Annotated in this window: 56 protein-coding genes and 2 pseudogenes (2 of these 58 running past the window's edge); 36 read left to right on the top strand and 22 right to left on the bottom strand. The window is 55.8% G+C overall.

Annotation, left to right across the window (positions count from 1 at the left end; all coding sequences use genetic code 11):
• The 4 genes in view from ACA058_RS23515 to ACA058_RS23500 are tightly spaced (each overlapping or abutting the next) and all read right to left on the bottom strand, a layout consistent with a single transcriptional unit that may run on beyond the window.
• Positions 1-1210, bottom strand: the 5' portion of a protein-coding gene (locus ACA058_RS23515) for a DUF262 domain-containing protein (protein WP_497636126.1). It extends 383 nt beyond the left edge of the window; the window shows 1210 of its 1593 coding nt (coding positions 1-1210); the start codon lies at positions 1208-1210; its stop codon lies off the left edge, out of view.
• Positions 1207-1545 (bottom strand): hypothetical protein, encoded by a 339-nt coding sequence (locus ACA058_RS23510; protein ID WP_497636125.1) that lies wholly within the window; start codon positions 1543-1545, stop codon positions 1207-1209. The genes ACA058_RS23515 and ACA058_RS23510 overlap by 4 nt, the downstream gene beginning before the upstream one ends.
• Entirely contained in the window at positions 1542-2918 is a 1377-nt protein-coding gene (locus ACA058_RS23505) for a restriction endonuclease subunit S (protein ID WP_497636124.1), read from the bottom strand. The genes ACA058_RS23510 and ACA058_RS23505 overlap by 4 nt, the downstream gene beginning before the upstream one ends.
• Positions 2918-5251 carry a type I restriction-modification system subunit M gene (locus ACA058_RS23500; RefSeq protein ID WP_497636123.1) on the bottom strand — a complete coding sequence of 778 codons (2334 nt, stop codon included), beginning with the start codon at positions 5249-5251 and terminating at the stop codon, positions 2918-2920. The genes ACA058_RS23505 and ACA058_RS23500 overlap by 1 nt, the downstream gene beginning before the upstream one ends.
• 1410 nt (positions 5252-6661) lie before the next feature.
• Between ACA058_RS23500 and tnpA the strand changes: the two genes are divergently transcribed.
• The 4 genes from tnpA to ACA058_RS23480 all read left to right on the top strand — a co-directional run bounded on the left by tnpA (position 6662) and on the right by ACA058_RS23480 (position 11383).
• Complete coding sequence (gene tnpA / locus ACA058_RS23495) at positions 6662-6985, top strand: IS66-like element accessory protein TnpA (protein WP_497635018.1); 324 nt, start codon at positions 6662-6664, stop codon at positions 6983-6985.
• Positions 6982-7317: an IS66 family insertion sequence element accessory protein TnpB gene (gene tnpB / locus ACA058_RS23490; protein ID WP_461978842.1), complete on the top strand. Its 336-nt coding sequence runs from the start codon at positions 6982-6984 to the stop codon at positions 7315-7317. Before tnpA ends, tnpB begins: the two co-directional genes overlap by 4 nt.
• A 61-nt stretch (positions 7318-7378) precedes the next feature.
• Complete coding sequence (gene tnpC / locus ACA058_RS23485) at positions 7379-8905, top strand: IS66 family transposase (protein WP_497635017.1); 1527 nt, start codon at positions 7379-7381, stop codon at positions 8903-8905.
• 3 nt (positions 8906-8908) lie between these two features.
• On the top strand, positions 8909-11383 hold the full coding sequence (locus tag ACA058_RS23480) for an ADP-ribosylglycohydrolase family protein (protein ID WP_497636122.1): 2475 nt from the start codon (positions 8909-8911) through the stop codon (positions 11381-11383).
• Positions 11384-11864: 481 nt separating this feature from the next.
• Here ACA058_RS23480 and ACA058_RS23475 read toward each other — a convergent pair whose 3' ends face one another.
• The 4 genes from ACA058_RS23475 to ACA058_RS23460 form a co-directional block, all read right to left on the bottom strand.
• Positions 11865-12581 carry a hypothetical protein gene (locus tag ACA058_RS23475; RefSeq protein WP_497636121.1) on the bottom strand — a complete coding sequence of 239 codons (717 nt, stop codon included), beginning with the start codon at positions 12579-12581 and terminating at the stop codon, positions 11865-11867.
• 136 nt (positions 12582-12717) lie between these two features.
• On the bottom strand, positions 12718-13911 hold the full coding sequence (locus ACA058_RS23470) for a hypothetical protein (RefSeq protein WP_497636120.1): 1194 nt from the start codon (positions 13909-13911) through the stop codon (positions 12718-12720).
• 82 nt (positions 13912-13993) lie between these two features.
• Positions 13994-15025 (bottom strand): helix-turn-helix transcriptional regulator, encoded by a 1032-nt coding sequence (locus ACA058_RS23465; protein ID WP_497636119.1) that lies wholly within the window; start codon positions 15023-15025, stop codon positions 13994-13996.
• A 148-nt stretch (positions 15026-15173) separates the two neighbouring features.
• Positions 15174-17186 carry an AAA family ATPase gene (locus ACA058_RS23460; RefSeq protein WP_497636118.1) on the bottom strand — a complete coding sequence of 671 codons (2013 nt, stop codon included), beginning with the start codon at positions 17184-17186 and terminating at the stop codon, positions 15174-15176.
• 287 nt (positions 17187-17473) lie between these two features.
• On the opposite strand from ACA058_RS23460, the gene ACA058_RS23455 reads away from it, so the two are divergent.
• Entirely contained in the window at positions 17474-17656 is a 183-nt protein-coding gene (locus ACA058_RS23455; RefSeq protein WP_497636117.1) for a hypothetical protein, read from the top strand.
• Positions 17657-17762: 106 nt separating this feature from the next.
• Complete coding sequence (locus ACA058_RS23450; RefSeq protein ID WP_497636116.1) at positions 17763-18341, top strand: hypothetical protein; 579 nt, start codon at positions 17763-17765, stop codon at positions 18339-18341.
• Positions 18342-18453: 112 nt separating this feature from the next.
• Here ACA058_RS23450 and ACA058_RS23445 read toward each other — a convergent pair.
• Positions 18454-18618, bottom strand: a pseudogene (locus ACA058_RS23445) (transposase); the annotation flags it as partial.
• Positions 18619-18840: 222 nt separating this feature from the next.
• On the opposite strand from ACA058_RS23445, the gene ACA058_RS23440 reads away from it, so the two are divergent.
• Both ACA058_RS23440 and ACA058_RS23435 read left to right on the top strand, forming a co-directional pair.
• Positions 18841-19677, top strand: coding sequence for an HNH endonuclease (locus ACA058_RS23440; RefSeq protein ID WP_497636115.1), 837 nt, complete (start codon positions 18841-18843; stop codon positions 19675-19677).
• A 223-nt stretch (positions 19678-19900) separates the two neighbouring features.
• Positions 19901-20116, top strand: coding sequence for a hypothetical protein (locus ACA058_RS23435; RefSeq protein WP_497636114.1), 216 nt, complete (start codon positions 19901-19903; stop codon positions 20114-20116).
• Between the two features lie 242 nt (positions 20117-20358).
• On the opposite strand, the gene ACA058_RS23430 is transcribed toward ACA058_RS23435, so the two are convergent.
• The 3 genes from ACA058_RS23430 to ACA058_RS23420 form a co-directional block, all read right to left on the bottom strand.
• The gene (locus ACA058_RS23430) at positions 20359-20640 is read right to left on the bottom strand and encodes a hypothetical protein (protein ID WP_497636113.1); all 282 of its coding nucleotides are present in this window, start codon (positions 20638-20640) and stop codon (positions 20359-20361) included.
• A 191-nt stretch (positions 20641-20831) separates the two neighbouring features.
• Entirely contained in the window at positions 20832-21800 is a 969-nt protein-coding gene (locus ACA058_RS23425) for an endonuclease (RefSeq protein ID WP_497636112.1), read from the bottom strand.
• Between the two features lie 66 nt (positions 21801-21866).
• A complete protein-coding gene (locus tag ACA058_RS23420; protein WP_497636111.1) occupies positions 21867-22322 on the bottom strand; it encodes a VOC family protein in 456 nt (151 codons plus the stop codon).
• Positions 22323-22987: 665 nt separating this feature from the next.
• Between ACA058_RS23420 and ACA058_RS23415 the strand changes: the two genes are divergently transcribed.
• Positions 22988-23788: a Hachiman antiphage defense system protein HamA gene (locus ACA058_RS23415; RefSeq protein WP_497636110.1), complete on the top strand. Its 801-nt coding sequence runs from the start codon at positions 22988-22990 to the stop codon at positions 23786-23788.
• 1 nt (position 23789) lies between these two features.
• On the top strand, positions 23790-26255 hold the full coding sequence (locus ACA058_RS23410; RefSeq protein ID WP_497636109.1) for a DEAD/DEAH box helicase: 2466 nt from the start codon (positions 23790-23792) through the stop codon (positions 26253-26255).
• Positions 26256-26462: 207 nt separating this feature from the next.
• On the opposite strand, the gene ACA058_RS23405 is transcribed toward ACA058_RS23410, so the two are convergent.
• Positions 26463-27347 (bottom strand): Fic family protein, encoded by an 885-nt coding sequence (locus ACA058_RS23405; protein ID WP_497636108.1) that lies wholly within the window; start codon positions 27345-27347, stop codon positions 26463-26465.
• A 29-nt stretch (positions 27348-27376) separates the two neighbouring features.
• On the bottom strand, positions 27377-27619 hold the full coding sequence (locus ACA058_RS23400) for a type II toxin-antitoxin system PrlF family antitoxin (protein WP_497636107.1): 243 nt from the start codon (positions 27617-27619) through the stop codon (positions 27377-27379).
• Positions 27620-27753: 134 nt separating this feature from the next.
• Between ACA058_RS23400 and ACA058_RS23395 the strand changes: the two genes are divergently transcribed.
• The gene (locus tag ACA058_RS23395; RefSeq protein ID WP_497636106.1) at positions 27754-28209 is read left to right on the top strand and encodes an antitoxin Xre-like helix-turn-helix domain-containing protein; all 456 of its coding nucleotides are present in this window, start codon (positions 27754-27756) and stop codon (positions 28207-28209) included.
• Positions 28210-28723: 514 nt separating this feature from the next.
• On the opposite strand, the gene ACA058_RS23390 is transcribed toward ACA058_RS23395, so the two are convergent.
• Positions 28724-29176: a hypothetical protein gene (locus ACA058_RS23390; RefSeq protein WP_497636105.1), complete on the bottom strand. Its 453-nt coding sequence runs from the start codon at positions 29174-29176 to the stop codon at positions 28724-28726.
• Between the two features lie 278 nt (positions 29177-29454).
• Positions 29455-29613 (bottom strand): hypothetical protein, encoded by a 159-nt coding sequence (locus ACA058_RS23385; protein ID WP_497636104.1) that lies wholly within the window; start codon positions 29611-29613, stop codon positions 29455-29457.
• Positions 29614-29651: 38 nt separating this feature from the next.
• On the opposite strand from ACA058_RS23385, the pseudogene istB reads away from it, so the two are divergent.
• Both istB and ACA058_RS23375 read left to right on the top strand, forming a co-directional pair.
• Positions 29652-29900: pseudogene (gene istB, locus ACA058_RS23380) on the top strand (IS21-like element ISPre4 family helper ATPase IstB); the annotation flags it as partial.
• Between the two features lie 87 nt (positions 29901-29987).
• Positions 29988-30362: an Xre family toxin-antitoxin system antitoxin gene (locus ACA058_RS23375; RefSeq protein ID WP_497636103.1), complete on the top strand. Its 375-nt coding sequence runs from the start codon at positions 29988-29990 to the stop codon at positions 30360-30362.
• 74 nt (positions 30363-30436) lie between these two features.
• Here ACA058_RS23375 and ACA058_RS23370 read toward each other — a convergent pair whose 3' ends face one another.
• The 4 genes from ACA058_RS23370 to ACA058_RS23355 form a co-directional block, all read right to left on the bottom strand.
• Positions 30437-30847, bottom strand: coding sequence for a hypothetical protein (locus tag ACA058_RS23370; RefSeq protein WP_497636102.1), 411 nt, complete (start codon positions 30845-30847; stop codon positions 30437-30439).
• Positions 30848-31144: 297 nt separating this feature from the next.
• Positions 31145-31831: a hypothetical protein gene (locus ACA058_RS23365; protein WP_497636101.1), complete on the bottom strand. Its 687-nt coding sequence runs from the start codon at positions 31829-31831 to the stop codon at positions 31145-31147.
• 244 nt (positions 31832-32075) lie between these two features.
• Positions 32076-32666: a hypothetical protein gene (locus ACA058_RS23360; RefSeq protein WP_497636100.1), complete on the bottom strand. Its 591-nt coding sequence runs from the start codon at positions 32664-32666 to the stop codon at positions 32076-32078.
• A 91-nt stretch (positions 32667-32757) separates the two neighbouring features.
• Positions 32758-33417 carry a hypothetical protein gene (locus ACA058_RS23355; protein WP_497636099.1) on the bottom strand — a complete coding sequence of 220 codons (660 nt, stop codon included), beginning with the start codon at positions 33415-33417 and terminating at the stop codon, positions 32758-32760.
• Positions 33418-34585: 1168 nt separating this feature from the next.
• Between ACA058_RS23355 and ACA058_RS23350 the strand changes: the two genes are divergently transcribed.
• From ACA058_RS23350 to ACA058_RS23260, 19 genes are all read left to right on the top strand, one after another.
• Positions 34586-35026: an antitoxin Xre/MbcA/ParS toxin-binding domain-containing protein gene (locus ACA058_RS23350; protein WP_497636098.1), complete on the top strand. Its 441-nt coding sequence runs from the start codon at positions 34586-34588 to the stop codon at positions 35024-35026.
• A gap of 652 nt (positions 35027-35678) precedes the next feature.
• A complete protein-coding gene (locus tag ACA058_RS23345) occupies positions 35679-35984 on the top strand; it encodes a hypothetical protein (protein ID WP_497636097.1) in 306 nt (101 codons plus the stop codon).
• A 420-nt stretch (positions 35985-36404) separates the two neighbouring features.
• Positions 36405-37004 (top strand): dTMP kinase, encoded by a 600-nt coding sequence (gene tmk, locus ACA058_RS23340; RefSeq protein WP_497636096.1) that lies wholly within the window; start codon positions 36405-36407, stop codon positions 37002-37004.
• Positions 36997-37983, top strand: a complete 987-nt coding sequence (locus ACA058_RS23335) for a DNA polymerase III subunit delta' (protein WP_497636095.1) — start codon at positions 36997-36999, stop codon at positions 37981-37983. The genes tmk and ACA058_RS23335 overlap by 8 nt, the downstream gene beginning before the upstream one ends.
• 71 nt (positions 37984-38054) lie before the next feature.
• Positions 38055-38840 (top strand): TatD family hydrolase, encoded by a 786-nt coding sequence (locus ACA058_RS23330; RefSeq protein ID WP_497636094.1) that lies wholly within the window; start codon positions 38055-38057, stop codon positions 38838-38840.
• A 342-nt stretch (positions 38841-39182) separates the two neighbouring features.
• Positions 39183-39821: a TetR/AcrR family transcriptional regulator gene (locus tag ACA058_RS23325; RefSeq protein ID WP_274072967.1), complete on the top strand. Its 639-nt coding sequence runs from the start codon at positions 39183-39185 to the stop codon at positions 39819-39821.
• Between the two features lie 137 nt (positions 39822-39958).
• Entirely contained in the window at positions 39959-40927 is a 969-nt protein-coding gene (locus ACA058_RS23320; protein WP_497636093.1) for a GTP 3',8-cyclase MoaA, read from the top strand.
• 168 nt (positions 40928-41095) lie between these two features.
• The gene (locus tag ACA058_RS23315) at positions 41096-41704 is read left to right on the top strand and encodes a DUF4823 domain-containing protein (protein ID WP_497636092.1); all 609 of its coding nucleotides are present in this window, start codon (positions 41096-41098) and stop codon (positions 41702-41704) included.
• Between the two features lie 16 nt (positions 41705-41720).
• A complete protein-coding gene (locus tag ACA058_RS23310) occupies positions 41721-42281 on the top strand; it encodes a DUF1285 domain-containing protein (RefSeq protein ID WP_497636091.1) in 561 nt (186 codons plus the stop codon).
• A 96-nt stretch (positions 42282-42377) separates the two neighbouring features.
• Complete coding sequence (locus ACA058_RS23305; protein WP_497636090.1) at positions 42378-43130, top strand: FadR/GntR family transcriptional regulator; 753 nt, start codon at positions 42378-42380, stop codon at positions 43128-43130.
• Positions 43131-43209: 79 nt separating this feature from the next.
• Positions 43210-44085 carry an SMP-30/gluconolactonase/LRE family protein gene (locus ACA058_RS23300; RefSeq protein WP_497636089.1) on the top strand — a complete coding sequence of 292 codons (876 nt, stop codon included), beginning with the start codon at positions 43210-43212 and terminating at the stop codon, positions 44083-44085.
• Between the two features lie 273 nt (positions 44086-44358).
• On the top strand, positions 44359-45177 hold the full coding sequence (locus ACA058_RS23295) for an SDR family oxidoreductase (protein ID WP_497636088.1): 819 nt from the start codon (positions 44359-44361) through the stop codon (positions 45175-45177).
• Positions 45178-45276: 99 nt separating this feature from the next.
• On the top strand, positions 45277-46281 hold the full coding sequence (locus tag ACA058_RS23290) for a substrate-binding domain-containing protein (protein ID WP_497636087.1): 1005 nt from the start codon (positions 45277-45279) through the stop codon (positions 46279-46281).
• Positions 46282-46345: 64 nt separating this feature from the next.
• Positions 46346-47908, top strand: coding sequence for an L-arabinose ABC transporter ATP-binding protein AraG (araG, locus tag ACA058_RS23285; protein WP_497636086.1), 1563 nt, complete (start codon positions 46346-46348; stop codon positions 47906-47908).
• A 12-nt stretch (positions 47909-47920) separates the two neighbouring features.
• The gene (araH, locus tag ACA058_RS23280) at positions 47921-48889 is read left to right on the top strand and encodes an L-arabinose ABC transporter permease AraH (RefSeq protein ID WP_497636085.1); all 969 of its coding nucleotides are present in this window, start codon (positions 47921-47923) and stop codon (positions 48887-48889) included.
• A gap of 208 nt (positions 48890-49097) precedes the next feature.
• Positions 49098-49811, top strand: a complete 714-nt coding sequence (locus tag ACA058_RS23275) for a GntR family transcriptional regulator (RefSeq protein ID WP_497636084.1) — start codon at positions 49098-49100, stop codon at positions 49809-49811.
• The gene (locus ACA058_RS23270; RefSeq protein ID WP_497636083.1) at positions 49808-50806 is read left to right on the top strand and encodes an ADP-ribosylglycohydrolase family protein; all 999 of its coding nucleotides are present in this window, start codon (positions 49808-49810) and stop codon (positions 50804-50806) included. The genes ACA058_RS23275 and ACA058_RS23270 overlap by 4 nt, the downstream gene beginning before the upstream one ends.
• A gap of 151 nt (positions 50807-50957) precedes the next feature.
• On the top strand, positions 50958-52424 hold the full coding sequence (locus ACA058_RS23265; protein WP_497636082.1) for a purine-cytosine permease family protein: 1467 nt from the start codon (positions 50958-50960) through the stop codon (positions 52422-52424).
• A complete protein-coding gene (locus tag ACA058_RS23260) occupies positions 52417-53346 on the top strand; it encodes a PfkB family carbohydrate kinase (protein ID WP_497636081.1) in 930 nt (309 codons plus the stop codon). Before ACA058_RS23265 ends, ACA058_RS23260 begins: the two co-directional genes overlap by 8 nt.
• 136 nt (positions 53347-53482) lie before the next feature.
• Here ACA058_RS23260 and ACA058_RS23255 read toward each other — a convergent pair whose 3' ends face one another.
• Positions 53483-53737, bottom strand: coding sequence for a hypothetical protein (locus ACA058_RS23255; RefSeq protein ID WP_497636080.1), 255 nt, complete (start codon positions 53735-53737; stop codon positions 53483-53485).
• Positions 53738-53776: 39 nt separating this feature from the next.
• Positions 53777-54112 (bottom strand): hypothetical protein, encoded by a 336-nt coding sequence (locus tag ACA058_RS23250; RefSeq protein ID WP_497636079.1) that lies wholly within the window; start codon positions 54110-54112, stop codon positions 53777-53779.
• Positions 54113-54290: 178 nt separating this feature from the next.
• Here ACA058_RS23250 and ACA058_RS23245 point away from each other — a divergent pair, with 178 nt between their 5' ends.
• The 4 genes from ACA058_RS23245 to dgoD all read left to right on the top strand — a co-directional run.
• Complete coding sequence (locus tag ACA058_RS23245) at positions 54291-54773, top strand: GNAT family N-acetyltransferase (RefSeq protein ID WP_497636078.1); 483 nt, start codon at positions 54291-54293, stop codon at positions 54771-54773.
• A 192-nt stretch (positions 54774-54965) separates the two neighbouring features.
• On the top strand, positions 54966-55958 hold the full coding sequence (locus tag ACA058_RS23240) for a 2-dehydro-3-deoxygalactonokinase (RefSeq protein ID WP_497636077.1): 993 nt from the start codon (positions 54966-54968) through the stop codon (positions 55956-55958).
• Between the two features lie 19 nt (positions 55959-55977).
• Complete coding sequence (locus ACA058_RS23235; RefSeq protein ID WP_497636076.1) at positions 55978-56598, top strand: 2-dehydro-3-deoxy-6-phosphogalactonate aldolase; 621 nt, start codon at positions 55978-55980, stop codon at positions 56596-56598.
• Between the two features lie 48 nt (positions 56599-56646).
• Positions 56647-56669 carry the 5' portion of a galactonate dehydratase gene (dgoD, locus tag ACA058_RS23230; RefSeq protein WP_046815968.1) on the top strand. 1126 nt of this gene lie beyond the right edge of the window, so the window shows 23 of its 1149 coding nt (coding positions 1-23); its start codon is at positions 56647-56649; the stop codon falls past the right edge of the window.

The raw sequence follows: 56669 nt of genomic DNA, 5'->3' as shown, positions 1-56669 counted from the left end.
AGCGATCCAGATAAAACACTAGCATCGCCAGCCATATTTCGATTAACCGTGAATAGCCGGCATCCTGCCCTTGCTCAACCGCACGATGGAGCTGCAGCAAACGTCCGTGTAGGGTTGCATTCTGCTGCTCTGGTTCAACGAGCGTTGAATTGCCTGACGTAATGTCCAGCGGGAAATGCTGTTTATACAGCTCGGTGTATTTGGCGATATAAAAAAAGAACTGCTCGCCGCCCAATAGCGGTTGATTCAGCTGTAACGGTAGACGCGAGACGCTGCGCTCTTCGACGGCAACCTGCGAGCCATTCACATTGACCAACGTTGTGAATGTGAACACATCGGCCTCAGAGTGGTTAGCGTCATGGCTAACATTCCAGTCGCGATAAAAACTCACGGCCGTCGGCGGCGATAGCTGGATGGTCTTAGGGCCGTCGGCTGTGGGTTTCGGTGCCTGTACGGCGAACTCCTTCACCAGTTGCAAGTCGTCCACTTTATTACCACGTTGGCGAAAACGCGTGCGCGCCAGAATCTGCTCGGTCAAGAAATAGGCCAGGCGTTGGCCGTTACCGACCTTTTGCCGCTCATACGCCTCCCACAGGTTAGAGCAGCCAATACCCACACTGGCGTCCGAGACCACGGCGCGAAGATGCCGGGCCTTGAGCAGGTCAAAATCGCTCAGGCGCTTGCCGGAGGTATTTTGGCTATCGAAAAAGGCAAAAGCTTGGTCAATCGAGGAGATGCTGATCACCACGAACTGGAGCTTGTCCAGCAGCTTCTCGATCTGCCACTTGCTGCCGGGCTCAGTAGCCAGATAGCGTTCAATTTGCCGAAAGTTGGCCGCCAGGTTCTGCTGCGACTGGCTGTCAGGGAATTCCGCTTGAAGCAGTTGTTTGACTGCCAGTGGTTCAATTTTCCCCAGTGCTTGCAACAGCAAGACCAAGGTCAAACAGCGTTGCTGGCCATCGACCAGCTGGTCTTTAGTGCCTGTAATCTCTGCGGGTTCCTGATGCAGGATTATCGTGCCGAGAAACAACGGCGCTTGAGAGGAGGTTGCCTCCGCTGGTTGGAGTTGCTGCTCGATATCAGCCAATAACGACGCAACCTGCTGTGGCCCCCAACAATAGCGGCGCTGGTACTCCGGGATGGCCAAAGGTCTCTCGCCTAACTCCCGCAACGTTTGTGTGGCAACTGTTACAGAGGCCGGGCTAGTCATGCAGCTAGCGCCTTCGCAGGCTCACAGCGGCCAACGGCGGGAGCAGTGCAAAAAGCCCGCATGGCGCTGCTGGAATTGGGGTCGGTTTTTTCCAGCGGGCTGGTTACCCGCTCAAGAAAGTGCTGCTCGGGGTGGGTGGGGGACAGCACGCGGAATTTTTGCCACTGTTCATCCAGGGTTTCTTTGACAAAGCCTAGCAAGTCTTCGGTGTACAAGGCGATTGCACGGTTGAAGTTTTCCGTTTTGCCTAGCAGCCAACCTTTGGCAACGAGATGCTTGGGCATATCGTTCTGAATGGTTAGTTCGTTGGCCTTACCGCCACCCAACGCACTCATGCGGCGACCTCCTTGTCGATTAGCTTAGCTTGAGGAGCAATCCAGTTTCTAACATCTATTTTTCCGGTAACAGCGGCGGATATCAGGGCGGTGCGGCGCTCTATTGCCAATCCAATCATTAATTCAGTATTTGAAGTTAGTTTGTCAATGCGACTAAGTGTATCCTTGAGGTGTGCAATAATTTTAAGCTGCTCATTCAAGGGTGGAAGTGGCAGCGCCATCCTATCGAACTGCTCCGTTCTTAAGCACTTCGTACCATGCGCAGAACTTTCCACCAAGTCCAAAATATTATCCCGCATTCCCTTAAGGCAATAGAGCAGGTATTCACCGTCCAGTTTAGAATTCGGGATCAAGGCTTTCATATCTTGATTTATAGTCAGTTTTACCTCCGAAAGCGCAACTGGAACTGAATGATCTAAAATCATCCCCCTTACAACGATCAGCACTGCACCGGTGTCAATTAATTTCACCGCTGAATGAGAGAGCGCAGCGGGTGTTATTGTGTCTTGCGCGCTTGATAGATAATCTTGCTTCATATCCTTCGGTGATACCCAAGGAATGTCCCCACCCCAAAAATCTAAGTTTTCTTTCGTCGGGGTTCCCCCACCAACGAAAGAACAAGCATATCTTGGTTGACTAAGGGCCCAATGCTCTGGCACTTCCCCCAACCATTCAACACCCGAATCGCGCATTTTGGCGTTTGGATTCAAACCTTTGGTAACGGCATGGTTAATCACCGCCTGGCGCTTTTCTTTTAAAAGATGTATGAGCTGTTGTTGCTTTTCGATCAGTGTGTCGATTTTTGCAGTTTCGACATCTAGGAATTTGGTGATTTTGTCTTGCTCGTTGACTGGTGGGACAGGGAAGACCGTATTTGCGAGATACTCCTGTTCTATGCTTTCAACCGTAGCACCTTGCTTTCTCCATTCAAGCAATAGTGCTACCTGGCTACCAATAGTTACATACATTGCATATTGGGCATTCAGTCGAGCGTTGAAGCGAATTGCTTTCATGTCTTGATTCAAGGTTACAGGAACATCATTTATTGCCACCGGTATTGAGTGCTGAAGGATTCCTGATCGTACCACCACCAATAAAGCGCCCTCATCCACTAAATTTGTTGAGGATTCGTTGATTGCCCTTTCCGTAACGTTGTCGATAGTTGATGTGATTCTGGAAGTCTTCATATCTTTTGGTGAAACCCAAGGAATATTGCCGTTCCAATATTCGGGACTATCTTTGCTTGGTGTGCCTCCACCACTAAACTGACATAAATATTTAAGCGGTATGAGACTCCAATCCTTAGGAACGTCGCCCATCCAACGAGTTCCAGAATTCTTATACTCTGGATAGGCCTTATACTTTTCAACCATTATGAGTGCACCTCCTGCAGTAGTTGCATGATTTCTGCAGACACGGCATCCAAATCGGTATCGATTTCGAGTAAATCCCGTGGCGGTTGATACTGATAGAAGTGCCGGTTAAAGGGGATTTCATAACCAACTATGCCGACTTCCTGATCCTTCTCGTCTTTCTTGCTGGCATCAATCCAGGCGTCAGGCACATGAGGCTGCACTTCCTTATAGAAGTAAGCTTCGTTGATCGCGTTAGCGCTCTGGCTCGGGTCAAGTGCGACGTTTTCGTTGTCGCGTAGGTCGCTATCGGTTTGGTACTCCAGCACCTCGCCGTCGACGGCGAACAAGCCATATAGGGGATTGGCTTTCGCTTTGTGAACTTTCTTGATGACCTTGGCGGCGGATGGGTTCTTCCAGCTCACCGCATCGATAATCTGCTTTTTGTCTTTGGCATCCAGAGTAATACCTTGTTGCTTGCAGGCGGCCTTGATCGCGTCATCAAACGTGTTCATGTCGTCGTGCTGGGCAGTGCCGATGCTGGCCTGCAGGCCTTGTGCCTTGGCTAAAAGCCGCTTCTGATCCAGCCATGTTGTTCTGTTGAGCAAATCCTTGATGTGCTTCTCTTTCAGGTCGGCGAAGTGCAGTTTGAAATAACGGCGAATGGCGTCTTCATGTGCGCTCAGGTCACCGTAACGCTTACAGGTGTCATCATCGCTCCAGTCCTCACCCTCTACGGCGCTGTACTCTTGGTAGAGCCATTTCATGGCACTGTTGAGGGCGCCGGAGGCGTAGCGGCATTCAGCGATGCGTGCGTCACTGAATTGGTAGGACTGCCGTAAAGGGCGCTCGATGCTGATGCGGCGGTAGCCAAACTCATAGCTGTTGAAAATCTTGCTGGCGAAGGTCTTGGCGACCTCGGCTTTGGGGTTGGCAGCCTGGCGGCCGCGATTGCTTTTCTGTACGGCTTGTTTGTCTAGCTCATAGGCATCGACGGCGGCAAAACTACCGAAGGCGCGGATTACCGTAGCGATATCGCTTTCATCCATTTCATTGCGCTTGGAGCCGAGGGATTTACGCATTTTTCCGCACAGGTTGACGCCATTGATCAGCTGTACCTTGCCCTTGCGCTCTGCGGATTTTTTGTTCGACAGCACCCAGACATAAGTCGAGATACCAGTGTTGTAGAACATATCGGTGGGCAGCGCGACGATGGCTTCGAGTAAGTCGGACTCTAGAATGTGGCGGCGAATTTCTGATTCACCCGAGCCAGCACCACCAGTAAATAATGGCGAACCATTGAGGATGATGCCAATCCGGCCGCCACCCTGCGAGCCATCGCGCAGCTTGCTGATTAGGTGCATCAGAAACAATAGCGAGCCATCGCTGACCCGTGGCAAGCCAGCACCAAAGCGACCGCTGAAACCCTTTTGCGTGTGCTCGTTGCTGATCTCTTGCTCGATCTTCTTCCAGTCCACGCCAAAGGGTGGGTTGGAGAGCATGTAGTCAAATTCTGTGGTGTACAGCTGATCGTTCGACAGGGTATTGCCGAGCTTTATGTTGCTGACGTCTTGGCCCTTGATCAGCATGTCGGCTTTGCAGATTGCATAACTCTCAGGGTTAAGCTCCTGCCCATAGGCGCGCATCACCGCCTGCGGGTTCAACTCATGCACGTATTCCATGCCCGATGAGAGAAAGCCGCCAGTGCCGGCCGTAGGGTCGTAAATGGTGCGAATGATGCCGGGCTTGGTCAGCGCATCATCGTCTTCCATAAACACCAGGGAAGTAGTGAGGCGCACGATGTCGCGGGGGGTAAAGTGCTCCCCAGCGGTGTCATTCGAGCTTTCCGCAAATCGGCGAATCAACTCTTCAAACACTAGGCCCATGTCGTGGTTGGAAACAGCCGCAGGGCTTAAGTCCGTCTTCTGTACCTTCTGCACAACCTTGTAGAGCAGGTTGGCATCGTTCAGCTGTCCGAGAAACTCGGTGAATTTGAAGTGTTCGAAAATCTCCCGTGCATCTTTGGAAAAGCCCTGCAGGTAGGACTCCAGGTTGGCCTTGATACCGGATTCACCGAGCTTGGACAAATCCATTTTCGAGGTATTGAAAAACGACAGGCCACCGCTGGCACGCAGGAGCAGTTTTTCCTGGGCTTCTTCGGAGATATTCAGTTGCTGGACGCGTGCATGCTCCGCCAACACCGCCGCCTTGCTCGCCTCCAGCACGCACTCGAGGCGACGCAACAAGGTGAACGGCAGAATGATACGACCGTACTGGCTTTGTCTAAAGTCACCACGGAGTAAATCGGCTAAAGACCAGATGTAGGCGGCCAGGTTGTTGGAGGCTTGCGACATTCTTCGAAATTCCCTTCAGTGCTTGGCGGTTGTTGACGAGGTGCGAAGCACGATTATTGATAAAACTGGGTGGCATTATGCTGCAACGGCAGCACCGGGTATGCCCGACATTGGATATTCATTGATTGGTTTGCGCGAGCGCCACCTTTAAGAATTAGGAGCAGCAGTCCAGTATTCACTACGACTATGCTTTGAGGTCAACCCGGTAGGGAGCTAATCCTTTCCATTGACTGGCCGTTTCTGATGGATATCACTATGTCTCGTACAGCCAAGCACAAACCTAAAACTCAACGAGGCCGACCTCGGCGCGAAACGCAACGAGCCCTTTATCAAATCAGGCTTTCCGGGTGGGATTTTACGTGGTCGCTCAGCCTAGCCCTGCCCAATAATTTGAGGGCTAACGAAGGTCATTATCATGATCATCTGATCCTGACGCTGAGGGGCGAAGTGCTCTACCCGGAGAGCTTCAAATATCCAGAAGTCGAGTGTCAGCTCTACGCAGATCCTCGATTGACGCAAGACATAGAGCCTCCAAAAGGAATAGGGTCTATGACAGCACGCGGGACACGGTTGATTGCATCGTTCTCCGCAGCGCCCCGTCAGACTGACCTCTGTAGCGTTTATGGGTGAGGTGGGTTTCTGGGGAAGTGCTCTGAAAAAAAGGCCAAAACAGTAGAGCTCGAAAGTCTCTCAAAAAATATTACTTCGCCACCCTTGAAACAGAAAAAAGGAAACGGAGCTCTATTATTTGATACCAAACAAAAGCAAAGATCCCGATGCCTGCGCGCTTTCGAGGCGGCTACAGATTTTGGGGCTATCGACTCTTTGCTTTACCATTGCATTTGTCTCTGTCTATTGCCTTCAAGAGCTTTGAGAAGATGAATATGGCGGAGGAGGGCAGACAGTCTCACACGCAGGACAGGTGTAATCGCTTTTTTGCGACGTATGTCGCGGCTAGATTTTTTCTTTTAAGCAGCTGCCGGTGACCATGGTTCGCTTAACCAAGATGAACCATGGTCGAACCGACCAAAATTTAAGGCAACGGCATCTTATTCACTTGCTTTTTTGACCTGAAATACTGAGTTTTATTGCTCTGCCCCAGCCCAATCAGCACCAAAACTGTACCTATACGGATGTCCATGATGGCTGCTTTTACCGTGAGCACGTATCTTACTTGCTGGATCAGTACAGTGCGCTTGCACGCTTGAAAGGAATTTACCCGCATGACCATCCTGACCAGCCACAGCCACCCGTTAATCATCGGCTCAGTTGAGACACCCTACACTAGCGGGCATATAGGCATGACTATTGTAAGCGTCCGGCGAAGTCACCTACCCGATCCCAGCGATAAGGGCGATGTTGTCCACTTAAAAATACGTGGACACTATCGCCCCTATCATCAGGATTGCCATGCGCCAAAGAACCTCTTATCCCAAACCCTTTAAAGCCCAGATCGTCCAAGAATGCCTGCAACCTGGCGTGTCGATGGCCAGCGTGGCCCTGCGTCACGGCATTAACGCCAACCTGGTTCGAAAGTGGATACCTGCTTATCGTGATCATCAGGCGCCGGCTTTGCCTGCTTTTGTTCCGATGACGCTTGCGCCCGCAACCCAGCCCGATCAGCAGATGTCGGTCAACATCGAGGTTCCTTTCGGGCCGCAAAAACTCACTGTGAAGTGGCCATCCTCAGATCCTGACGGGTGTGCTCGTTTTGTCCGTGAGCTTGCCAAGTGATCCGCATCGATGCCATCTGGCTCGCCACCGAGCCCATGGATATGCGTGCAGGTACCGAGACCGCGTTGGCCAGAGTGATTGCAGTATTCGGTGCGGCGAAGCCGCACTGTGCTTATCTCTTTGCCAATCGACGTGCTAACCGAATGAAAGTCCTGGTTCATGACGGGATTGGTGTTTGGCTGGCTGCACGGCGGTTGAACCAAGGCAAATTCCACTGGCCAGGCATTCGGCAAGGCTGTGAGATAGAGCTGGATACCGAGCAACTTCAGGCCTTGGTATTAGGTTTGCCTTGGCAGCGTGTTGGAGCTGCCGGCACAATCACACTGCTGTAAAAACTGTAATTAGATTTTTGGCCTACTGCCGCAAGCGATCTGCTTTGGTAAAATCCAAGGCATGACTTCTTCGCCCAATATCGATCAGATGACCCCCGACCAACTGCGTGCATTCGCTGCGCAGTTGATGTCGAAGGTCGACACCATGGGCAGAAAGATCCACCGCGATCAAACCATCATCGAACAGCTGACCCACGAGATCGCCATCCTCAAGCGGCACAGGTTTGCCAAGCGCAGCGAGCAGATCAGCCCTGAGCAAGGCAACTTGCTCGACGATCTGCTCAACACTGATCTTGAGGCTATCGACGCCGAGTTGAAGGCCCTCCGACCAGCTCCCGGCCCAGAAGAGAAGCGCCAGCAACCCAAGCGCGCGCCGCTGCCACCGCAGTTTCCACGCACCGTAATTCATCACGAACCGGAAAACATCCAGTGCGCCTGCGGCTGCCAACTTCAGCGCATCGGCGAGGACGTCAGCGAGAAGCTGGATTACACGCCGGGCGTGTTCACCGTCGAACAGCATGTGCGTGGAAAATGGGCCTGCCGTCAGTGCGAAACACTGATCCAGGCACCGGTGCCGGCCCAGGTAATCGACAAGGGAATACCTACAGCAGGTCTGCTCGCTCACGTAATGGTGGCGAAATTCGCCGACCACTTGCCGCTGTACCGGCAGGAGAAAATCTTTGGCCGCGCCGGCTTAGCCATCGCGCGTTCAACTCTCGCGCAATGGGTTGGGCAGACCGGTGTACAGCTTCAGCCATTGGTTGATGCCTTGCGAGAAGCTGTTCTGGCCCAACGAGTTGTCCATGCTGACGAAACTCCGGTGCAGATGCTTGCGCCCGGAGAGAAGAAAACTCACCGCGCGTATGTCTGGGCTTACTGCACCACGCCGTTTTCGGCGTTTAAGGCAGTGGTTTATGACTTCAGCCCGAGCCGCGCCGGTGAGCATGCACGTAACTTCCTCGGCTCGTGGAACGGCAAGCTGGTGTGCGACGATTTTGCTGGCTACAAAGCCGGTTTCGAGAAGGGCATGATCGAAATTGGTTGCATGGCCCACGCACGCCGCAAGTTTTTCGATCTGCACGTGGCGAATAAAAGTCAGTTGGCAGCACAGGCACTGCACTCGATTGGCGGCTTGTACGAAGTTGAACGCCAAGCGTGCGACATGAGTGATGAGGATCGCTGGCGGATACGGCAAGAAAAAGCTGCGCCGTTAGCGAAAGCGCTGCACGACTGGATGTTGGCCCAGCGCGATCTTGTACCCAACGGATCAGCGACGGCCAAAGCCTTGGATTACAGCCTTAAACGCTGGGTCGCGCTGACGCGCTACCTGGAAGATGGGGCCGTGCCCATCGACAACAACCCAGTCGAGAATCAGATCCGGCCGTGGGCGCTCGGGCGTTCAAACTGGTTGTTTGCCGGGTCGCTTCGCAGCGGCAAACGAGCGGCGGCGATCATGAGCTTGATCCAGTCAGCGCGTATGAATGGGCATGATCCGTATGCCTATCTCAAAGATGTGCTGACGCGGTTGCCGATGCAGCGAGCGAGTGAGATCGACCAACTGCTGCCGCATCAGTGGGTATCTGCCTGAGTCATGCAAGGTGACTTCGGCGGACGCTTACTGACTATTTGCCCTGGTAAGCAGCAAGCCAACGCCTCATCTGGCAATTTCCAACGTGAGCTGGCGCTGGATCTGGATCTGATTAAGTCCTGGGGCGCTACTGCAGTTGTCACTCTGATGCCCCAACAGGAGCTCGAGGAAGTAGCGGTTGGTCATCTTGGCACGGAAGTCGAAGCCCGGGGTATGCAGTGGTTCCACCTGCCGATTCTGGACGTCGATGTTCCAGACACGGAGTTTGAACGCTACTGGCACTATGCAGGACTGCGCCTCCGACAGCTCTTGCGCAGCGGCCAACATATCCTGGTGCACTGCCGAGGAGGTCTGGGTCGCACAGGAATGGTGGCGGCACGTCTGTTGATCGAACTGGGGGCACAGCCCAAAGCAGCGATAGCTGACGTTCGACAGGCACGCCCTGGCGCGATCCAAACCCGGCAGCAAGAAAACTATGTTCTCACCACTGAACTCGCCGGGAATGATGCTTGGCTGGATCGCCTTCTGGGCTGTCTGCTCGGCGGTGCTGTAGGCGATGCTTTCGGCTATGCGGTCGAGTTCGATTCTCTGGAAACCATCCAGTCCAGGTACGGCAAGCAAGGACTCACCCAGCCTACATACCAGAATGGTCGCCTCATCGTTAGTGACGATACCCAGATGACGCTGTTCACCCTGGAAGGCATGCTGCGCTTTGCCAGCAAAGGCGAAAGCTTAGATCCCCAGGATTGGCTCGATGAAATCCGAGGCGCCTATCTTGATTGGCTGGATACCCAAAGCATAAAGGCTCCTAGAAAAGGGCTGGCGGGACAGCTCGCCCGATCTCCAGCCTTGCGGACTCGACGAGCCCCTGGTAATACCTGCTTATCGGCCCTGAAAGCCGGCGGTATGGGTAGCATCGAGCACAAGATAAATGATTCTAAAGGCTGTGGTGCGGTAATGCGCACCGCGCCCATCGGCTTTCTTAAAGGACTTGACCTCTTTGATCTTGGCGCACGTGCTGGTGCGCTAACCCACGGTCATCCCGACGGCTGGGCCCCAGCAGGGATCCTGCCTCGCATTGTGGCCAACTTAATCCAAGGTATGGGCAATTACTGGGCTGTTCGGGGAGGCTTCGACGACGCCAGCGAGTGGGGGCACGTGTACGGCGTCACGGCAGGTACTGACCGTTATCTGCTCGCGCTGAAGCTCGCCCGTAAACTGCGCTACAACCCCCGGCAGGCTATTCGCTTACTCGGCCAAGGTTGGGTGGGTGATGAAGCCTTAGCCATTGCGATGTATTGCTACCTCTCGGCGCGCAATTTCCAGGACGCCATCATCCGCGCTAGCAATCATGATGGTGACAGCGACTCCACCGCCTCTATTACCGGTCAGTTATGGGGGGCTCGCCACGGCATTGCCGATATCCCCCATGACTGGATTCGTCGCCTGGATGTGCTGGATGACATTCTGGTGCTTGTGGCACAGGCCAAGGATTGGTCAGTACCAGTCGACACAATCCAAAGCTACCCGCCGAAAGTCACCATCAACGAAAACGAGGCCGCCTGTATCCGCATGGTCGAAATGTCTCTTGAGTTGCATGTGCGTGGCTTTCAGAAGATTCGCATCTTTCCTTACCTGTCTCCTTCAGGTTACTGGCGCCTGGAATGGGCTCCTGCAGAAAGCTTCAGCTCAGCAATCCGCCCGCCCAGAGGCACCAATGAACGCTTGATTGCTCGCTACTCGAGTGGTTCAGGATGGCGGGCGTTCGAGTGGGAGGGGGCTCAGTCCCTCACAATTGGCGAAATGGCGCAACAATTCCTGCGACAGTTCCCGGAGCTGGCACGTGCCGGCCAAGGCCAAGACTGGCCTTATGTGGGTTGGCTCACCACCTTGCTCGGCGAAGTCCGCAAGGGGCGTTTCCCATATTTAATAGCGGATGGCCATGTGGATCTCTCACGAGGTATCCCCATGAGTGTCGGTGAGCCATTTCCGCTCCCACCGCCGCTGCCGCATGAGCAGGACGAGGAGGACGAGGACACTGAATGGGATGGGATCGATAAGAACGACCAATTGATCGAAGAGGAGCCAGATTATCCTTTGCCCAACACCTTCGATTTCGCCGATGAAGTCGGTCGTGTGCATGGTTTGATGGCTCTCTATCACCATGGAGAGGCCTACCTGCTGCAAGTCACTCAGTTACTGTGGCAGCAACTAAATGAGCCCAAGGCAGAGAACTGCACTTTGGTCTGTCAGGCCGGTGGCATTGAAGGGCACGGGAAGGCTGGTTTGCACAAGCTTCTGCAGTGTTTTCTGCATGAAGCCAATGAGGCTTGCGAGGTGGCATCGGTTGGGCTCGAAGAGCACCTTGTACCCCAGCTAGACTGGGACAAGATCCAAGGAATGTTCGCCAACATGGACAAGGCGCTACTGGCAACTGCCGCTGCTTACGGTCAGCTATTTGAAGGTTTTACGCACTGAGCGGCGCGGGAAGACCCCATGGCTGCCCAGGCTACGTGACTCGAAGTCGCCCTGTTGCTTGCTAACAATGAAAGCTCTTACGAGACACACGAGTCAGAGAGGCGTTGTCTCCCTGACTCATTTTGACTTTGCGTTCATCAATGCGGTCGCGGTAGGGACTGCAGTTACCTGCCACCCCCCGCACAGACCCGTACGTGCGGAACTACCACATACGGCTCCTGCCTCGGGTATGAGACGCGAAGCGATCCTCAGGGTAAGGATGTGCATTTCTGGGTCTTGGTATGTAGAGGTTCAGGGCGACGACGGTTCAGCTCTGAGGCCGACGGCAACTGGTGTGTGCACCGACTCGAGCCCCATCCAGAACCGGAATCCTGACACATTACGCCGGAATATCGGGTATCGGAGTACCGCCCGGCGCTACAGCGCCGAGGCGCAGACACTGGATGGACAAGACCCGGGCTGAAACACATAACACCATGCTTTATGCAGTTTCATACTCTTGATAAGACTCGTAAGCATCAAATACATCTTTAGTAACTGTTCGGGCTCGGTTGCCTTGTCCAGTAGGCTGCACTACGAATTGAATAGAATCCTCCAAGGTAACCGAAGCCCCCTTGTAGTCATCGCCAATAACAAATTTTTTCGAAAAGGGGCTTAGGGCGAAAGCCAACTCTCTAACTAGATTGTCCCGGTCGGAAAAGTCGCCATCGTCCATCTCAAGCAGCGTGGCCATAATTGAGCAGTCAATCATAGTGCCGGTGAGCCAGTCGCAGCTGGAGGCATAGCCTGCACACCATTTCATGTTTGTGCCTTCGATGCAGACTTGAATGGAGGTGGTTTCTTTGCCGACAAAACATGAGCCCAGCATGACTCCGGTAATATTGCTCGATTTAGAGTACTCCCCAACTTCATACAGTAAATCAAAGAGATCAATACCCGCAACTTTCCTTTTGTAGCCGTGAGCTGCGATATAGACAACGGTGTTCTCGAAGCGGGACTTGCACAGATATGACAAAGCTCGCTTAAAACTACTCCTGTCATAGAAATTTGCGTGATAGACCTCGGTATCGCCAGCATACTTGGCAATCCCTTCGACAAAGGGCAGCACACTACTCCGGTTCGAGTCGCCACTGTCCAACTCCCAAGGGCACTCTAATACCAGAATTGCTCGATTTGATTTATGTTGCAGCCGCTTCATAGTTAAAACTTCCTTTTTACTCTCTGGAAACTGTCGATGCAGGTTATTGGCCGTTTAACATTGCACTAAGGTCACTGATCTAGAATAAGATCAAGCCCAGCCTAACGAACCTAAAGGGTCTTAGAGTCGTGACACGTCAGGGTGTAACAAAATCCTCAGGAAAGGCTTCCCGTATCCCCATCCACAGTAACAACCAACTGGTTTCTCTGGAGTCACTTTTTGACTTCGCCCTGCGTCGCGTCAGGATTTTCAACTCACTTTCTTTGCGTTGCTTGGCTTCCACAGGTGAGACTTTCAACCACACAGGTTTCGAGTCACCCCACGGGATTTTCCACTCAAGCGTGGTCTCCAGCTTGGCGGCCTGTATTGACACATGGGCAGGTGCGGAGTCTCGTCTGAGTACCAACCATGCCTGCAATGCTTTTCGACACTCCACCTCGAGAGTCTTGTAATTGTCGACTGTGAATTCGATGGCATAGTCATCCGCGTCGACCAGGCGGACACGAAACCGTCGCGGCTTTTTTTCGGTCAGTCTGTGCTCACTATCCTTCTCGACATCCTGTGTAACAGGAGGTTGGTACTGCTCTGCCCAGAACAAACGCTTGCTACGGAGTTGCTGCCGTTGGCTGTACAGATAGCGGCCCAGAGCGACAGCCTGTTGCCGAACCTTATGCAGGTCGCGCTGCTCGCTGGCGACCGACACGTGGTTTTCCCGCAACATGTCGCCCTGAATGAGCAAGTCTGGCGTTTCGATACCCGCCATATTGGCCTCCGCCAGTAATTGCAGGGCCCAAGCCGTGCTGACTTCACCGACGAGCCCCACATGCAGTGGGAGACAGCCTGTCACGGCATGGTTTTCATGGCCTTCACAGGCCGAATAGGTGAAACAGCCTGCTGCAGACAACCCTTTGACCAAGAGGGCAATATGCGTGTCCAGCACAGCGACAGAGATCTTCTGGCCATGCTCACGGCGTTTGAAATTGCTTGGTCGAGCCTCAAAGAGGTTATAGCCGGATTCCTGTTGAACATGCTGAGAGCGAAATAGCTTAGCGACTTGCCAAGGCGCGAGGCGCTGATCACAAGCATCTAGGCGGAATGGCCGGTTGGCGGACGATGTTTTTTTTAGGCCACCCAGATCGAGTTGTTTGAGCATTTCCCGAAGAAACTCACTATCCGACTGGTCGTGGCCGGCTGGAAGACTAAGGCGACTGCCGCTCTTGTAGTCGTGCAAATACGCATTATCCGTCAGATAAATATCCTGACCGTCGGTTTCGATTAAAAAGCCCCGATCCAGTAGTGCAGACGAGAGGAAAGAGAAGAGTTCACTCATTGGACGCTCCAGAAAAAAGCCTTAGGCCGCAGTAGAACGTAGGGATCGCTGAAAGCGAGCCAATCGTGGCTGTACGTTAGGTTCAGGTTTCCAAACTCGCCTCGTGAACGCACTCATACTGCGCCGACGCTTGCTTGAGTTTTTCGGCAACCTGTTTACGCAGACTTAGCGGTGCTTCAATTAACAAGGCGTCGCCTTGGGAAAGAATCCACCACTGCAATTGCCACGTATCACTGATCGTTGCCCGCAGACGGTAACCCTCCTGGAGTTTTTCCAAGGTCATATCGGATGACAGAGGCGTCTCCCGAAGCAAGCGCGCTAGGCTGTCACTAAGCCTGGCCTGCAGGCTGATTTTGGCAGTACTGCCGAACTGCAAGGCATTACTGGCCAGGTACTTCTGCAGATCAAAGTCATCCAGGCCCAGGGCGGGGCTCGGCAGAGTTTCGGCTTGGCGAAAACGATGGATCGCGTACTGGCGGACATCGGCATAGGGTGGCGACGTACCGATCAGATAGGTGATGGGGCCCCGCTGCACCAAGGCGAGAGGATTGAGCACCAGCTCCCGCTCTTTATCGTTGTGGGCCGAGTAATAGCGGCATTGCAGTTGTTTTTCCTGCAACAAAGCCGCCTGCAAGGTTTCCAGAATTTTTTCCGGCGTATTCGGTGGCAACAGGCTCAGATCGGGGCTGACACTGGCTACTTTGCCCAGCCAGCGTATTGTCTGGTTGTTCTGCGCCAGGCCTTCCAGTTTTTTCCTGGCGAACCGAAAGCGCGGCTCCAATGCCCTCAACATGCTGCCTGGCAAGAGCGGTCGGATCGCATCTTCGACCAAGACAAGACTCAGGGCCTCGCCCATGCTTATGCCTGGCAAGCTCACACTGGCCCCCTCGGCCCAATACCATCCATAAGGGGTGCCTTTATCGTTACACTGCAGTGGGAATAGTCTGGATAGCGCGACCAGGTCACGCTCGATGGTGCGTTTACTGACTTGGTAACCAGCCTCCTGCATTCCATCCAGCAATTCCGTCGTGGTAAGCCCAGGGCTACGAGAAGGGATTTTCTGCAGCAGATCCCATTGCCGGGTTGTGGCGTCGTGTACTGATGAAGATGGCAAGACTGGCTCTCTGTCAGTTGTAGTGAGGCAAGCATAATGATCCTCACCAATATACGTGGCAATTGGACATTATGGCGACCTGCTAACGCGGACATCCGCTCGCTCTACCATTCAACCTTTCCCAGTGGCAGAAGACCGGTAGAAACAGCTAGTTCACGAAGCCGATAGGGCGCTGCACGGGCATCTTGAGGCGGCTTTCGGCAAGCAAGGCTTGGGCAAGCTCTTCTGCACTGGCAAATGGCTTGAAGCGCGCACGCCGAGCAACCAGGGCGAAATCACCTGGAGTCAGGTTGGCCTCCCTCGAGAGCCGCAAGCCGCTGGTCTTGGCGGGATCCTTGAGTTTTAGGGTTTGTAGATGTGCATTGAACAGCGTCTGGATCTGAAGGGGCTTCAGAAAGCCAAAATGAATCTTCAAATCGAATCGGCGCAACGAGGCTGCGTCGAGGTCGCGCATCAGGTTGGTGGAGGCGATGAACAGCCCTCGATAGCTCTCCATCTGCGTGAGCATTTCATTGACGGCCGTGACTTCCCAACTCTGAGTGGCTTTCTTCCGATCCTGTAGGAAGCTGTCCACTTCGTCGAGCAGCAGCACGGCCTGTTCCTCGCTGGCTTTCTCAAAGGCTCTGGCCAGGTTCTGCTCGGTCGTGCCCACATAAGGTGAAACGAGATCGGACACCCGCTGCACCATCAGCGGTTTCTTCAGCTCCTGCGCGAGCCAGTGGCCGAAGGCCGTCTTGCCCGTCCCTGGAGGGCCATAGAAGCACAGGCGCGCTTCCGGGTGCTTGCGTAGTCCATCTATCAATCCATCGAGGGGAATATCCGCATTGATCAGACTCGGGGAATAGAAGCTCGGCAGCTGCTGCGCCTTATGCCGGCCCAGTTGCTCGAAACCCTGAGCTTTCAGCGTCGCATCAACCAGGCACTCAACGGTGGCATCGAGGCGCTTTCCCGCGCGCGGGTGCAGGCTGCGCGCGATGCGAGCCGCCCGGGCGATGACGGCGGGTGTCATCTCCTCATGCTCGATCAATTTCTCCACCAGTGCCGCGCCTAGACGGTCGCCGCTATACTCCCGGACAATCTGTTCCCGTTGGCTCTTGGGTGGGTTGGGCAGTTCGATGACCACGTCAAAGCGCCGGATATAGGCGTTGTCCAAGCACTCGATGTCGTTGCTCAGCCAGAAGCAGGGGAGGCTGTTCTCTTCCAGCATGCGATTGATCCAGCCTTTCTGAGTTTTGCTCTTGCCAGAAAAAGGTAAAGGCGAGGTGTCAAAGATGTCCTCAATCTCATCCAGCAGTAACAGGGCTTTTTGCGTCTGCAGTGCACTCATTGCCGAACGCAGGGCACACAGACGTTGATGGGCGCTGACTGGGTCGCCGTCGCTGTCAGTACAGGCAATTTCATAGAGCGAAGCCCCGAGCAGGCGGGCAAGCAGGCGACTGAGTTGCGTCTTGCCGGTGCCGGGCGGGCCGTACAACAAAATGTTCACACCACTGCGGCCTTCGGCTAAGGCTTTTTTCAGGTAGATGGTGGCAATTTCAAGAGATCGCCCCAGATGGTGGTAATCCTTCTCGCTCAGATGACCGAGCGGGCTGAGACGGAAGGCATACTTGAACAGCTCAATGGGCTGCCCATGGCTGAAGCGCAACTGCTGGAGAAAATCAGAGCTTTCAATGACCAAGCGGCTGCTGAGGGTACTCACGGTGCATGATCGCGCATTGACCTCAATCAGTCCGGCACGAGCTAACCGCCCCTCATTGGCCAGGTAGGGAGCAACATCCTGTTGAGGGATATCGAGAAGTGTGGACAGTACCCTCATTGTTCGGTTGAAACCGAGCGCACCGAGTTGGTCTGAGGCATCGTTGAGGCAGGGATCGGTATGCAGTAGGACGCAGAAAGCCAGTATGCGCTGCTCGATGGCATCTAACCCGATCAGTTGGCCCAGCGCCTGTACATTCGCCTGCAGCCTGTCTGGGTAACCTACTACTGGGAACGCCAAGTCGAAGGCGAGGCGCTCGCGCTTGAGTCGGCGCAAGGCCATCGCCGGACTGAAATCGTCTGCATCCACCAACTCTTGCAGGCCGAGTTCTGCAGCGATTTCATCGTCGTTGAAATGATGCCGCTGAATGAAGTTTCGGTGTCCGCCGAGATCGAGCATCAGCATAAACACCCATTTCAGGGATAGCTCACACGTATCGGAGGAGTGTGGCCCTGATGCGCGGAGAGTGGTGGAACTGGCCGAACGACGACGTATGGACATGAGGCATTTCCTGTACCGAATGTAGCGTCATTCTGGCGGAGGAGTGCGTCATCTTATGTCGCAACCGTACTGGGTGCGGCTCTAATTTCGTCTAGCGATAGCTTGCCCTCATCAATTCTGGTCTAGATGGTTCAAAAGTGCATGTCTTTCTTGCTACCCTCCTAGCCACCTACGCCATAAGGACATTGCCCGTGACTATCCCCAGCCAAATCGCTCTGTCCACCTTGGAGCAGGCGCAAGGCATCATGCTTCAATGGTTTGTGCCTGAAGGGATCTCCGCCGAGCAGGCTATAGAAAAACTACTCCCTATATTGGACAACCCACAGCTGATGCAAGCGATGCGCGAGCTCCGTAAAGAGCTGGAAGAATCATAAACTCCAATTAATCTTTGGTCATCTCGGTTTGTGGGCGTCTAGATGCTGCTCTTTGATGACTTATGAAGCGTTTAATTGCACGCATACTGTTTTAAAGGATATTTACATGACTCGTGTTGAGCGAAATAACTTTTTGCAAAATCATAATAATCTTCTTAAAAAGTTTGAGAGCTATGAGTTCATGTGGGAGCGTTTGCTTAAAGGAACTAAAGCCGGAAAAGCTGTGGATGAAATCAGAGCCTATTTAGACGAAGCGTGTGAGTGCATGCTTACGATGGGCTTGCTACCGGAGGATGATGACATTTTTAGCGATGCTGAGCATTTCACTGCGAAGCTAAAACGTAGTTCTGATCATTCTTGGATTAATGAACCGACTTCAGTTTCGCGAAATTGGCGAGATGAATTAAATATGACAGACGAAGAGTTTTATGCTTATGCGAAAGAACTAAGAAAGGCGGCTCAAGGCGCCTCGGACGACCTGAGTGATATTAGAACTAACCTTGCAGATTCCCTAAGTTTTTACAACCGCTTTGAAGACTCATTGGGTCAATTCCCTGAAGCTGCGCAGGAGAGTAGAGAAAAGTTCTTTCTATCAGATGATGAACTGGGCGAGTTCGCGACGTTTATTGATAACTTCCGTGAGATGTGGGGTGAGTATACGAAGCTAGCGATCAAACTCATATGACCCGTTTCAGCGAAAACGGTCGTCATTTACGCTATTGTGCTTTCTCGTAATTAAGCTCTCTTATGCCTGCGAGGCCATTGCCTCGCGGGCTCCGTGTATCTTGTCACTCACCGAGCGCATCGCTCAGTTCGGAGGACGGCACCACGGCTTCACCAGGGCTGACCGCCGACAAGTTGCCGTCCTGGTAAAGCTTTCGCCACAGGAACCGCTGATTGGCATTGATGCCGTTGCGCCGAGCTGCCACTGAAACGCGTTGTCCTGGCTCAAGGCTCTCTCGCGGTGTGTTGCTATCACTCCTTCGGGCATAAGTCCGGGTGGATCTCACTCCTTCATATGAAATCTTCAGGTATCCGTTACCGGCTTGGCGGAGGACTCTGCAGTTCAGCCTGATGTAACTGGTTCTACAATGGCTAAACGCCATGCTGCGGGCACCGAATTCCTTGGCGTCGCCAGTTATCTATACTAGCTTCGCTACCTGACGAAACCGAACGAAACGAGCGTGAATATTTTGATCGATGAATTCAGTAAGAACGAACGCAACGGCTTCATCTGTGTAATGGGCCATCTGGCAGATAGGTATCCCCATCACGATGTTTGGGAGGGTGTACTTGCCGGCGGAACGGAGGCGATCATATTCGGCACTTACGCTAAAAACAGCGGAAAGCAGAACAGGCCGTCCTTCGCAATTTACAAAAAATCTGATACTAGCGCCCCCGTTTTTGGACTCCGCTTTGACGACAAAGCGATTAGGACAGAAGTAGCAGAGAAGCTAGGCCCAGATGCTTATCGGATTCGTTTTCCATTGAGTGAAATATCCGATGGTCTCTCAGAGCTCAAAGCCCAGTTCGATCTGTGGGCTAAGATTGAGGGGATTTCAAATCGCATGCGGGGCAGCAGTACGATTGTGTTAAGCGAAAACGGCCTACCTCTGGAAAAGAAGGTTTGGCTCGAGGACGATTTGGCGTGGGTCAAGCGCCGGCGGGGGCAGGCTGAATTTCGCGAAAGGCTTATGACCATTTATAGTCGAACGTGCGCACTCACAGGTTGTGCGGTTGAACCAGTGCTAGAGGCGTGCCACATCGCTCCCCACAGTACGGGGATCAACTACGCATCAAGTAATGGGTTACTGATGCGTTCCGACCTTCATCATCTTTTTGATGCTGGGCTACTAAGGATCGACGGAGACGGCATCGTTTATGTCCAGTCGTCAGTGAAGTCTGACCCGAGCTACCAGAATTTGGATGGTCAGAGCATTCAGATGCCAACTATGGATAAGGTGGGGCTTGAGTCATTCAAAAGAGCCCTAGCCACACGATTCTCAGAGCTATCTAGATGATGGTTTATGCTGTCCGGACACCGCTAGAATCATACTCCCTAATGACACCCCCATTGAGGTCGTGTTAGTGGTGCGGTAGCGGCTCACCTGGAGCGAAGACCCTCCCTGGATCATCGTTGGCGGTTGTTGATGTATATCCGCCTCTTGCGGGTACAACAAGGCGCTGTCGCGTGGACATATTCCAGCCATATGATTCGCGTCACCGAAATCTAGAGGGGTGGAGATGACTCGGCCATCAAGGAGTATGCGCAAGCTGCTCGACTCCGTTGCAACGAATAATGAGGCAGCGGCTCTCGATGTGCTGCGCGCAGCAGAGCAGCTTCAAGACGAGGTGCTTCGTCAATGGCTGCTCAATATGATTCACCGGCTCAACCAAGACGCCATTGATTTGCGAATGGCGCGTGACGAAATCCAAGGCGGAGCAATAAAGCTTGCGTGAAGGATCGTGCAGGAATTTTGCATCGCTATTTCGGGCCAACGAGGCCCGGCTGCACCTTGTTTTTTGATGCCGGAAGTCTTACCAGATGAGGCTGATCGCATATCACCCTCAATCGAGTGCATCGACGATTATGTAGTGGCTGAGCCCTGGTGGGGCTGAGTCGCGAACCATTGTAGGCGCTCGAATATCTCACCCGCGTCGCGGACGTAGTCGCTCCTGACTGTACATTCTCAGTGGCACATTTACAGATCCGGATAATCATCAAGCCTTAGGCTAGTAGCAGCCCCGTCCTCCGGCTCGCGCTTAGGCGTATGTGTCACTCCAGCTTCAGCATCAGCACGCATCTGTTCGAGCTCTTTATGAAATGCCTTGTCTTGAACCGTGGGTTTGCTGGTGTACGGTTTGCGCTCTGGCTCAGGCTTGGCTGCATAAGTCGTTAACGCGTCTGGGTCGTGCTGCAGCTTTTCTTGGACTTGCGTTTCCAGCATCGCACGGAGGGCGTCTTTATCGGGACGGGTAAGCAATTTTTTACTCCTAATTGGCAGCCAGCGATTGGCTTATTGGATGGGAAAAGACGGGCCGTCCGAGCCTTAGCTGCAACCGTCTGCGGTGAATGACTTTATCAAGTATGAAAATAGCAAAAAAAGGCGCATGTCTCAGTCTGATGTTGGGTGCCGGCCTCGGTTTCGCAAGGCCGGGTTTCAACGAGAAACAACTATTTGCAGTTCCCCGCCTTTCGATATCCCGCCGCCTGAGCCTCAGATTCTGACGTGAAGGAGATCTGATTTTTCTCGGACACCTGACCATAACCAGGGCACCCCACTGAGAGGTGATACACCTGGCTCTTCCGGTTACCGATGATCACACCTATCCCAGTCGCGCTCGCGAGGGTTGGCTGGGCTGCTACTCGCGGAGGATTGACTGGAACGGCGCTAACAACCCCATCACCAACCGCCTTGTATCCTTGCGACCATTGACGCTCGCCAGTTACGAATGGATTGGAGTGCCCCATGATTGCTGCGATGCGTCGATCTCGCTCTTTCTCCCAAGACGAAACCGGGTACTGCTTGTCCCAAGCCATCAGTAGCTGTTGCTGCTGACGAGACATGTTCAGTTTGTATCTGTCGAACATGTAAAAGGTTGTCCTCGCGACCAACCCTTTGACCTCGTCACGCGGCTCCGCAGCCCGTTGATCGAAATCAACCCGAGTCTTGCACTGCCCATACTGCGGCGCTACTCCGGAGGCCATACCATAGTTGAAATTGCTACGGTCGCCGTTCACCTCGCCAACAGATGGGTAGAGGTTGAACAGATCAGCTTCCATCGCTCGGAATACGGGATCATCATCCACGCAATGTTCTCGACCACCGTTCTGCCAGCATTGGCGTTGGTTACCGAATGTCCAGGCAGGAACGATGTGTTCCCATTCAGTCCGTTCCGCGCGGCTCTGTTGTTTCCTGGTTTGATAGCCGCAAGACTCAGCATCAATCCGGCCCCCCGACTTACCTACCCATGTCCATTTGCAGCCGCAATACAGCTCGCCCATGGCACTGTTCGCCTGGTCGAGGTAGATCTTTTGCTTGGCGATGACCTTGGCTTCGGAAAAGGTCGATGGAGGGCTTGAGAAGGCGGGGGGGATTACTGAGAAGGTCAGCAGCGCTACTACGGAAAGCAGTTTTTTCATTGGAAAGCATTAGCCAATTAAGGGCGCGCATTGTACGCATGACGCCCACGCCCGCTGCAGAATTTCTTAGGGAAACGCAGCCTCGATAAATGCCTCCAGCGCCTTGTCTTCCAGTATCTCAATAGAGAAGTGCCCGAAGCGTTTGGGCAACCAAATGATGCGTGCCCCAGACGGGGATTGCAGGTTCGCACGAGCCAATGGCTTTCCATTTTCGTCTTCTGGCTGAACACCTGTGGCCATCAATTCGTCATAGGCTTTCTCGATGTCCGGCGTCGAGTAGCAGTGGCGGTAAATCATCCCTTCACCCGACGTATCCAATAGCTCTTTCAGGTTCCCCGCCAACGGCTGTACCAACATGAAACGCTCTTGGCCCATCAGCGCAATCGCGTAGCGCACATGCAGACCACCTCGTTCCCAGACAAGTGTTTTGGAGATCCTGGTGTTAAGTATCTGCGCGTAGTAAGCACAGGCTTCGTCGAGATTCGTGACCAGTACATCTACGTGACTGAATTTCAGATCCATTTGCAGTCCTCCTGTTGAAACGGCGTCCATGGTAAACACGACATGGCATTTTCCTCGATGCTTCGCTGATCGAACACGTTTATCCAAAGTCGTAGTGAAATATCAAAACGGCGCTGGTAATGTTCTGGCCACGTTCGTCAAACCATTAAGGGATGGAGACGAAAATAGAAGCCCTGGAGCCGCGAACCTCCGGGGCTTCGTTTTTTCTGCCCGGCAACCACGTAGGCAATCAACAAATAGCTTCTCAGCAGGCTCACGTGACGGCTCCGACAGCGTGGTTTATTGGGTCATAGCCGTAGGTGAAAACAGATTATGGGATAGGCGTATGGACGGCCTAAGCCCATGCAGTGCTAGCCAGCGAGCAAAGTAATTAAGACCAGATGCTTTCAACACTTAAGGCACACTTTCAGGTGCGCGCTCTACACTTACTGACCGTTTCCGACGTGTTACCCCCGAAATTCGCCTCTAATATTTGTTTACCTGGCCCCTCGATCACGCTAATTTGCGGCCAAGCTGGCACGGTGCCGCTATCGTGCATCTCTTGATACACCTTGGCATACGCCTGTCTCTGCCCAACTGGTACCTACCCTGACTCAGGGCGGGATCATCGATCTTGCGTAGTAACCGCATGAGGATTCTGCGGTTTGGCTCTTGTAGGAAGTGTTATGGACGGCGTGAACTTCAAGCAGGTCGATCAGTATGCCCTGTGTCGTGTCGAGAACTTTTCTGATGAGCTCAAGCTCGCGCTGAGGGAGAACCTCACACGGATCTGCCATGGTGCTGATCAGGCCAGCAAGGACAGGACGATCTACAAATACCCTGCGACGATCAAGCATTTCTGGAACGAGCGCTACATCAAGAAACCCTGGGAAACCCGGATCGGCATGCTGGGCGAGCTTCTGTCCCACGTTATCATTCTAAAGCTCTTCCCCGACTTTGACGTCGTCTCGCCGTTCTTCAACATGGAAGAAAAGAGCATCCGGAAGGGGTTTGATCTCCTCCTGTATGAGTCCTCAACCAACAATGTCTGGATCACCGAGGTCAAGTCGGGCGGTAGAGGGGCGGACAAGACCTCTTGCTCGGCCACCAGCGCGCTGTTGCGCCACGCTCGGGACGATCTGAAGAAACGCTTGGCTGAGCCGGAGCTTAACCACTGGTATAACGCGGTCAATGCCGCAAAGAATGCTATCCAAAACAAGACCAGTTACCGAGATTCGGTTATTGAGATTCTGGAGTTGGAAGGTGAATTAGCCGGTGCAGACGGGGCGACCGCTTCGGACAACAATGTCTTTCTGATCTCCGCATTGTTTAGCGATGTCACCCAGGCCATCGCCGAGGAAACCTTGTCGAAATTCACCACCAAGCTTGTCGCTGATGCAGTTTTCAAGACGGTGTGGGTGTTATCCCTTCACAAGGGCACCATGAAAAAGCTGGAAGAGTTCTTGATGTCGGAGGCGGAGCTGTAGCATGGAAGAGCTGACTATCAGGAAGCTGGGCAACACTAAGTTCAAGGATCTGTATTTCCAACTCCTAAAGGGAGACGAACTGGGTAAAACGGAGACCGTGAAGCTTCTGGCTATCGCAGTGCTCCTCCTAAATCACACGACTCCTGCAATTCGGCGCCTTGGTTATCGCATCATCCTCTTTTACGGGAATGCATCTGGTCAGTACCAGGCGCTGTACGATGTGGCTGTCAACAGCGGCCTGCACCCTGTCTCAGCAGTGATCAGCAGCTACTTTTCCGAGGACGACCACCGCAGCGAGTCATTCATCCGGAACATTGTGGGCAGCTACGTTGATACCTTCCGCGATCAAGGCATTGTGCTGACTGAGCAACAGGACGCCCTGCGGACATTCGTTCAGTCGGAGTACCGTAAATCCTCAGTCGTGGTTGCTCCGACCAGCTACGGCAAATCTGAGCTCATCATCCAATCGGTGAAGGAAAATCCGGAGCAGCGGGTGCTGATCCTCGTGCCCTCGAAGGCCCTGCTGGCCCAGACGAAGAAGCGCTTGATCTACGCGGACATCGAGGGGCTAGGCAAGGTGGTGACCCACCCCGAGATGTATTCGGTGGAGCGGAATAACAGGGCCTTTGTTCTGACTCAGGAGCGGCTCAACAGGCTCCTGAACGAGAACGCTGGGCTGACCTTCGATATGGTCTTCGTTGACGAAGCCCACAACCTGCTGCAGAGCGACCGCAGAAGTGAGTTACTCGCCGCCATGCTGTGCATCCTAGGGGCTCGTAACGCAGAGACGTCGTTCAAGTTCCTTACTCCCTTCCTGTGCGATGAGCTCAATGTCCGTGTGCGCTTCCTGGACATGATCCCGAGCGGGTTCAAGATCGACGAGTACATCAAGTCAGAGCGTTTCTACATCAGAGATTTTAGGGCAGGGAAGGGCGAGACGAAGCTCAAGCTTTACGACCATTTCCTGAATGACTCGATGGAATTCGACAGGAAGTATGCTAACTGCTTCGAGTTCATCAAGGGCGAAGCGCTGTCCAAAAATATCGTTTACGGCAACAAGAAGAAGGGCATTGAATCTTTCGCTGTCGAGCTGGCGGCAGTGCTGCCGCCTATGGATTGCCCCTTGATTCAGACCGCTTGCGACGAGCTGGAAGAACTTTTTGACCGGCGCTACAAGCTGATCAGCTGCTTGCGAAAGGGGGTCATGTACCACCATGGTTCGATTCCTGACACCATTCGCTTGTACCTGGAGAGCCTGTTCAGCAGTTCCAAAAAGATGAAATTCCTGGTCTGCAACTCGACCCTGCTTGAGGGGGTGAATCTGCCAATCGAGAGGCTGTTTGTCTATGACTTCACCAAGGGCAGAAGCTACCTGACCTCATCCCAGTTCAAGAACCTAGTGGGGCGCGTGAACCGATTCAGTGAAGTCTTTGCACCGGGTGCGGAAGCTGCGCTGAAGAAGCTGGAATCCAGCATCTACCTGCTAGGCGTGGATGGTTATACAAGCAAGCGGGCGGATCTGGAAAACTTCTACAAGAAGGCCGTGAACGTCTCGAAGGTCGACAAGGATACCGTCAGCAATGTACTGCTGGAGGCGACCAAGATCGTCGACGGTAAGGTATCGGATCGGTACGAGGACGCCGTTGAGCGCCTGGAAAACCTGCACCCTGGTGTGGTTCGAGATCGCGAGTGTAAGTACGTCACCACTGAGGTAGGCAAGCTCCTCATCGCGAATAGCGTCAGTGAAATCGATGTATTCGAGCAGGAAGAGGCCATCGACAGCATTATCAGGCGGAGCGTTGAGGCGAACGGTGTCATCAATACCGTCGACAGGCTGATGGTTGCCATCTGGAAGTCTTTCGTCGAGTACTTTGACGAAAGCCGAGAGTACAGCGATCTGCTGCGTCTCAAGCAGGAGCCAGCGCGGAATTTCTACGCCATGATCCTGGACTGGAAGCTGAAGAAATACAGCGTGAAGCAGACCATCCGGTTTACGCTCGATTACTGGAAGAAGCTGGTCGAGGAAAACCGTAGTGACCACGTGTTTGTGGGCAAGTGGGGAGACACGACCTATGGCGACAGCAAGTTCGAGAATTGGGTAAGGATATCCAAAAAGGACGTCACCGAGCGGATCAACCTTGCGATTGTCCGCCTCAAAGACGAGGACGATTTCTTCGACAACAAGATCTTCAAATTCGTTGAGGTCTTGAACGGCCTAGGCGCCCTGGATCCGGGGTTCTACAAGCTCATCAAATACGGTACAGCTGATGACACCAAGATCAAGCTGATCCGAGATGGTTACAGTCATGGCCTTGCAGACCTGATGCTTGAGAGATACCCCGAAACTGTAAGGACAACACTCGGCGGTGAGGTCGAAGTGAGCCCTCGTCTCGTCAACATGATGGTCGTGAATGGGGAGAGCGATCTGCTGATATTTGAGGCCAAAATGAATCTAAAACCAGCTTGACCGAAACTTCTAGCCAACGGCTGGTAGGTTGCTCAGCAAAGCCTACCAAGCGGTTCATCGCCGGTTGCTACTCGCGGTTACGGGGCAGTCGCACGAGGTGCCTTAGCGCACGACGGTTTGCGATCACGCGGCCTCAGATTTCCAAGGATTCAATGGATATGCCTTCGTCGGGTGTCACTCGGGCTCGAGCCCGGCTGTACGTCAAGTTCATGCTAAATGGAAATCAGGGAGGAAATTCTGGGCAAACCAGGGTGGTAAGCCTGCCTCCAGCCTTTGGAAGTTGGATGGCGTGCTCACCACGATGCCAAGGTTGAGCAGCCGGTTGAGCTGGTCGCTCGCTGCTTCTGGTGGAAGACCGGTAAAAGTTACGAATTCAGTGCGAGGCAATGAGCCTTGGACTAACAGCGCTAGGAGCGCCGGCATCGTTTCTGGGCTGACGCCCGCTCCCGTCAATCGCGAGTTTGTTCTATACGCAAGGGTAACGGACTCACGAAGCTGGTGACGACTCAGAGCGGTAGTCATGTAGTCCACCTCCTGATGAGAAACATCAAGCATGAAGTCGATGAAGGCGATCAGCTCCTTGCCTTTGAGTGGTTGAGCACCCTCAAGCCCATATGTCTGCATGGAATCATTCATACCTGTAGCAGACTGATACTCGTCGAGCCTTCGGCCCAGGCCCCGCGAAAGAGACCACAGATGTGGCTGTAGTCCAAGCAGTGCGAAGTGCTCGAATGTAAGCGCCCGCGCAAAAGCCCCGATGCCATGACGGGGTGTTCGGCTATGGAGAAGCTGGTAGTGCTGACACACGGCCGCGACGATGCGTCGACGAAGCTCCGGGATTTCACCGAAGACGCTCTGATGATGCTCAAGTATGACCGCCCGATTAAAGACCTCTGGCTCAGAAGACCCTCCATCAATCTTGCTCGAGTAATGAGCGTTGGTGGCTTTTAGCAGGTCACTCAAGCATGCAGCAGTCTCTGGCGCGACTAGGCCAGCGAGGAATGCGGTCTTCCTTATAAGCTCATCTGCTCGAGCCAGAGTCGATGTAGGAATCGAACCGGGAAGGGTGGGCTGTAGCCAGTAATCAGTCATCAGCGTGGTATCTGTAGAAGGGCATTGCTTCAATCATCTTCCGCAGGAAGCGGAGAGTTGATGTCAACCTCGATACCGCCGATCAAAGAGTCGAGGCGAGCCAGGAGGGTTGAATCAAGGGCGATCAGTTTCTCAGGGTGACGCCGGATGTCGTCTTCCAGTAGCGTCAGAAACTCGTAGAGCCCCTGGTCGTTATTTGAGGTGTACGAGCGCTCTGGCTCATTGACAGAGTGGATCCTGGAAATAGGTGGAGTAGGATTTGAATCGTTCATGGCACTGACAATATCCCTGGGTGAAGTGCTTGTCATGCGCTGCTTTCGGAAGTCGTAAAGTGGTGCTGCCGCTGAGAGGGTATGTCGCTGATTCGGGCCCTTGGCCCGGCTAGCCTGAGGTCTGTCAGAGGGAGATGAAAGTGCTGTCATCGATCAAGGAATACCAACCAGGGCCCGAGATCCCACAGAGCATTTGGATGACCCTAGGGCTCCCATCACGCGGCACCATGCTTCATGACCTGGTTCATGAAGGACTGCCATTCGAATACTTTGAACGGATAGCGAGCCTTTTGCAGGCGCAGAGAGGGGTAATCTCCAAGGCTATTTGCGTCGCGCCTACAACGTTGGCACGTAGGGCGAAAGCAGGGCGGTTCAACACCTTAGAAAGCGACCGCCTCGTCGCATTGGTAGCTGTCTTTGAGAAAGCCGTTTACCTGTTCGAAAACGATGTGGCCGCTGCAACGGAATGGATGAGTATGCCGGTTCGTGGGCTTGGTTCGAAGCGTCCTCTGGATATGATGAGGACGGGGGTGGAAACGAAGGCCATCTTTGATCTTATTGGCCGATTGGAGCAGGGGGTTCTTGTGTGAGATTCGATAGACGATCCGTTGAGCTGGAGAGCTATAGCTACTTTGAGCACCGAGGACAGATGAGGAAACTCCCGCGCATCAAACCGAGCGCCCGTAATGAAATTCGTGAGGTTGATCCGCCATGCTGAGAGCACAAATGCGGGTATCAGCGATCCTACTCACCCTGGTCAGCAGCATTGGCTCATGCGACCGCTTTATCACAGGCAACGTGAGATAAGCGCGTGTGACACGATCTAGTTTACTGGTCAGCAGGAACAGTGGTGTTCCGGATGAGCCACCAAAGTAAATTGGCATGAACTGCCGTGTGCCGATCACAATAGTCGAGGGTCACCGAAGGCCCCGTCGGCCATGGGATTCGAGATGAGATCCACTTCAGACTCCAAACTCTCCCAATCCTCATAAGTCGACAGGATCAACCCCGTCACGCTGCCAGAGCTCGGGTATCCCGAGTCTGGCATCAAGCGACCTGTAGCACTCGCAGTAGCTCAAGGTGTCAAAGTCGTTGAATAACTCCTTAAGAGTATGCGTTACGCGCAAACGGGGTACACAAGAAAACGAGAGCCGAAGCAATGAAGAAAAAGATACCACCGACCAATGCGGCATCAGTCACTGCCTTAAGCGCCTCCAAAGCACTCTGAGAGGCCTCTAATTTGTGTTGAGCCAAAAAGCAATCAGCCTCGTAGCTCGATAGCAGCCTGCAGTCTGTCTGATCCAGGAAGCGGTGAGTCATTGCCTCAAACTTGTATTTGTCGGCGTAAGCATCAATTTCTTTGTCGTACAGCGTCACTGCGGTTTGCGACGCACCGATCAGCCAGATAGCGAGGCACACCGTACTTGCTTTGAATAAGCCAGAGTAGGTTGCCCGGTCAAAGATAGTATGGAAGAGGATCTTGCCACCCGTACTTGGCGTAGCAGGTTGGACGATTTTAGTATCTTCGGCTTTTTTTTGCGTGTGCTGCGCACCCATGCCTTTCTCCATGTCTAGGTAAGTTAAAACCGATGAAAGTCAGCCGGACGTTCATTCGCCACCAGCCAGCGGCACAGCTTTCTGATTAGCGTGATAGGCCGCAAAAATTTTCGTGTGTTCTCCTACAATCATGAAGAGCAGAGGTTTATCGAGGGTCGAGCCGAGCTTTGCCCATTCCGTGTAATCAATTCCAGAGGGCGACGGGACATGCCGTGACTGGCAGTCTCCCACTGCATGTGGGGCTCGTCGGTGAAGTCAGCACGGCTTGGGCCTTGCAACTACTGGCGGATGCCAATATGGCGGGTATCGAAACGCCAGACTTGCTCATTCAGGGCGACATGTTGCGGGAAAACCAAGTGTCGGTCGCCAGCGAGCAGCGCGACCTGCATAAGGTTCGGCAACAGGCTGTCGCTCTGGGCCGCTATCTGTACAGCCACCGGCAGCAACTCCGTAGCAAGCGTTTGTTCTGGGCAGAGGCCTGGCGCCGTTTACCGCTGCGCAACGGCGCGACATGCTTGAACTGCTGGACGACCGCTACGGTAACCGCTCGACGCTAGTGACCAGCCAGATGCCAGTGGACAAATGGCACGCGCTGATCGGCGATCCGACCTTGGGCGATGCGATCCTCGACCGGCTGGTGCACAACGCTTATCGGATCGAACTGAAAGGCGAATCGATGCGCAGACGCGCAACGAAATTGACGGCGACAGAGACTTCAGACTAACAATGCAAACCTGCGTCGCTGCGCTCCGACTGCCCGGCCGGATGATCGTGGAACAGGTGGCCGGATGTTGGTGGGCTGGGTGGCCGGATGGCGTGGAATCCGCATCATGACCTGGTTCATGAAGGACTGCCATTCGAATACCTTGAACGGATAGCGAGCCTTTTGCAGGCGCAGAGAGACGTTATATCCAAGGCTATTTGCATAGCACCATCGACGTTAGCGCGTAGAGCGAAAGCAGGGCGGTTCAATTCCGTAGAAAGCGACCACCTCGTTGCATTGGTAGCTGTCTTTGAGGGCGCACTCTGCCTGTTCGAAAACGATGTGGCCGCTGCAACGGAATGGATGAGTGTGCCGGTTCGTGGGCTTGGTTCGAAGCGTCCTCTGGATATGATGAGGGCGGGGGTGGAAACGAGGGCTGTCCTCTATCTTATCGGCCAGCTGGAAAGGGGTGTTCTAGTGTGAGATCCGTCAGGCGGACTAATTGATAGGCTGTCACCTAAGCACACTCTGACAATCGAGACTCACGAACACCACCATCAGGTTCTTAACGCATCTCTGTGCGCTGCGAGGTGCTGCATCTCGGCTGACCATAGTTGTAAAAAACGGCGCCAATCTCTCGCATAACAGCCTTGCCGCAGGCGAGTAGATCCGGTGCTCGCTTCTTCGAAACGCGTCTTCCAAGGCTCTGGTATGTGCTCGTCAAGCACGACTACAAAGTGGGATCCGCTGACTCCCACGATCGCGGTGTCTGGGACACATTCTCTCAGCTCATTAACCGACATGGCGATTGCATCGCCAATGGGGTCATCTCGATCTTGTCGCTCAATTTCATCAAGAATCGCAAGGTACTGAATCGCGAGATCAGATCCAGGCTGCAGCTTTTCTAAATCCCACAAAGCGTAGCGACGTTTGCGTTCGCGTTGCCAGAGACAAGTCGCGTCAATCATCACTATTTTCCACTATTCCAGGCCTCAGTGAGCTCGTTTATTCGATCCACGATTAGCGTGCAACTGTTCGAGCTGATCATGCCTCCGAAGTACAGTATAGGTCGATGGGATCAGCCCCATCGCGCTGCGTGGACTCATGAGGCGGCCTACAGGCTGGGAGGTCTGGATCTATCTAAAGACGTCGTGATTTCGGGCCCTTGGGCCCGGCTTGCGGGCATTTGCTACCACATCATACTGTCAGTGTTCATTTCCTTAGGTGTTAGGCACTCGTCGATAGCAAAGTCGGTAGTTGTGTATTTACCAGCCCGCATAATGAGAAACTATGCGGCCCCAGGCCGAGAGTGCCGGCCCATTGCTGCGAAGGATGTTCATTGCCTCGGCGGCAGGGATTTTGGTCGGACAGCCACCAGTCAGATATGTCTTGTCTTTCCCCGGGCAGTACAAGTGCATGATCGTTAAAACCATGATCTGTTGCAGCGGCGACATTGCGCGATAGCTTTTGCGCATTGCTTTCAAGGATTCGGGGACGGGCTCTTCTCCGCCAGCCCAATCGAAGCCGCGAGGCCGCAAGTTGTAATGGCTGCCTTCACTACCGTAGGCGCGTTCGACGTGCTCAAAACAACCCTCAAGCGAGTAAGCCTCAACGATGCCCCACACCGCTTCTCCAAAAATATGTCCGCGCTCTGATGCACAGGGGAATGTATGGATGGCTCCGCAAACCATCGCCAGCGCCGTAAGTTCACCACCGTCCATGCAAGGCACTTTATCAACCATATCAACCAACGCCCATCCTGGAAAACGGCCAGCAGCGAACGTAGGGTTAACTGCCGCGTAGGCAGCAAGGGCGACTGGTTGTAGTGAATGGTGGATGTAGGCTTGGCTGGCAATGTGAACATCCGTGAATGCCCATACACCTTCCGAAAGCTGATGGACGCCAATAGCAGACAAAAGGCCTTTGGCTTGGACGACGTAGGTGTTGTTCACGATTAGACTTCCTTTGCACTGTTTGGTGTCTCATTGGCGCCCATTCTGTTTCGGATAAACACAAATAGGGTGATCGCTTTCTGGATTCGTTCAGTTATTGGCTTCGTCATCGGGGCAAGCGGAGCGCGCAGGCGTGAGGATGGATGCCCATAGGGCCGAGACGCAGGTGCTTGCGCCGAAGGCTCGGTTCACGACAGCCGTCCCCTACAAGGGGCACGCAAAAAATCATAGTCGTTCACGGGCCTCAGAACTTAATGTCATCATCAAAACTATCTGGATCATCTGGTAATAGCCCCCTTTCCCTAGGCTCTGACCCGTAATCAATATTTTCAGGTTTCCATTCATCCCAAAACAAAAACATATCAGCCGTAAAACCCGTAATGCCTAATTCATTGGTTGCTAAAATTTCAGGAACATATGCCCTAAACAACCTGCCGCCATCAAATCCCTGGCCAACATTTCTATCCTTAATAAATACTGTTGTCCAAGAGTCATACATCACACAAGAAGCAATATCCTCCCAAGCCTCTTCAAAACCCTCAAATTTCTCTCCGTTCAATTGAGCGTCGTATGCGATGAAAAGCGTTCCCTTTGAAGCATGCAGCACCTTCACTGGGGAAAGCTGCCCCATGACGATTGCCTGCTCTATCAAGTCGATGACTCGAGTGTCAGGTTTGCCCTCCCAAAGAACAGCAAATTTCTGCATGCATACAACATCAAGGGGCATATAGTTAACGTCCAGTGATTGCTGTGTGCTGAACACTGTGTACCCACCCTCATTATCTTCATTCGCGGGATGTTCGTGTTCTGTATAAAGCAGGCGGGAATAGATCACGATACGCACCCTTTGACAAAACTACGGTAATGACAGCTGATGTGGAGTAGGCCAGTGCCTTTAATGAGGCGTGACCCTTCGAGCCACCGTATTAAGCGTCAGGCTTCCGATTATTCGGATAGATGTAATACGCCGACATCAGACTTTTGGTATGACCCATAATGTCTGCGAAATTTGGTGTTTCAACCGGGCAGTGCTGAATAGTTTCAGGCTGACCATCCTCTTGTGATTGGCGAAACCACAGATCTTCATCGATTAGCTCTATATCCGAGAAGTCATCGAGAGCCTTCAGATCGTATGGCTCAATTCCCAAGCTATAAGATTCCAGAATTTCTTTCGCATCCTGCCAAAAGACGTAGTCGGAGTGCCCAGAGTAGACCTCGTTAACGTTCGCAAAATCTACCGTTAGCCGAATGTGGCTCAAACATATGACCTGTTCCCACAGTGACTCGACTTCCTGGAAGGTGGCGCTTGATACGCCACTGTCCAGAAAAAGGTAGAGAGAGTCTTCGTGTACGGCGATAAGCTTCACAGGCGACATCGCTCCCAAAATATAGGCGCGCTCTAGGGCTGCGGTAAGGTAAGGATTCAAATGATCGCCGTACATGACTGCAAAGCATTGCTTGGCTGCCTGTGGCATCACCTCCAGACTTGGGGCTTTCCATTGCAAGCAACTGAACACAACATGATTGGGGGCGTCGCGAGGCTCAACAGGATCGCATTCAGAGTAAAAAATGTCTGAAAAGGTCATTGCGGCTTCCCTCTTGGATGTACGTAGATCAACGTCGACTTTTGAACAACGGTCGTCGCAATCAATAGATGAGGACTCATATTCCATGTACAGGAAGCGAGAGTATTACATATGATTACCCCTCTGGTAATTTAGGGTGAAATTTAGCTTTGAAAGTGAAGTTTTCCGCAAGATTTTCTTGTCGTATAAGCTGGGCTGCTGCGGCCTCGAATATTCAATCGTGCGCTAATATTGATTACTAAAGATCAGTTCTTTGGTTGTGTCAAGGATGTTGTAGAGCCGTTTGTCGGGTGTCAATACATGGTATTTAATTGAAGTCATATGTTTGTGACAATATAGTTGATTTGTTAATTTGGCCAAATAATTTGGAGTTGTTAGTTTGTCGCTAGTGTTTGTTTTATTCTTGATTGATAGTTGTGTTGAGGTCGCTTGTTGCTGTTTATTTGTAGGGGGTGTAGCCGGCACTCTAATAGTTAGAAGAGACACGATCTGACGCATCGAGAAATGTGCGGCGGTACCTACCATACCGAAATGAGAGGTCATCGACAGATAGACTTAACATCTAGAATCATACAGTTGTAAAAATATCAATCACCGCATAAAGATATCTTGCTCAGTTTAATCGGACTCGGCACTATTCTGGTCGAGCTCCCCTCGGGTGGTTGCTATTTCTTCCCCGCGTTAGCTGGGGATGGATTCATCCTCGATCGTCCTCCCAGAATCACGGATCATTCGTCGGACTATTTCTTATCTACTTCTTCGCTATACCCGAGGACGACCGCAGCTTCCTGATGTATGTCTGCCCTTTGTGAACTACTAGGCAATGATCTAGATGAGTTTGCTACCTTCGATATCTCGACTTCTCGGGTCTGATTGGGCTACGCGACGGGCGATTGGAGGTGTCGCTGGTTCGGGCCCGCTGGCCCGGCTTAGCCTTGGGCATTTCAGACGTCATGTCGTAGGCTATATGAGGCCACGCACTAAAGCACACCAACGAGGTACATCAGCCATGATTACCACATTCAGCTGTACCCAAGCTCGCCGGCGAATCCGCCGCCTGTTTGCGCTGGTCGCACAAGGCCACAGTTTCGTCATTACTAAGCACGGGCGAGAAATGTGGCGGCTGATGGCTGCAGAGGCGAAGGGGTAACCGGTGATAGAGCAGTCGTTGATCAAAGACTATCAACCTGCGGAGCCGACTCCAGGAAGCATCTGGACAGAGCTAGGGTTGCCTTCACGCGGCGCCAGACTGTTTGACCTCATCTACCTTGGACTGTCTTTCGAGTACCTTGATCGGGTAGCAAACCTTCTGCAGGTTAAGCGAGAGGTAATTGGCAAGGCTATTCGCATGTTGCCCACGACAGTGTCGAGAAGGTCGAAAGCTGGTCGCTTGAGCACCAAAGAAAGTGATCGCTTAGTAGCATTGATAGCTGTCTTTGAGGGCGCCATTTGCTTGCTCGAATGCGATGTCGCGGCAGCAACCGAATGGATGAATTCACCGGTGCGAGGGCTAGGATCGAAGCGTCCAATCGACATGCTGGGGACGAGGGTAGAAACGCAAGCTGTATTGGATTTTATCGGTCAACTAGAGGAGGGAGCTCTGGTTTAAGGTCACAAAGCAGGCTGTTGCCGCTTCGAGCGCATTCCGTGCTTGAATTCTCCGAGCATCTGGCCAACTTCCTGGTAGCGACTCGCACTGTCCACGTCTGCTTGCCGGATAGATGTGAGATTTTTGCAGAAACTGGTGAGAATGGACTTGATTTTAGGTCGGTCGAAGCTCTGGAACTTATCCACGATCTCAAGCGTTCACTACACCGGAAATTCGCCGCACGATTGCCAAAATCGAGGCTTAAGGCTTAGACGGGAATGCGGTAGCTGGATTAGAGCTGACCCAGTAGAAGTGGTCAGGAATCGTTGTAGTCGTATCCACCCGAGCAGATGCTATGCGGCTCCAGTACGACATCCTGCCCCTGATTGATCAAGGACTCGTTTCGAGGAATTACTTCGAACACCTCCTGGTTTGTGGCCAGTTGAGCCTGGATGGTCATTTGGTAGTCGTCTGGTGCTACCTAATCGGTCGGGTACCTATTGCTATTCAAAATATTTGATTACAGGTAACGACCGGCCAGCAAAGACTCGGTAGTCTGCGCCCACCCTTTCTATACCACGTAGGTACAAGTGCCGAACGTTTCTGCTGAAGCAGTTCTAAGCTGTGAATCCATTGTTCGAAAGGAGATTGAGTACAGCGTGGCTCACGAAATATGGCTCAGCGTGAAGCGATCGGCCTGGATGTTGAGAATGCAGAGGTTGTTGCCAACGATTTGGCAACCGCCGCTGTCACGGAGAGTCGAAAGCCCGGTCTGTCCGATTACGTGAAAGCCATGCTTGTCCGGATCGAAGAGACCACCGTTAGTTCGTATGGCTACATTCCGGATATTTTCACTATCTCAGATGCTGCGCTGACATCGCTGGTTAGCTGCGCCTTGGATCTGGATGTCGACGAGCTCGTCGGTGCGGGCTTTTTCAAACGCTTCCGCCAGCGTCAGCGGGCAGTTAAATCCAGTTGAGGTTGTGTGGATCGTCTGTTGGGGCTACGAAGTTTGCTCGCCCTTGCGTCGGGCCTTGACCCGTTCGTCGTTTTGGATGGTCGGGATGGGGGGTGAGCTACCTGTCCGGCGGCTGCTGTCCATCTGATCCAGACAGTGTGGAAAAGACCCTATACAATCATGACCCTAGCTCGTTTGGTTTACATTTTTGGGGTTGAAGGGCATCTCGGATAGGTGGCCCATGCGCCCCAAAAGACAGCTTGGTTTACATTTGATGCGGCGAAGCGATCCTTTCATGGGTTGGTTGACGCAGGTGCCGTTTCGGGTCTCATTTCACTGTTATCAGGGTTATTTAAGTCATTGAAAATTATCGGCTCAGTGAAGTTTTTGGTGATTTTTCTGGGGGTTGACGTCCGGTTTACATCTCTCCTAAGGAAAATATTGGGTACCGGCAAGAGCACCAATCGCGAATACCTGGCCGAGCGCCTGCGTGCTGCCGGTATCGAGGTGGTGCTGACCCGCGAACCGGGTGGCACCCCGTTGGCCGAACGCATCCGCGAAGTGCTGTTGGCGCCGGTCGATGAAGTCATGAACCCGGACACCGAGTTGTTGCTGGTGTTCGCGGCGCGAGCCCAGCACCTGGCCGAAGTCATTCGCCCGGCGCTGGCCCGTGGTGCCGTGGTGTTGTGTGATCGCTTCACCGATTCGACCTACGCCTACCAGGGCGGAGGCCGCGGCTTGTCTCTAGAGCGTATTGCGACGCTGGAAACCTTTGTCCAGGGCGATCTGCGGCCCGACCTGACGCTGATTTTCGACCTGCCGGTGGAAGTGGGGCTGGCGCGCGCCAGTGCCCGTGGACGCCTGGATCGCTTTGAGCTGGAGGGCAGGACCTTTTTCGATGCCGTGCGCAGCGCGTTCCTCAAGCGCGCGGCAGCGCAGCCTGCGCGTTACGTGCTGATCGACGCCGCGCAGCCGTTAGCGCAGGTTCAGCAATCCCTGGATACCTTGCTGCCACGCCTGTTGGAGTTGAGCCGTGGCTGAAGCCTATCCGTGGCAGGACAGTCTCTGGCAGCATCTGGCCGGTCGTGCGCAACACGCCCATGCCTATTTGCTGCATGGCCCGGCCGGGATCGGCAAGCGGGCCCTGGCCGAGCGCTTGATGGCCAGCCTGCTGTGCCAGCGTCCGACCGCGCAGGGCGCTTGTGGCGAATGCAAATCGTGCCTGTTGCTCAAGGCCGGCAGTCATCCCGATAACTACATCCTGGAGCCGGAAGAAGCCGACAAGGCGATCAAGGTCGACCAGGTGCGCGACCTGGTCAGTTTTGTGGTGCAGACCGCGCAACTGGGTGGACGCAAAGTGGTGCTGATCGAGCCGGTCGAGTCGATGAACATCAACGCTGCCAACGCCTTGCTCAAAAGCCTTGAAGAGCCGTCCGGCGACACCGTATTGCTATTGGTCAGCCACCAGCCAAGTCGCCTGTTGCCGACCATCAAGAGCCGCTGTGTGCAGCAAGCCTGTCCACTGCCGGGCGAGGCCATGAGCCTGGACTGGCTGGCCAAGGCCTTGCCGGATTGTTCGCAGGAAGAACGTATCGAGTTGCTGACCCTGGCAGCCGGTTCGCCGCTGGCCGCCGTCAACCTGAACGCCCAGGGCGTGCGCGAGCAGCGCGCGCAAGTGGTCGATGGGGTGAAGAAGTTGCTCAAGCAGCAACAATCGCCGACACAACTGGCCGAGGGCTGGAATGCGATTCCGTTGCTGCTGCTGTTCGACTGGTTCTGTGATTGGTCGAGCCTGATCCTGCGCTATCAGCTGACCCAGGATGAACAAGGGCTGGGGCTGATGGACATGCGCAAGGTGATTCAGTACCTGGCGCAAAAAACCGCGCAGGACAAAGTCCTGAATATCCAGGACTGGATTCTCGCCCAACGCCAGAAAGTGTTGAGCAAAGCCAACCTTAACCGGGTGTTGTTGCTGGAGGCGCTGCTGGTGCAATGGGCGACTTTGCCTACCCAGAGGTAACCGTCTGCGCCTAGACTTCATTATCAGACAATCCGACCTCCCATCCATACGATGTAAGTTGCAGCCCTTTTATGCTCGTAGATTCCCATTGTCACCTCGATCGCCTCGACCTCGCCGCCCATGACGGCTCGCTGGATGCCGCCCTCGATGCGGCCCGCCAGCGTGGAGTAGGGCACTTTTTGTGTATCGGTGTCAGCGCTGACAACGCGGCCGATGTCAAAGCCCTGGCCGAGCGCTACGACGATGTCGATTGTTCTGTCGGCGTGCATCCGCTGGATGTGCAGCCGGGTGCGGCGCCTGCGCTGGACTGGCTGTTGCACGAACTCAATCATCCGCGCGTGGTGGCGATCGGTGAAACCGGTCTGGATTATCATTACGAACCGGAAGCGGCAGAGTTGCAGCAGCAATCTTTCCGATTGCACCTGCAAGCGGCCCAGCAGACCGGCAAGCCGGTGATCATCCACACCCGAGGCGCGCGCGCCGATACCTTGAACCTGCTGCGTGAGGCGGCGCTGCCCCAGGCGGGCGTGCTGCACTGCTTCACCGAGGACTGGGACATGGCGAAAGTCGCGCTGGACATGGGTTACTACATTTCCCTGTCCGGCATTGTCACATTCCGCAATGCCGACGCGTTGCGCGACGTGGCGAGCAAGGTGCCGGCCGACCGTTTGCTGGTAGAAACCGACTCACCATACCTGGCGCCGATCCCGCATCGTGGCAAGCCGAACCTGCCGCAGTACGTACGCGAAGTAGCGGAATTTCTGGCAATGTTGCGGGGTGAACCTTACGAGCGATTTGCCGAGCAGACCACGGCGAATTTCAAGCGGTTGTTTCCGCTGGCGCATGTGAAAGGTTAAATCGCAGGCAAAAAAAACCCGGGTTCTGGGGGGTGAATCCGGGTTAAGACCATTAGGAGTAAAACAATGGCACGCGGTCCGTTGGTACCAATATCGGCGTGACACTTGGGGGAGATGCCCCGCCGACAGTTCAAGTATTGATCAGTATTTCGCACCGTCCAGTTTGTAGGCCGCGGTTTTTAAACAAATTTGGAATACGGGCGCTTCAGAAGAGTTCTCATCAACGGACGATGTTGCGAGAAATCATCAAGAAACACAGATATGGTCGGATGATCCGTGCATTTTGGCGCAGGTTAGGCATAATACGCGGCTTCGAATTTTGACCCCTACAGACCTTTTCTTATGCATAAAGAACCTCGTAAGGTCCGTGAGTTTCGTCGCCGCGAGCAAGAAATTCTCGATACCGCGCTCAAGCTGTTCCTCGACCAGGGTGAAGACAGTGTCACCGTCGAGATGATTGCTGATGCTGTCGGTATCGGCAAAGGCACGATCTACAAGCACTTCAAGTCCAAGGCCGAGATCTATCTGCGCCTGATGCTCGACTATGAGCGCGATTTGAACGAGCTGTTGCATTCGGCCGATGTCGACAAGGACAAGGAAGCCCTGTCCCGCGCCTATTTCGAATTCCGCATGCGCGACCCACAGCGGTACCGGTTGTTTGACCGCCTGGAAGAAAAGGTCGTCAAGGGCAACCAGGTGCCGGAGATGGTCGAGGAGCTGCACAAGATACGTGCGTCGAACTTCGAACGCCTGACCTTGCTCATCAAGGGCCGGATCAGCGAAGGCAAGCTCGAAGACGTGCCACCTTACTTCCATTACTGCGCGTCCTGGGCGCTGGTGCACGGTGCCGTGGCGCTGTATCACTCGCCGTTCTGGAGCAATGTGCTGGAAGATCAGGAAGGCTTCTTCCAGTTCCTGATGGACATCGGTGTGCGCATGGGCAACAAGCGCAAGCGCGACAACGACACCCCGAGCAGCTGAGCCATTCAGCCGCCTTATTGCCCGTGATTTCGCTACATGGCGCAGTACCGCAGGAATATACTCAGGCAGAGGGCTTGCTAAAACTTGATTTGTGAGTCAAGTTTTACCGGCCCGAATATTCTTGCGCCGGAGTGATCATGATCGTTGACCGACAAGGCAGGCGTTTTCGCAATTTGCGAGTCAGCCTGACCTCAGCCTGCAATTACGCTTGTACCTACTGCGTGCCCAATGGCAAGCGGCTGGTGGCTGCGCAGGATGAATTGTCGGCCGAAGCCATGGCGCGTGGGGTCGCCTACCTGATCGAAGCGGCGGGTATCGAGCGCTTGCGCATCACCGGTGGCGAACCGCTGGTCAGCCCGAAACTCGAAGCCTTCATGGCCGCCGTCGGCCAGATGGGGCTGCAGGACATCAGCCTGACCACCAATGGCCAGCTGTTGGCGAAGAAGCTGCCGATCCTGGTGGATGCCGGCATACGGCGCATCAACGTTTCCCTCGATACCCTGGACGCCTCTGCGTTTCGTAGCATTGCCCGTGGCGGCGATTTGGCGACAGTGCTTGGCGGCATGGACCAGGTCCGTGCGGCAGGCATGAAGGTCAAGGTCAACATGGTGCCGCTGCGCGGCCAGAACCTCGATCAGGTGATGCCACTGCTCGATTACTGCCTGGAGCGCGGCTTTGAGCTGCGCTTCATCGAGTTGATGCGCATGGGCCACCTGGCCAGCGACTCCAATGCCTTCCTGCAGCAGTTTGTCAGCCTGCAACAGTTGCTGAGCGTGATCGGCGAGCGCTATGAGTATCTCCAGGCCGATGCGCCTGTCGATGCGACCGCTGTCCGTTATGAAATTCCGGGGCTGGGTTATTTTGGCGTGATCGCCAACGAAAGCGTGCCGTTCTGCCGCACTTGCTCGCGGTTGCGCCTGTCGTCCACTGGCTGGCTGCATGGCTGCCTGTCGTCGAGCAATCGTCACTATGTCGGCGATTTGCTGGATAAGCCGCGTCATCAGGCGTTGCCGGCCTTGCAGCGCCTGTTGGTCAAAGCCTTGGGGGACAAGCAGGAAGTCGCATTCTCTGGTGGTGCGACCGTCATGAAAATTATTGGCGGCTAGTCGGACTGTGGCGAGGGGATTTATCCCCGCTGGGCTGCGAAGCGGCCCCAAAAATGGGACTGCTGCGCAGTCCAACGGGGATAAATCCCCTCGCCACAGAAGGCTGGCGCAAAAGCTGCATCCCACGCCCATTCGCCGGTTTTCCGTCACCGGCCTCTGGAGGATAGGATGCGTAGCCTGGTTTCGCTGCTGGCCATTTTGGCGCTCGGTGGCTGCATGAATGTCAGCGACATGGCCGAAGGGACTCGCTACCACATGAGCGACGCCGGCCTGCTGGACCACAGCGACAGCCGCCGGGTGAATAACCTGCGCATTCAGCCGGACTCCTTCGTCTACATTGCCCAGGGCGCCTTTGTGCCGCCGGGCAGTGCCGTCTACCCACGCCCCAATGTGATCGCCGAAGTCGCCTTCGATGGTTTCGTCGAATACTTCCCGATGGTCCGCCGCGCCCGCACACCGCAAGGCCTTGACCAGGCCATCGGCGAAGCCCGTGCGGTCGGTGCCCATTACCTTCTCTATACCCGTTTCGCCAAGTCCGATGACCGCATCGGCAACTCGGATGAATGGCTGGATCAGGAAGCCGTGGATCGCCTCGGTATCGACACCGGCGTGATTCAGATCATGTTGATCGAGACCAGCACCCAGTATTTGATTGATACTGCACGTATCAAGAGTCGCGGTGGTCTGCTGACATTCCACGACGAAAAACCCGAAGACCTGATGGGCCCGCCGCTGCAGCAGTACGCGCGTAGCCTGTTGGGGCTCAGCGACCAGTAATTTCAAGGAGAACACCATGAGTGGCCCGCAAAAAGCCAACGACCTGCTGGGGCAAATCCCCAAGACCCAAGGCTTGCCACCGGTCCACTTGTGGAACCCCGATTTCTGCGGCGACATCGACATGCGCATCGCCCGCGACGGTACCTGGTACTACCTGGGCACGCCGATCGGACGCAAGCCGATGGTCAAGCTGTTCTCCACCATCATTCGCCGCGACGGTGATGATTACTTCCTCATCACTCCGGTGGAGAAGGTCGGTATCAAGGTCGATGACGCGCCTTTTGTGGCGATTGCGGTGGACGTGGAAGGCGAGGGCGAGGCGCAGGTTCTGCGCTTTACCAGCAACGTCGATGAGACTGCTGAAGCCGGCACCGAGCATCCGATTCGCGTGGTCATCGATCCCGAGACACAAGAACCGGCGCCCTATGTGCATGTGCGCACCAACCTCGAAGCGCTGATCCATCGCAACGTGTTCTATCAACTGGTAGAGCTGGCGGTGACGCGGGAGATCGACGGGCAGCGTTGGTTGGGTGTGTGGAGTGGCGGAGAGTTCTTCCCCATCGGTCTCGAGCCCTGACACATCGGGTTCTCTGCATTTCTCTGAAAATCAATTTGACACCCAATCATATGATGATTAGCGTTGGCATCCATCGCGAACGGCTTTGAGGTGTCCATGTCCAGCAGTTTTCACGCGTCGACGGTCGATTGGCTGGGCTGCTGGATCGCCGCCGGGCAGGTCAAGCCGGGTGAGGCGCTGAAGGTCGAAGCCGACCTCGGCGAACAGCTGGGTGTCAGCCGCACCGTTATTCGCGAAGCCATCAAGACCCTGGTCGCCAAGGGCATGCTCGAAGTCGGGCCGAAAGTCGGCACGCGGGTATTGCCGGTACGGCGCTGGAACCTCTTCGATCCACAGGTCGTAGGCTGGCTGTCACGCAGCGGGTTGCCGGAAAACTTCGTCGATGACTTGCTCGACTTGCGCCGCACCATCGAACCGATGGCGGTGCGCTGGGCTTGCGAGCGTGCGACCGCCGCGCAGTTGGATGCGATTGTGTTGGCCTATAACGCCCTGCAGCGGGCGGTGGACAGCGGTGTCGATTACAACCGCGCCGACCAGCTCTTCCACGAGTGCATTCTCGCTGCCAGCCACAATCAATTCATCGAGCAAATGGTCCCGGCTCTTGGAGCGCTGTTGGCCGTGTGTTTTGAAGTATCCGCTGCCGACCCCGACGAACTGCGCCGCACCTTGCCCATTCATAAAGACATGGCTGACGCCATCGCCGCCCGGGATACCGCGCGGGGCGTCTGGGCCTGCATGACCCTGATCGATAACGCCGATCTGGCGATCAAGCGCTACTACCCGCAAGTCATGGCCGACAAGGTAGGAGCGAGCATGCTCGCGATGGAGTGTCAGGCGACATGCATATAGCTGACACTCCATCGTCGGAACGCCCGCCCGGAGCGAGATCGCTCCTGACAATAATAACAAGAATAACGCAGGAGGTTTCATGACGTTGACTGCGGTTACCGAACACCGGGCGCAACTCGGCGAAGGCCCGTTCTGGGATGCGCCGACCCAGGCGCTGTACTGGGTGGACATCGCCGGCAAACAGGCCATGCGGTTGATCGGCGCCAACGTGCAGATCTGGCAGATGCCGGAGCACGTGTCGGCGTTCATCCCCTGTGCGAGCGGCGATGCGCTGGTGACCTTGAGCAGCGGCGTGTATCGGCTTGACCTTGATTCTCCGGGATTGGAGCCGCGACTGAACTTGTTCTGCGTCGCCGATCCACAACCCGGCAACCGCGCCAACGAAGCCCGCTGCGATGCTCAGGGTCGACTCTGGCTCGGCACCATGCAAAACAACATCGGCGAGCAGGGCGAAGACCTGCCAATCGAGCGGCGTACCGGTGGTCTGTTCCGCATCGATCGCGATGCGCGGGTGACGCCGCTGCTGCGTGGCCTGGGCATTCCCAATACGCTGCTATGGAGCGATGACGCCACCACCGTTTATTTCGGCGACAGCCTCGACGGCACGTTGTACAGGCACTTCATTCGTACCGATGGCCATCTCGAACCGGCACAGGCCTGGTTCGGCCCCCACCCCCTCGGCGGCCCGGACGGCTCGGCAATGGACGCCGAGGGTTTTATCTGGAATGCCCGCTGGGATGGCAGTTGCCTGCTCAGGCTGAGCCCGGAAGGCAAAGTCGATCGAGTGATCGAACTGCCCTTCAGCCGTCCGACCAGTTGCGTATTCGGCGATGCCGACCTGAAAACCCTGTACATCACCAGCGCCGCGAGTCCGCTTGGCCATCCGCTAGATGGGGCTGTGTTGTCGATCCGCGTCGATGTGCCCGGAAAGCTCTGTAGCCGATTTTCCGGATGAATCCCAAAATATGGGATGTTAAATTATATATTGAGATTCTTCGCCGGTCGGGTTTATAGTCGGCTCCATCAGTTACACGCACTCACACTTAAAAAAACAAAACAGGGTGAAGTGATGCAGCGATATTCCCCCGCACTCCGTTGTGGAGTCCGCGTTTCAGAGCACCTCGATGCTGAAACGTCTTCGCGCCTGCCTGTTTCTTCCTCAACGCCTTTCGACCGGACATTACAGATGCCCGGTTTTCGTCGTGCTTTCGAACAGGAGTCCTGATCCATGACTGAACCTCTTTCGTTACCACCGGTGCCCGAACCACCCAAGGGCGAGCGCCTGAAAAACAAAGTCGTGCTATTGACCGGCGCCGCCCAGGGCATCGGCGAGGCAATTGTGGCGGCCTTCGCGTCCCAGCAAGCCAAGCTGATCATCAGCGATATCCAGGCGGAAAAAGTCGAGAGTGTCGCGGCGCAGTGGCGGGGCCAAGGGGCTGACGTGGTGGCGATCAACGCCGACGTTTCGCAACAGCAGGACCTGCACGCCATGGCCAAACTGGCGGTCGAGCGTCACGGGCGGATCGACGTGCTTGTCAACTGCGCTGGGGTCAACGTGTTCCGTGATCCGCTGGAAATGACTGAGGAAGACTGGCGTCGCTGCTTCGCCATCGACCTCGATGGCGCCTGGTACGGCTGCAAGGCTGTATTGCCGCAGATGATCGAGCAGGGCATCGGCAGCATCATCAACATTGCCTCGACCCATTCCACCCACATCATTCCAGGCTGCTTCCCCTATCCGGTGGCCAAACATGGCCTGCTCGGCCTGACCCGCGCCCTGGGTATCGAATACGCGCCCAAGGGCATTCGCGTCAACGCCATCGCGCCGGGTTACATCGAAACCCAATTGAACGTCGACTACTGGAACGGCTTTGCCGACCCGCAGGCCGAACGTCAGCGCGCTTTCGACCTGCATCCGCCGCGCCGCATCGGCCAGCCGATCGAGGTGGCCATGACCGCGGTGTTCCTGGCCAGTGATGAAGCGCCGTTCATCAACGCTTCGTGCATCACCATCGATGGCGGGCGCTCAGTGATGTACCACGACTAGAAGCCCATGGTTTAAGGGGTCAAACTGCGCCTGAAATCCAATCATCATACGATATGACTATTGACAGTACGCTCAACAAAAACAACAAGGAGTCAGCTTATGAATCGTCGTCATGCCATCCGTTCCCTGTGCTGCGCCGCCTTGGCGGTCAGCGCGGTCAGCCTGAGCAGCACGCTGCTGGCGGCCGAGGAAGTGAAAATCGGTTTTCTGGTCAAGCAAGCGGAAGAGCCCTGGTTCCAGACCGAATGGGCCTTCGCTGAAAAGGCCGGCAAGGAGAAGGGCTTCACCCTGATCAAGATCGCCATACCTGACGGCGAGAAAACCCTGTCCGCCATCGACAGCCTGGCGGCCAACGGCGCCAAGGGCTTCGTGATCTGCCCGCCGGACGTGTCCCTGGGCCCTGCAATCATGGCCAAAGCCAAGCTCAACGGTTTGAAAGTGATCGCCGTGGATGACCGCTTCGTCGATGCCAGCGGCAAGTTCATGGAAGACGTGCCTTACCTGGGCATGGCCGCGTTCGAAGTCGGCCAGAAGCAGGGCAGCGCCATGGCTACCGAAGCTAAAAAACGCGGCTGGGAATGGAAAGATACCTATGCGGTGATCAACACCTTCAACGAACTCGACACTGGCAAGAAACGCACCGACGGCTCGGTCAAGGCCTTGGAAGATGCCGGCATGCCCAAGGACCACATCCTCTTCTCGGCCCTGAAAACCCTCGACGTGCCGGGCAGCATGGATGCCACCAACTCGGCGCTGGTGAAGCTGCCGAGCGCGGCGAAGAACCTGATCATCGGCGGTATGAACGACAACACCGTGCTCGGCGGCGTGCGCGCCACTGAAGCCGCCGGTTTTGCCGCGGCGAACGTGATCGGCATCGGCATCAACGGCACCGACGCCATTGACGAGCTGAAGAAACCCGACAGCGGCTTCTACGGTTCGATGCTGCCAAGCCCGCACATCGAGGGCTACAACACCGCCAGCATGATGTACGAGTGGGTCACCAGCGGCAAAGAACCGGCGAAGTACACCGCCATGGACGACGTGACACTGATCACGCGCGACAACTTCAAGCAGGAACTGGAAAAGATCGGCCTGTGGAACTGAGGGCCGGTTGATTTCATTGGTGGCCCCGGCAACGGGGTTGCCTGATCTGTGTGATGAGGTGGTTATGGCGCAAACACAAGTACAACAACACACCAGCAGTTCTTTCAGTGGCAGTGGCAGTGGTAGCTTGCGCTTCAACGGGATCGGCAAGACCTTTCCCGGCGTGAAGGCGCTGGACAACATCAACTTCGTCGCCCATCCGGGGCAGGTTCATGCCCTGATGGGCGAGAACGGCGCCGGCAAGTCGACCTTGCTGAAAATCCTCGGCGGCGCCTACACCCCGAGCAGCGGCGACCTGCAGATCGGCGGCCAGACGATGGCCTTCAAGTCCACCGCCGACAGCATTGGCAGCGGCGTTGCAGTTATCCATCAAGAGCTGCACCTGGTGCCGGAAATGACGGTCGCGGAGAATCTTTTTCTCGGTCACCTGCCGGCCAGTTTTGGCCTGATCAATCGCGGCACTTTGCGCCAGCAAGCCCTGGCCTGTCTCAGGGGCCTGGCCGACGAAATCGACCCGCAGGAGAAAGTCGGGCGCCTGTCCCTCGGTCAGCGGCAGTTGGTCGAGATCGCCAAGGCCTTGTCCCGTGGCGCGCATGTCATTGCCTTCGACGAGCCCACCAGTAGCCTTTCGGCACGGGAGATCGATCGCTTGATGGCGATCATCGCGCGCCTGCGCGACGAGGGCAAAGTGGTGCTCTACGTCTCCCATCGCATGGAGGAAGTGTTCCGCATCTGCAACGCGGTGACGGTGTTCAAGGACGGCCGTTACGTGTGCACCTTCGAAGACATGAGCGAGTTGACCCATGATCAATTGGTCACCTGCATGGTCGGTCGCAACATTCAGGACATCTACGATTACCGCCCTCGCCAGCGCGGCGCGGTGGCATTGAAGGTCGACAGCCTGCTCGGGCCTGGCTTGCGCGAACCGGTGAGTTTCGACGCGCACAAGGGCGAGATACTCGGCTTGTTCGGCCTGGTCGGCGCGGGGCGCACGGAATTGTTTCGCCTGCTCAGCGGCCTGGAACGCAACAGCGCCGGACGCCTTGAACTGCGCGGTCATGAACTGAAATTGCGCTCGCCCCGGGATGCGATTGCGGCCGGGATCCTGCTCTGTCCCGAGGACCGCAAGAAGGAGGGCATCCTGCCGCTGGCAAGTGTCGCCGAGAACATCAATATCAGCGCCCGTGGTGCGCATTCGACCTTCGGTTGCCTGTTGCGCGGCCTGTGGGAGAAGGGCAACGCCGACAAGCAGATCAAGGCGCTCAAGGTAAAAACGCCACACGCCGGGCAACAGATCAAGTTTCTGTCCGGCGGCAACCAGCAGAAGGCCATTCTCGGTCGCTGGCTGTCGATGCCGATGAAAGTCCTGCTGCTCGACGAGCCCACCCGCGGCATCGACATCGGCGCCAAAGCCGAAATCTACCAGATCATCCATAACCTGGCCGCCAGTGGCATTGCGGTGATCGTGGTGTCCAGCGACCTGATGGAAGTGATGGGCATTTCCGACCGCATCCTGGTGTTGTGCGAAGGCGCGCTACGCGGCGAACTGAGCCGCGAACAGGCCAATGAATCCAACCTGCTGCAACTGGCTTTGCCGCGCCAACGCGCTGACGGCGTGGCGAACTGAGAGGTGACTATGATGACAAGCCAAAACAACGCACTGCCAACCCCGCGCAAACCGCTGGACCTGCGGCGCTTTCTCGACGACTGGGTGATGCTGCTGGCGGCCGTCGGTATCTTCGTGCTGTGCACCTTGCTGATCGACAACTTCCTCTCGCCATTGAACATGCGCGGCCTGGGCCTGGCGATTTCCACGACCGGGATCGCGGCGTGCACCATGTTGTACTGCCTGGCGTCGGGGCATTTTGACTTGTCGGTGGGGTCGGTGATCGCCTGCGCCGGGGTGGTTGCCGCCGTGGTGATGCGTGACACCGACAGCGTCTTTCTCGGTGTCTGTGCGGCGCTGGCGATGGGGCTGATCGTCGGGCTGATCAACGGTATCGTGATTGCCAAGCTGCGGGTCAATGCGCTGATCACCACGCTCGCGACCATGCAGATAGTGCGCGGTCTGGCTTACATCTTCGCCAACGGCAAAGCGGTGGGTGTGTCCCAGGAGTCGTTCTTCGTGTTCGGCAACGGTCAGTTGTTCGGCGTGCCGGTGCCGATCCTGATCACCATCGTCTGCTTCCTGTTCTTCGGCTGGTTGCTCAACTACACCACCTACGGGCGCAACACCATGGCCATCGGCGGTAACCAGGAAGCGGCGCTGCTGGCGGGAGTCAACGTTGACCGGACCAAGATCATCATCTTCGCTGTGCATGGCCTGATCGGTGCGCTGGCCGGGGTGATCCTGGCATCGCGCATGACCTCGGGCCAGCCGATGATCGGGCAGGGTTTCGAGCTGACGGTGATCTCGGCCTGCGTGTTGGGCGGGGTGTCGCTGAGTGGCGGGATCGGCATGATCCGGCATGTGATTGCCGGGGTGTTGATTCTGGCGATCATCGAGAACGCGATGAACCTGAAGAACATCGATACCTTTTATCAGTATGTGATTCGGGGTTCGATCTTGTTGCTGGCGGTGGTGATTGACCGCTTGAAACAACGATAACCCCCGTAACTGATCGTTCCCACGCTCCGCGTGGGAATGCCTCAAGGGACGCTCCGCGTTCCAGCTCTCGGAAGGGACGCAGAGCGTCCCGGGCTGCATTCCCACGCGGAGCGTGGGAATGATCATGTACACCAACATCCAAATCCTACTGTCATCTCCCGTAAATATTTCTTGCCCGTCGCAACCCGTTTCGGTTATCAATTTGTACATGATTAGACAGGTACGATTCGACAAGAAACAACGGGTGGTCGACGAACTCATCCGGCGCATCGAAAGCGGTCTCATGGAGGACGGTTTTCATCTGCCAGGCGAGCATCAGTTGGCTCAAGAATTCAAAGTCAGCCGAGGAACCTTGCGTGAAGCGCTGGCCGAGTTGAAACGGCGCAACTACATTGCGACGCAAAGCGGGGTCGGTTCCATCGTCACCTTCGACGGTGTGGCACTGGATCAGCGCAGCGGCTGGGCCCAGGCCCTGGCCGACAGCGGCGCGCTGATCAATACCGAAGTGCTGCGGCTGGAGGCGGTGACCCGTCCTGACCTGCTGCCGCGTTTCGGCACCGCCCAATTCATCACCCTCGACCGTCGCCGCCGCTCCAACGACGGCACGCTGGTCTCCCTCGAACGCTCATTGATGCCTGCTACCGGAGGCCTGGAAAGCCTGCCGCGGGTTGGCTTGATCGATAACTCGCTGACCATCACGTTGGCCGCTTATGGCTACATTGGCGAGCGCGGCGATCAATGGATTGGCGCCGAGCCGTTGAACGCCGAAGATGCCGAGCTTCTTGGCCGTCCGGTCGGCACGGTATTCCTCAAGGCCTTGCGCACCACCTATGACCGGCAAAACCGCTTCATGGAACAGGTGGAAAGCTTGCTCGACCCTGTGCATTTTCGCCTGCACCTGCAATTTGGACCTTCGAAATGACGGCGCTCAATCGTGCGCTTGGCGCGTTCTACGGCCTGGCCCTGGGCGACGCACTGGGCATGCCGACCCAATCCCTGAGCCGCGCTCAGATCCAGGCGCGCTTCGGCGAAATCACCGACCTTGAAGATGCCGGTCCCGATCAGCCGATCGCCGCCAATATGCCCAAGGGCTCGATCACCGACGACACCGAACAGGCGATTCTGGTCGGTCATTTGTTGGTCGAGGGTAAAGGCAAGATCGAACCCTCGGTACTCGCCCAACGCTTGATCGAATGGGAGGCGGTGATGCAGGCCAAGGGCTCGCAGGACTTGCTCGGCCCTTCGACCAAACGCGCGATCGAAATGATCCTCGCCGGCCATTCGCCTGAAGAAGCCGGGCGCTACGGCACCACCAATGGCGCGGCCATGCGTATCACACCGGTCGGGATTGCCGCGGATGTGGCCAATCCCGAGCGTTTCATCGATGCCGTGGTGCAGGCCTGCCAGGTCACCCACCACACCACGCTGGGCATTTCCAGCGCGGCGGCGGTGGCGGCGGTAGTTTCCGCCGGGATCAACGGCATGGATTTGGGCGAGGCGCTGAACCTCGGCCAGCAAATCGCCCAGCAAGCCGAAGGCCATGGCCACTGGGTCGCCGGTGGCCGAATCGCTTCGCGCATCAGTTGGGCGCGCAGCATAAGCGTCGACAGTGACAAGGCGTTGCTCGCCGATGTGCTGTACGACGTGATCGGCACCTCGGTGGCTTCGCAGGAGTCGGTGGTGGTGTCGTTTGCCCTGGCCCAGCAAGTGGCCATCGGCGAAATGAGTGCCTTCGACGCATTGTGCATGGCCGCTGGCCTGGGTGGCGACACCGACACCATCGCGGCGATTCTGGGTGCGATGCTCGGGGCTTGTCTGGGTCTGGAGAGCTGGCCGGTGGCGATGATCGAGAAGGTCAAGGCCGTCAATGATCTGGAGCTTGAACCGCTGGTAAAAGGACTCCTCACTCTCCGCTGATGTACGTGATTTCCTGTAGGAGCTGCCGAAGGCTGCGATCTTTTGATCTTTAGCGGCCTTGAAGCTACTGAAAATCAAGATCAAAAGATCGCAGCCTTCGGCAGCTCCTACCTTGCCCACAACCACAAAAATGGCAACAGGAGCATTTTTCATGAGTTCATCGAACGCCGGGCAGAGCGCCGGGCAACTGGAAACCCGCGGCATCGAGCCGGTGCCGGAGGCCGAGTGCAATGGCCATCCGCTGCAGCTGTTCTGGGTCTGGTTCGCCGCCAATATTTCCATCCTCGGCCTGCCGCTGGGGGCGACCCTCGTGGCCTTTCGCGGATTGGCGATCTGGCAGGCGGTCATCGTCGCGATCCTCGGTGCCGCCGGTTCCTTCGCGGTGGTCGGGATCATTTCCATCGCTGGTCGTCGTGGCCGCGCGCCGAGCCTGACCCTGTCACGCGCCATCTTCGGCGTGCACGGCAACATCGGCCCGACCCTGGTCTCGCTGATGTCGCGCCTGGGCTGGGAAACCGTCAACACCACCACCGCCGCGTTCGTGTTGCTGTCGCTGTGCTCGATCCTCTTTGATTCGCCGGTGGAGGCCAAAAGTGCGCCGCTGCTGACCCTGTTGTTCATCGCGATTTTCGTACTGCTGACCTTGTCGGTTTCCGGCCTCGGTCACGCCACGTTGCTGGTGATCCAGAAGTGGGCGACCTACGTGTTCGGCGCACTGAACATCCTGGTCGGTGGCTTCCTCTGCGCCACCATCGACTGGAGCGCGGTGTTCAACGCCACGCCGGCGCCGATGAGTGCGATGATCATCGGTATCGGCACCATGGCGGCCGGCACCGGGATCGGTTGGGCCAACGCCGGTGCGGACATGTCGCGTTATCAGCACCGCAGCGTCAAGGCCGTGCGCCTGGTGGCGTCCGCGGCGTTCGGTGCGGGCATCCCACTGGTGCTGTTGATCACCCTCGGTGGTTTGCTGTCGGTGGGCAACAACGACCTGGCCCAGGCCACCGATCCGATCATCGCCATCCGCGACATGCTGCCGACCTGGATGGCCGTGCCATACCTGATCACCGCCTTTGGTGGCCTGCTGCTGTCGAACAACCTGTCGGTGTACTCCGCCGGCCTGACCACGCTGACCCTCGGCCTGAAGGTCAAGCGCGTCTACGCCGTGGTGGTGGACATCGTGGCGATCTTCGCCGGTTCGATTTACTTCATGTTGATCGCCGACAGTTTCTACGGCCCGTTCATCACCTTCATTTCCCTGTTGGCGGTGCCGACCACCGCGTGGGTCGGGATCTTCGTGGTCGATCTGATTCATCGTCACTACTACAGCCCCAAGGACCTGCTGGACGTGAGCCCGAGCAGCGCCTACTGGTATCGCGGCGGCGTCGAGTGGCGCGCGTTCGGTGCCTGGGCGGTGGCGATCGTGCTCGGTTTCAGCTTCACCACCATCGGCACCACGGCAGAAAACGTCTGGTTCAAAGGTTTCCTGTCCGACTCATGGCTGGGGCATAACGGTCTCGGCTGGATCGTGACCTTTGTGGTCGCCGGTGGCATTTACCTTGCACTCGGCGGGGCGAAGGATCGTCGTGCCGCGTTGATCGAGAATGCTCATGCCTAAGATGCTGCACACCGGCCAGGTCATCATCGACCTGGTCATGGCCGTGGATAAATTGCCGCAAGCGGGGGGCGACGTGTTGGCGCAGTCCGCCAGTTTCGAAGCCGGTGGCGGTTTCAATGTGATGGCGGCCGCACAGCGTAACGGTCTGTCGGTGGTCTACCTCGGTCGCCACGGCACCGGGCGTTTCGGTGACCTGGCGCGTGAAGCAATGAATGCAGAAGGCATCCAGCTCGGCATCGCTGAGCGTGCCGAGCGCGATACCGGGCTGTGCGTCGCCATCACCGACGCTTCGGCCGAACGCAGTTTCGTCTCCTATATCGGCGCCGAAGGCGAATTGACTGCGCTGGACCTTGCCAGCGTGCCGGCCGAGGCGGGCGATTATGTCTACGTCAGCGGCTACAGCCTGCTGCAGGCGGGGAAGGCACGGGCGCTGGTGGATTGGGTGCTGGCATTGCCGAGCGGGATCAACGTGGTGTTCGATCCGGGGCCGTTGGTGGATTCGCCGGACGCGCCGCTGATGCAGGCGCTGCTGGCGCGGATTGATCAGTGGACCAGTAACAGTGTCGAAGCGCTGAAGTTTACCGGCGCGACGGAGATCGCCCAGGCGCTGGATCGTCTGGTCGAGCATTTGCCGCCCGATGTGCTCATGGTCGTTCGTGACGGGCCCCATGGATGCTGGATTCATCAGCAGGGCGAACGTCGACATGTGCCGGGTTTCAAGGTGCAGGCGGTGGACAGCAATGGCGCTGGCGATGCCCATGCCGGGGTGTTTGTGGCAGGGCTGGCGCAGGGGTTGTCGGCGTTTGATGCAGCGCAAAGGGCCAATGCGGCTGCGGCGTTGGCGGTGACCCGGTGGGGGCCGGCTACTTCGCCGGGAACCGTTGAGGTGGATGAGTTAATCCGCAAGACTTTCGGCGCCTGATCCGATGTCATCGCTGGCAAGCCAGCTCCCACATGGTGAGCAGATCACCCTGTGGGAGCTGGCTTGCCAGCGATGAGGCCCTCAGATCCAATACTTGATTCGGCTCTAGCCAGCCTTCAAATTTCTCATGGGGTGATCACGCTTCCAGCTTGCGCGCCGCTTCAACGCCGGCAGCGCTGAGTTTGATCGGCAGGTTCAACGAGTGCTCGCCCGCTTCGTTGCATACCACATGACCATGTTGAATCAGCCCGCGTTCCTGCAGTGTGGCGAGGGTATTGGCCACGACTTTCTCCCCCCGGTAATTGTCCAGCACCTCCTTGCCCAGGCCACTCGGGTGGGCGTGCAGCAGGCGGGTCAGGACTTCTTTTTCCAGGTTTTTATCGACGTTCATGGTTACCTCTTCGTTGCGATGGGTAGGTAGTGCCGCGAATTACTGGCTCGCGCCCCCTAAAGAGCCTGAGCCACCGGTGGTGGTCGAGCCCATTCCGGGGTTGGCGTTATCGGGTGTCTTGGTATCGGGCAGGTTCAAGCCGCCCTGACGGCCCGCATCGTTGCCCTGGGTCCGCGGATCGGTGCCGGTTGACGGCGGCAAGCTGCTGTGGACGCCCGTACCATTGGTGTTCATACCTGGGGCGCTCTGGATGGCGGGGGCTTTGGGGCTTTCGACCGGGTTGGTCGGGCCGGTGCCGGAGGCGGTGGTCGCAGCGATGGCGAGCGGGGACAGCAGGGTGGCGAGGGCTAGGGCGGTTAACCTGGACGAGATCATGGTGGTGTCTCCATTGATTTAGAGTCCTTACCTGATGTTGGTCCGCCCCCGTTTTAAATTGGTGCCCGATGAACGACGAACGGATCAGGCCTGTCGCAGGCGATGTTTTTATTTCCCATGTGACGAGCGCCACGCACCGACTTAGTATGGCGTTTTCAACTTCTGACAAGGCACGTCCATGACGATCGAAATCCGCCCGGCAACCCCCAGTGACGCGCCGCAAATCCTCGCGTTCATCACTGAACTGGCCGACTACGAACGTGCTCGCCATGAAGTCATCGCCAGCGTCGCCGACATCGAACGCAGCCTGTTCAGTGAAGGGGCCACGGCCCATGGCCTGGTCTGCCTGCGCGATGGCTTGCCCATCGGTTTTGCGGTGTTCTTTTTCAGCTACTCCACGTGGCTGGGCAGCAACTGCCTGTACCTCGAAGACTTGTACATCACGCCTGAACAGCGTGGCGGTGGTGCGGGCAAGACCTTGTTGCGTCACCTGGCGAAGATCGCCTGTGCCAACGACTGCGGGCGCTTCGAATGGAGCGTGCTGGAGTGGAACACCCCGGCCATCGACTTCTACAAATCCCTTGGCGCGCAGCCGCAGGAGGAATGGGTGCGATACCGAATGGATGGAGCAGTCTTGCGGGATTTTGCTGAGGGCAATTGATACCGTTTTAAAGATCGCAGCCTTCGGCAGCTCCTACATGAATCGCGTGTATAGCCGATCCTGGAGCTGCCGAAGGCTGCGATTTTTTTTGTCTCATCTCAATATATGGGATAGATATTTATATATTGAGATTTGGCGGTGCCAAGGTTTATAGTCCGCTCACTCACTGCCAAAAACAGAACAGGTGAAGCGATGCAGGCGCAATTGATCGCGCTCGACTGGGGGACAACCTCATTACGTGCCTACAAACTTGCCGCGGGCGGCCAGGTGCTCGAACAGCGTTCGCTGTCGTCGGGGATCATGCAGTTGCCCAAGGCTGCGCGAATCATCAACGGCCGCGAATGCGTCGACGGTTTTGAACTGGCTTTTGACCAGGCCTGTGGAGATTGGCTCGACGAACAGCCCGACTTGCCGGTGATCGCCTGCGGCATGGTCGGCAGCGCCCAGGGCTGGTGCGAAGCGGCCTATCGCGACACACCGGCGAACGTCGCCAATCTCGGCACTTCCCTGCAAACCGTTCGCAGTCTTCGCGGTGTCGATGTGCACATCGTGCCGGGGGTGATCCAGCGTTCGCGCCTGCCTAATGTGATGCGCGGCGAGGAAACCCAGGTGCTCGGCGTACTGCAGAACCTCGCGAGTGAGGCGGGCGCCGATCTGCTGATCGGCCTGCCGGGCAGCCATTCGAAATGGGTGGAAGTGGCCGACGGCTGCATTGTGCATTTCGATACCTTCATGACCGGCGAAGTCTTCGCCGTGCTCAGCGAACACAGCATTCTGGGGCGCACCCAGCAGCGCGGCGCATCATTCGATGGCGATGCGTTCGATTGCGGCGTGCAGGTGGCGTTATCGACGGACGGCGAAATCGGTCCCTTGTCGACCTTGTTCAGCGCCCGCAGCCTCGGCCTGACCGGGGAACTCAGCGCCACGGCGCAGCCGGATTATCTGTCGGGCCTGTTGATTGGCCATGAGCTGTCAGCCCTGGCCAGCGTGCAGCGGCGTCGACGCAACAGCCTGCATCTGCCTTCGATCATCCTGATCGGCAATTCCCAACTGTGCAGCCGCTATAGCCGGGCGCTCGATGCCTGCGGTTTTGCGCGAGTGACGTTGGCCGAACAGGCCACCGAACGCGGGTTGTGGCAGCTGGCACTGGCTGCCGGTCTGATCGCGTCCAATCCAAATCGTTAAACCTGACTGGAGTCCTGACATGCTCAAACAAGCACTGGCGCAAAACGGTCTGATCGCGATCCTGCGTGGCCTGCGCCCGCAAGAAGCAGCCGCCATCGGCGAAGTCCTGTATGCAGCCGGATTTCGCGTCATCGAAGTGCCACTCAACTCCCCTGAGCCGTACGAAAGCATCCGCATCCTGCGCAGCACTTTGCCCGCCGATTGCCTGATCGGCGCGGGCACGGTGCTGACGCCGGAGCAGGTTGAACAGGTAAAGGCGGCCGGTGGCCAGGTGATCGTCATGCCCCACAGCGATCCGAAGGTTTTGCGCGCGGCGAAAGCGGCCGGCCTGTACCTGTCGCCCGGTGTCGCCACCCCGACCGAAGCCTTCGCGGCACTGGCCGAAGGCGCTGATGTGCTGAAGATGTTCCCGGCCGAGCAGATGGGCCCGGCGGTCGTCAAAGCCTGGCTCGCGGTGCTGCCGGTCGGAACCATCCTGGCGCCGGTCGGCGGCATCACCCCGGACAACATGCAGGTGTTCATCGACGCAGGCGTCAAAGGCTTCGGCCTCGGGTCCGGCCTGTTCAAACCGGGCATGACCCCGGCGCAAGTGGCGGCCAATGCCAAGGCCTACGTCGCTGCCTGGAAAGCCCTTCGCTAAGACTTTTTTGGCGCTGCGAGCGCTGCATCCAATAAGAGAGACAAATAGATGAAAATCACCAAACTGACCAC

It is taken from the genome of Pseudomonas sp. LBUM1649 (genome assembly GCF_059716155.1).
The sequence above is the reverse complement of the archived record's forward strand: the minus strand, read 5'-3'. Positions and strand labels throughout refer to the sequence as shown.

Excerpts from the sequence above, each read along its gene's own strand:
- ACA058_RS23240 (WP_497636077.1), top strand. The coding sequence starts at position 54,966 with ATGCAGGCGCAATTGATCGCGCTCGACTGGGGGACAACCTCATTACGT.
- ACA058_RS23250 (WP_497636079.1), bottom strand. The coding sequence starts at position 54,112 with ATGATCTCGTCCAGGTTAACCGCCCTAGCCCTCGCCACCCTGCTGTCC.
- ACA058_RS23260 (WP_497636081.1), top strand. The coding sequence starts at position 52,417 with ATGCCTAAGATGCTGCACACCGGCCAGGTCATCATCGACCTGGTCATG.
- ACA058_RS23420 (WP_497636111.1), bottom strand. The coding sequence starts at position 22,322 with ATGGATCTGAAATTCAGTCACGTAGATGTACTGGTCACGAATCTCGAC.
- ACA058_RS23480 (WP_497636122.1), top strand. The coding sequence starts at position 8,909 with ATGCAAGGTGACTTCGGCGGACGCTTACTGACTATTTGCCCTGGTAAG.
- ACA058_RS23300 (WP_497636089.1), top strand. The coding sequence starts at position 43,210 with ATGACGTTGACTGCGGTTACCGAACACCGGGCGCAACTCGGCGAAGGC.
- ACA058_RS23400 (WP_497636107.1), bottom strand. The coding sequence starts at position 27,619 with ATGAACGATTCAAATCCTACTCCACCTATTTCCAGGATCCACTCTGTC.
- ACA058_RS23345 (WP_497636097.1), top strand. The coding sequence starts at position 35,679 with ATGGCTCAGCGTGAAGCGATCGGCCTGGATGTTGAGAATGCAGAGGTT.
- ACA058_RS23390 (WP_497636105.1), bottom strand. The coding sequence starts at position 29,176 with ATGGGTGCGCAGCACACGCAAAAAAAAGCCGAAGATACTAAAATCGTC.
- araH (WP_497636085.1), top strand. The coding sequence starts at position 47,921 with ATGACAAGCCAAAACAACGCACTGCCAACCCCGCGCAAACCGCTGGAC.
- ACA058_RS23305 (WP_497636090.1), top strand. The coding sequence starts at position 42,378 with ATGTCCAGCAGTTTTCACGCGTCGACGGTCGATTGGCTGGGCTGCTGG.
- ACA058_RS23245 (WP_497636078.1), top strand. The coding sequence starts at position 54,291 with ATGACGATCGAAATCCGCCCGGCAACCCCCAGTGACGCGCCGCAAATC.
- ACA058_RS23450 (WP_497636116.1), top strand. The coding sequence starts at position 17,763 with ATGACTCGTGTTGAGCGAAATAACTTTTTGCAAAATCATAATAATCTT.
- ACA058_RS23470 (WP_497636120.1), bottom strand. The coding sequence starts at position 13,911 with ATGAGTGAACTCTTCTCTTTCCTCTCGTCTGCACTACTGGATCGGGGC.
- ACA058_RS23500 (WP_497636123.1), bottom strand. The coding sequence starts at position 5,251 with ATGTCGCAAGCCTCCAACAACCTGGCCGCCTACATCTGGTCTTTAGCC.
- ACA058_RS23370 (WP_497636102.1), bottom strand. The coding sequence starts at position 30,847 with ATGATTGACGCGACTTGTCTCTGGCAACGCGAACGCAAACGTCGCTAC.
- araG (WP_497636086.1), top strand. The coding sequence starts at position 46,346 with ATGGCGCAAACACAAGTACAACAACACACCAGCAGTTCTTTCAGTGGC.
- ACA058_RS23475 (WP_497636121.1), bottom strand. The coding sequence starts at position 12,581 with ATGAAGCGGCTGCAACATAAATCAAATCGAGCAATTCTGGTATTAGAG.
- ACA058_RS23395 (WP_497636106.1), top strand. The coding sequence starts at position 27,754 with ATGAAAGTGCTGTCATCGATCAAGGAATACCAACCAGGGCCCGAGATC.
- ACA058_RS23235 (WP_497636076.1), top strand. The coding sequence starts at position 55,978 with ATGCTCAAACAAGCACTGGCGCAAAACGGTCTGATCGCGATCCTGCGT.
- ACA058_RS23265 (WP_497636082.1), top strand. The coding sequence starts at position 50,958 with ATGAGTTCATCGAACGCCGGGCAGAGCGCCGGGCAACTGGAAACCCGC.
- ACA058_RS23295 (WP_497636088.1), top strand. The coding sequence starts at position 44,359 with ATGACTGAACCTCTTTCGTTACCACCGGTGCCCGAACCACCCAAGGGC.
- ACA058_RS23325 (WP_274072967.1), top strand. The coding sequence starts at position 39,183 with ATGCATAAAGAACCTCGTAAGGTCCGTGAGTTTCGTCGCCGCGAGCAA.
- tnpA (WP_497635018.1), top strand. The coding sequence starts at position 6,662 with ATGCGCCAAAGAACCTCTTATCCCAAACCCTTTAAAGCCCAGATCGTC.
- ACA058_RS23290 (WP_497636087.1), top strand. The coding sequence starts at position 45,277 with ATGAATCGTCGTCATGCCATCCGTTCCCTGTGCTGCGCCGCCTTGGCG.
- ACA058_RS23270 (WP_497636083.1), top strand. The coding sequence starts at position 49,808 with ATGACGGCGCTCAATCGTGCGCTTGGCGCGTTCTACGGCCTGGCCCTG.
- ACA058_RS23355 (WP_497636099.1), bottom strand. The coding sequence starts at position 33,417 with ATGACCTTTTCAGACATTTTTTACTCTGAATGCGATCCTGTTGAGCCT.
- ACA058_RS23255 (WP_497636080.1), bottom strand. The coding sequence starts at position 53,737 with ATGAACGTCGATAAAAACCTGGAAAAAGAAGTCCTGACCCGCCTGCTG.
- ACA058_RS23315 (WP_497636092.1), top strand. The coding sequence starts at position 41,096 with ATGCGTAGCCTGGTTTCGCTGCTGGCCATTTTGGCGCTCGGTGGCTGC.
- ACA058_RS23310 (WP_497636091.1), top strand. The coding sequence starts at position 41,721 with ATGAGTGGCCCGCAAAAAGCCAACGACCTGCTGGGGCAAATCCCCAAG.
- ACA058_RS23415 (WP_497636110.1), top strand. The coding sequence starts at position 22,988 with ATGGACGGCGTGAACTTCAAGCAGGTCGATCAGTATGCCCTGTGTCGT.
- ACA058_RS23375 (WP_497636103.1), top strand. The coding sequence starts at position 29,988 with ATGGCGTGGAATCCGCATCATGACCTGGTTCATGAAGGACTGCCATTC.
- ACA058_RS23320 (WP_497636093.1), top strand. The coding sequence starts at position 39,959 with ATGATCGTTGACCGACAAGGCAGGCGTTTTCGCAATTTGCGAGTCAGC.
- ACA058_RS23505 (WP_497636124.1), bottom strand. The coding sequence starts at position 2,918 with ATGGTTGAAAAGTATAAGGCCTATCCAGAGTATAAGAATTCTGGAACT.
- ACA058_RS23275 (WP_497636084.1), top strand. The coding sequence starts at position 49,098 with ATGATTAGACAGGTACGATTCGACAAGAAACAACGGGTGGTCGACGAA.
- ACA058_RS23425 (WP_497636112.1), bottom strand. The coding sequence starts at position 21,800 with ATGAAAAAACTGCTTTCCGTAGTAGCGCTGCTGACCTTCTCAGTAATC.
- ACA058_RS23435 (WP_497636114.1), top strand. The coding sequence starts at position 19,901 with ATGACTCGGCCATCAAGGAGTATGCGCAAGCTGCTCGACTCCGTTGCA.
- ACA058_RS23510 (WP_497636125.1), bottom strand. The coding sequence starts at position 1,545 with ATGAGTGCGTTGGGTGGCGGTAAGGCCAACGAACTAACCATTCAGAAC.
- tnpC (WP_497635017.1), top strand. The coding sequence starts at position 7,379 with ATGACTTCTTCGCCCAATATCGATCAGATGACCCCCGACCAACTGCGT.
- ACA058_RS23405 (WP_497636108.1), bottom strand. The coding sequence starts at position 27,347 with ATGACTGATTACTGGCTACAGCCCACCCTTCCCGGTTCGATTCCTACA.
- ACA058_RS23410 (WP_497636109.1), top strand. The coding sequence starts at position 23,790 with ATGGAAGAGCTGACTATCAGGAAGCTGGGCAACACTAAGTTCAAGGAT.
- ACA058_RS23330 (WP_497636094.1), top strand. The coding sequence starts at position 38,055 with ATGCTCGTAGATTCCCATTGTCACCTCGATCGCCTCGACCTCGCCGCC.
- ACA058_RS23460 (WP_497636118.1), bottom strand. The coding sequence starts at position 17,186 with ATGCTGATGCTCGATCTCGGCGGACACCGAAACTTCATTCAGCGGCAT.